Annotated in this window: 43 protein-coding genes, 2 pseudogenes and 1 riboswitch; of the genes and pseudogenes, 29 read left to right on the forward strand and 16 right to left on the reverse strand. The window is 72.7% G+C overall.

The window, feature by feature from the left end:
• From AC1DZC_RS18955 to AC1DZC_RS19005, 11 genes and pseudogenes are all read left to right on the forward strand, one after another.
• Positions 1 to 274 (forward strand): annotated as a pseudogene (locus tag AC1DZC_RS18955) (methyl-accepting chemotaxis protein); the annotation flags it as partial.
• 26 nt (positions 275 to 300) lie between these two features.
• Positions 301 to 1452, forward strand: coding sequence for a substrate-binding domain-containing protein (locus AC1DZC_RS18960; RefSeq protein WP_477044341.1), 1152 nt, complete (start codon positions 301 to 303; stop codon positions 1450 to 1452).
• Entirely contained in the window at positions 1449 to 3056 is a 1608-nt protein-coding gene (locus AC1DZC_RS18965) for a methyl-accepting chemotaxis protein (protein WP_477040340.1), read from the forward strand. Before AC1DZC_RS18960 ends, AC1DZC_RS18965 begins: the two co-directional genes overlap by 4 nt.
• A gap of 52 nt (positions 3057 to 3108) precedes the next feature.
• Positions 3109 to 4215: a protein-glutamate methylesterase/protein-glutamine glutaminase gene (locus tag AC1DZC_RS18970; RefSeq protein WP_477044342.1), complete on the forward strand. Its 1107-nt coding sequence runs from the start codon at positions 3109 to 3111 to the stop codon at positions 4213 to 4215.
• On the forward strand, positions 4215 to 5114 hold the full coding sequence (locus AC1DZC_RS18975) for a CheR family methyltransferase (protein ID WP_477044343.1): 900 nt from the start codon (positions 4215 to 4217) through the stop codon (positions 5112 to 5114). Before AC1DZC_RS18970 ends, AC1DZC_RS18975 begins: the two co-directional genes overlap by 1 nt.
• Entirely contained in the window at positions 5111 to 5494 is a 384-nt protein-coding gene (locus AC1DZC_RS18980; protein ID WP_477040337.1) for a response regulator, read from the forward strand. The genes AC1DZC_RS18975 and AC1DZC_RS18980 overlap by 4 nt, the downstream gene beginning before the upstream one ends.
• Positions 5491 to 5967: a chemotaxis protein CheX gene (locus AC1DZC_RS18985; RefSeq protein WP_477044344.1), complete on the forward strand. Its 477-nt coding sequence runs from the start codon at positions 5491 to 5493 to the stop codon at positions 5965 to 5967. Before AC1DZC_RS18980 ends, AC1DZC_RS18985 begins: the two co-directional genes overlap by 4 nt.
• A complete protein-coding gene (locus AC1DZC_RS18990) occupies positions 5964 to 6326 on the forward strand; it encodes a response regulator (protein WP_477040335.1) in 363 nt (120 codons plus the stop codon). The genes AC1DZC_RS18985 and AC1DZC_RS18990 overlap by 4 nt, the downstream gene beginning before the upstream one ends.
• Positions 6323 to 6823: a hypothetical protein gene (locus AC1DZC_RS18995; protein WP_477044345.1), complete on the forward strand. Its 501-nt coding sequence runs from the start codon at positions 6323 to 6325 to the stop codon at positions 6821 to 6823. The genes AC1DZC_RS18990 and AC1DZC_RS18995 overlap by 4 nt, the downstream gene beginning before the upstream one ends.
• A 93-nt stretch (positions 6824 to 6916) precedes the next feature.
• On the forward strand, positions 6917 to 8380 hold the full coding sequence (locus tag AC1DZC_RS19000) for an NCS2 family permease (protein ID WP_477044346.1): 1464 nt from the start codon (positions 6917 to 6919) through the stop codon (positions 8378 to 8380).
• A gap of 366 nt (positions 8381 to 8746) precedes the next feature.
• On the forward strand, positions 8747 to 9625 hold the full coding sequence (locus AC1DZC_RS19005) for a DUF559 domain-containing protein (RefSeq protein ID WP_477044347.1): 879 nt from the start codon (positions 8747 to 8749) through the stop codon (positions 9623 to 9625).
• Positions 9626 to 9762: 137 nt separating this feature from the next.
• On the opposite strand, the gene AC1DZC_RS19010 is transcribed toward AC1DZC_RS19005, so the two are convergent.
• A complete protein-coding gene (locus AC1DZC_RS19010; RefSeq protein WP_477044348.1) occupies positions 9763 to 10380 on the reverse strand; it encodes an arsenate reductase/protein-tyrosine-phosphatase family protein in 618 nt (205 codons plus the stop codon).
• A gap of 64 nt (positions 10381 to 10444) precedes the next feature.
• Positions 10445 to 10888 carry a VanZ family protein gene (locus AC1DZC_RS19015; protein WP_477040330.1) on the reverse strand — a complete coding sequence of 148 codons (444 nt, stop codon included), beginning with the start codon at positions 10886 to 10888 and terminating at the stop codon, positions 10445 to 10447.
• A 116-nt stretch (positions 10889 to 11004) separates the two neighbouring features.
• Between AC1DZC_RS19015 and AC1DZC_RS19020 the strand changes: the two genes are divergently transcribed.
• From AC1DZC_RS19020 to AC1DZC_RS19040, 5 genes are all read left to right on the forward strand, one after another.
• Positions 11005 to 12330, forward strand: coding sequence for a UDP-glucose dehydrogenase family protein (locus tag AC1DZC_RS19020; protein WP_477044349.1), 1326 nt, complete (start codon positions 11005 to 11007; stop codon positions 12328 to 12330).
• A gap of 99 nt (positions 12331 to 12429) precedes the next feature.
• Positions 12430 to 12852 carry a MarR family winged helix-turn-helix transcriptional regulator gene (locus tag AC1DZC_RS19025; RefSeq protein ID WP_477044350.1) on the forward strand — a complete coding sequence of 141 codons (423 nt, stop codon included), beginning with the start codon at positions 12430 to 12432 and terminating at the stop codon, positions 12850 to 12852.
• Positions 12849 to 14174, forward strand: a complete 1326-nt coding sequence (locus tag AC1DZC_RS19030; protein ID WP_477044351.1) for an MFS transporter — start codon at positions 12849 to 12851, stop codon at positions 14172 to 14174. The genes AC1DZC_RS19025 and AC1DZC_RS19030 overlap by 4 nt, the downstream gene beginning before the upstream one ends.
• A gap of 62 nt (positions 14175 to 14236) precedes the next feature.
• The gene (locus AC1DZC_RS19035; RefSeq protein WP_477044352.1) at positions 14237 to 16063 is read left to right on the forward strand and encodes a DUF4012 domain-containing protein; all 1827 of its coding nucleotides are present in this window, start codon (positions 14237 to 14239) and stop codon (positions 16061 to 16063) included.
• Positions 16064 to 16255: 192 nt separating this feature from the next.
• Positions 16256 to 16981, forward strand: a complete 726-nt coding sequence (locus AC1DZC_RS19040) for a peptidase (protein ID WP_477040325.1) — start codon at positions 16256 to 16258, stop codon at positions 16979 to 16981.
• Between the two features lie 67 nt (positions 16982 to 17048).
• Here AC1DZC_RS19040 and serC read toward each other — a convergent pair whose 3' ends face one another.
• Positions 17049 to 18185, reverse strand: coding sequence for a phosphoserine transaminase (serC, locus tag AC1DZC_RS19045; RefSeq protein WP_477044353.1), 1137 nt, complete (start codon positions 18183 to 18185; stop codon positions 17049 to 17051).
• 93 nt (positions 18186 to 18278) lie between these two features.
• On the opposite strand from serC, the gene AC1DZC_RS19050 reads away from it, so the two are divergent.
• The 4 genes from AC1DZC_RS19050 (at position 18279) to AC1DZC_RS19065 (ending at position 21942) form a co-directional block, all read left to right on the forward strand.
• The gene (locus AC1DZC_RS19050; protein WP_477040323.1) at positions 18279 to 18983 is read left to right on the forward strand and encodes an iron-dependent transcriptional repressor DtxR; all 705 of its coding nucleotides are present in this window, start codon (positions 18279 to 18281) and stop codon (positions 18981 to 18983) included.
• 302 nt (positions 18984 to 19285) lie between these two features.
• A riboswitch (cyclic di-AMP (ydaO/yuaA leader) is annotated at positions 19286 to 19451 on the forward strand.
• 122 nt (positions 19452 to 19573) lie between these two features.
• Positions 19574 to 20215, forward strand: a complete 642-nt coding sequence (locus AC1DZC_RS19055; protein ID WP_477040322.1) for a C40 family peptidase — start codon at positions 19574 to 19576, stop codon at positions 20213 to 20215.
• Positions 20216 to 20512: 297 nt separating this feature from the next.
• Positions 20513 to 20974 (forward strand): HNH endonuclease, encoded by a 462-nt coding sequence (locus AC1DZC_RS19060; protein ID WP_477040321.1) that lies wholly within the window; start codon positions 20513 to 20515, stop codon positions 20972 to 20974.
• 29 nt (positions 20975 to 21003) lie between these two features.
• On the forward strand, positions 21004 to 21942 hold the full coding sequence (locus AC1DZC_RS19065; protein WP_477040342.1) for a universal stress protein: 939 nt from the start codon (positions 21004 to 21006) through the stop codon (positions 21940 to 21942).
• A gap of 17 nt (positions 21943 to 21959) precedes the next feature.
• Here AC1DZC_RS19065 and AC1DZC_RS19070 read toward each other — a convergent pair whose 3' ends face one another.
• Entirely contained in the window at positions 21960 to 22433 is a 474-nt protein-coding gene (locus AC1DZC_RS19070) for an Lrp/AsnC family transcriptional regulator (RefSeq protein WP_477040320.1), read from the reverse strand.
• A 153-nt stretch (positions 22434 to 22586) separates the two neighbouring features.
• On the opposite strand from AC1DZC_RS19070, the gene AC1DZC_RS19075 reads away from it, so the two are divergent.
• On the forward strand, positions 22587 to 23876 hold the full coding sequence (locus AC1DZC_RS19075) for a CAP domain-containing protein (protein ID WP_477044354.1): 1290 nt from the start codon (positions 22587 to 22589) through the stop codon (positions 23874 to 23876).
• A gap of 154 nt (positions 23877 to 24030) precedes the next feature.
• On the opposite strand, the gene rocD is transcribed toward AC1DZC_RS19075, so the two are convergent.
• The 3 genes from rocD to AC1DZC_RS19090 form a co-directional block, all read right to left on the reverse strand.
• A complete protein-coding gene (rocD, locus tag AC1DZC_RS19080; protein WP_477044355.1) occupies positions 24031 to 25278 on the reverse strand; it encodes an ornithine--oxo-acid transaminase in 1248 nt (415 codons plus the stop codon).
• Positions 25275 to 26108: a dimethylargininase gene (ddaH, locus tag AC1DZC_RS19085; RefSeq protein WP_477040317.1), complete on the reverse strand. Its 834-nt coding sequence runs from the start codon at positions 26106 to 26108 to the stop codon at positions 25275 to 25277. Before ddaH ends, rocD begins: the two co-directional genes overlap by 4 nt.
• Positions 26109 to 26217: 109 nt before the next feature.
• On the reverse strand, positions 26218 to 26691 hold the full coding sequence (locus AC1DZC_RS19090) for an SRPBCC family protein (protein WP_477044356.1): 474 nt from the start codon (positions 26689 to 26691) through the stop codon (positions 26218 to 26220).
• A 33-nt stretch (positions 26692 to 26724) separates the two neighbouring features.
• Here AC1DZC_RS19090 and AC1DZC_RS19095 point away from each other — a divergent pair, with 33 nt between their 5' ends.
• The gene (locus AC1DZC_RS19095; protein WP_477044357.1) at positions 26725 to 27717 is read left to right on the forward strand and encodes an aldo/keto reductase; all 993 of its coding nucleotides are present in this window, start codon (positions 26725 to 26727) and stop codon (positions 27715 to 27717) included.
• Between the two features lies 1 nt (position 27718).
• Here AC1DZC_RS19095 and AC1DZC_RS19100 read toward each other — a convergent pair whose 3' ends face one another.
• Both AC1DZC_RS19100 and AC1DZC_RS19105 read right to left on the reverse strand, forming a co-directional pair.
• The gene (locus AC1DZC_RS19100; protein WP_477044358.1) at positions 27719 to 28507 is read right to left on the reverse strand and encodes a hypothetical protein; all 789 of its coding nucleotides are present in this window, start codon (positions 28505 to 28507) and stop codon (positions 27719 to 27721) included.
• A 4-nt stretch (positions 28508 to 28511) separates the two neighbouring features.
• On the reverse strand, positions 28512 to 28979 hold the full coding sequence (locus AC1DZC_RS19105; protein ID WP_477040313.1) for an OsmC family protein: 468 nt from the start codon (positions 28977 to 28979) through the stop codon (positions 28512 to 28514).
• 142 nt (positions 28980 to 29121) lie between these two features.
• Between AC1DZC_RS19105 and AC1DZC_RS19110 the strand changes: the two genes are divergently transcribed.
• The 6 genes from AC1DZC_RS19110 (at position 29122) to AC1DZC_RS19135 (ending at position 41579) form a co-directional block, all read left to right on the forward strand.
• Positions 29122 to 29604 carry a septum formation family protein gene (locus AC1DZC_RS19110; protein ID WP_477044359.1) on the forward strand — a complete coding sequence of 161 codons (483 nt, stop codon included), beginning with the start codon at positions 29122 to 29124 and terminating at the stop codon, positions 29602 to 29604.
• 12 nt (positions 29605 to 29616) lie between these two features.
• Positions 29617 to 30009, forward strand: coding sequence for a DUF4280 domain-containing protein (locus tag AC1DZC_RS19115; RefSeq protein ID WP_477040311.1), 393 nt, complete (start codon positions 29617 to 29619; stop codon positions 30007 to 30009).
• Between the two features lie 178 nt (positions 30010 to 30187).
• Positions 30188 to 30760, forward strand: coding sequence for a Pvc16 family protein (locus tag AC1DZC_RS19120; RefSeq protein ID WP_477044360.1), 573 nt, complete (start codon positions 30188 to 30190; stop codon positions 30758 to 30760).
• Positions 30757 to 32985 carry a carboxypeptidase regulatory-like domain-containing protein gene (locus tag AC1DZC_RS19125; RefSeq protein WP_477044361.1) on the forward strand — a complete coding sequence of 743 codons (2229 nt, stop codon included), beginning with the start codon at positions 30757 to 30759 and terminating at the stop codon, positions 32983 to 32985. Before AC1DZC_RS19120 ends, AC1DZC_RS19125 begins: the two co-directional genes overlap by 4 nt.
• Before the next feature lie 3 nt (positions 32986 to 32988).
• A complete protein-coding gene (locus AC1DZC_RS19130) occupies positions 32989 to 35514 on the forward strand; it encodes a carboxypeptidase regulatory-like domain-containing protein (RefSeq protein WP_477044362.1) in 2526 nt (841 codons plus the stop codon).
• Positions 35515 to 35609: 95 nt separating this feature from the next.
• Complete coding sequence (locus AC1DZC_RS19135) at positions 35610 to 41579, forward strand: carboxypeptidase regulatory-like domain-containing protein (protein WP_477044363.1); 5970 nt, start codon at positions 35610 to 35612, stop codon at positions 41577 to 41579.
• A gap of 18 nt (positions 41580 to 41597) precedes the next feature.
• On the opposite strand, the gene AC1DZC_RS19140 is transcribed toward AC1DZC_RS19135, so the two are convergent.
• Genes AC1DZC_RS19140 through AC1DZC_RS19170 form a run of 7 tightly spaced genes read right to left on the reverse strand, consistent with a single transcriptional unit; the run spans position 41598 to position 48898 of the window.
• Positions 41598 to 42095, reverse strand: a complete 498-nt coding sequence (locus tag AC1DZC_RS19140) for a hypothetical protein (protein ID WP_477040306.1) — start codon at positions 42093 to 42095, stop codon at positions 41598 to 41600.
• A complete protein-coding gene (locus AC1DZC_RS19145; RefSeq protein WP_477040305.1) occupies positions 42092 to 42640 on the reverse strand; it encodes a phage tail protein in 549 nt (182 codons plus the stop codon). Before AC1DZC_RS19145 ends, AC1DZC_RS19140 begins: the two co-directional genes overlap by 4 nt.
• 25 nt (positions 42641 to 42665) lie before the next feature.
• A complete protein-coding gene (locus AC1DZC_RS19150; protein ID WP_477044364.1) occupies positions 42666 to 44612 on the reverse strand; it encodes a putative baseplate assembly protein in 1947 nt (648 codons plus the stop codon).
• Entirely contained in the window at positions 44612 to 45040 is a 429-nt protein-coding gene (locus AC1DZC_RS19155; RefSeq protein ID WP_477040303.1) for a GPW/gp25 family protein, read from the reverse strand. Before AC1DZC_RS19155 ends, AC1DZC_RS19150 begins: the two co-directional genes overlap by 1 nt.
• Positions 45037 to 46803, reverse strand: coding sequence for a phage baseplate assembly protein V (locus AC1DZC_RS19160; RefSeq protein ID WP_477044365.1), 1767 nt, complete (start codon positions 46801 to 46803; stop codon positions 45037 to 45039). Before AC1DZC_RS19160 ends, AC1DZC_RS19155 begins: the two co-directional genes overlap by 4 nt.
• Positions 46800 to 47489 (reverse strand): CIS tube protein, encoded by a 690-nt coding sequence (locus tag AC1DZC_RS19165; protein WP_477040301.1) that lies wholly within the window; start codon positions 47487 to 47489, stop codon positions 46800 to 46802. The genes AC1DZC_RS19160 and AC1DZC_RS19165 overlap by 4 nt, the downstream gene beginning before the upstream one ends.
• The gene (locus tag AC1DZC_RS19170; protein WP_477044366.1) at positions 47489 to 48898 is read right to left on the reverse strand and encodes a hypothetical protein; all 1410 of its coding nucleotides are present in this window, start codon (positions 48896 to 48898) and stop codon (positions 47489 to 47491) included. The genes AC1DZC_RS19165 and AC1DZC_RS19170 overlap by 1 nt, the downstream gene beginning before the upstream one ends.
• A 4-nt stretch (positions 48899 to 48902) precedes the next feature.
• On the opposite strand from AC1DZC_RS19170, the pseudogene AC1DZC_RS19175 reads away from it, so the two are divergent.
• Positions 48903 to 49380 (forward strand): annotated as a pseudogene (locus AC1DZC_RS19175) (hypothetical protein); the annotation flags it as partial.

Here is a 49380-nt window from a genome sequence, read left to right on the forward strand (position 1 = left end):
GATCGGGCAGATCGCCTCGATCATCGCGTCGATCAACGACTACCAGCTGACGATCGCCTCGGCGGTCGAGGAGCAGACCGCGACGACCAACGAGATGTCCCGCGGGGTGGCCGAGGCCGCGACCGGGTCCGGGGAGATCGCGGTCAACATCGGTGGCGTCGCGAGCTCGGCCGCGTCCTCCTCGCAGACCCTGGGGCAGATGGGCGACGCCGTCAGCGAGCTGGCGCGCCTGTCCACCGACCTGCGCACCCGCGTAGCGGCGTTCACGTTCTAGAGATCCGATCGACCAGAGGAACCACCATGAGACGAGCACGCCTGGGAGCCGCCGCGATCGCGGTGACGCTCGGCCTGCTGACGGCCGGCTGCGCCGGCGGCACCACCACCCCCGGTGCCGCGAAGCAGCTCCCCGACGACGGCCCGCAGCTGGTCGGCGTGGCGATGCCGACCAAGGTCCAGGAGCGCTGGATCGGCGACGGCAAGAACCTGCGCAAGCAGCTCGTCTCCCTCGGGTACGACGTGGACCTCGAGTACGCCGACGACGACGTGGCCACCCAGGTGGACCAGATCACCACGATGATCGACGCGGGCGCGGACGCCCTGGTGATCGGGGCCGTCGACGGGACGAAGCTCACGTCCGTGCTGTCCGAGGCCGCCGCCGCCGGGATCGCGATCCTGTCGTACGACCGGCTCATCCGGGACTCGGCCGACGTGGACTACTACGCGTCCTTCGACAACAACGCCGTCGGCGTCCTGCAGGCGAACGCGCTGCTGACCGGCCTGGGCGTGCTGGACGCGACCGGCGCCCGCACCGGGGTGACCGGGCCGCTCGCGATCGAGATCTTCGCGGGCTCGCCCAGCGACAACAACGCGACGGTGTTCTACCAGGGCGCCATGTCGGTGCTCCAGCAGTACATCGACGAGGGCGTCCTCGTCGTCCCGTCCAGCCAGACCGACTTCGCCTCCGTCGCGACCGAGGGCTGGAAGGGCGAGAACGCCGCCGCCCGCATGGGCACGCTGGCCCCGCCCTACGCCGCAGGGCTGCACCTCGACGGTGTCCTGGCCCCGAACGACGGGATCGCCATCGCGGTCATCGACGCGATCAAGTCCGACCTGGGCTACGGCGGCGACGGGCCGGCCCTGCCGGTCGTCCCCGGCCAGGACGCCGAGCTCGCCTCGGTGCGCTCGATCGTCGGCGGAGAGCAGTACTCGACCGTCTACAAGGACACCGCCGAGCTGGCCGAGGTCGCCGTCCAGATGGTCCGCGACCTGCTCGCCGGCGTCGAGCCCGAGGTGAACGACACCACCTCCTACGACAACGGGGTCCGCGTGGTGCCGTCCTACCTCCTCGCACCTGCCCTGGTCACGCGCGAGAACTACCAGGCCGTGCTGGTCGACGGCGGCTACTACACGCAGGACGAGCTGGGCGCCGTGCCCGCAGGAGGCACCAAGTGAACGACCAGACCCTTCCCCGTCGTCGCTGGTTCTGGGACCGGTCCGTCGGCGTCAAGATCGCGACGTCGCTCATCGTGCTCGGCGCGGTGTTCGCCCTCGTCGGCGGTGCCGGGGCCGTGGCCCTCTACCGCGCGGGCCAGCACCTCGAGGAGATGTCGGGGCTGACCGGTCGCCTGCAGTCGGCGATGGCCGAGCTGCGCACCGCGCAGACCCGCAGCAACCTCCTGGTGCACCGGGCCGTCGAGGCGCAGGACCCCGCCGTGCGGACCCAGCTGCTCACGTCGTCGGCGTGGGTGGACAAGGACGTCGACCGCCAGATCACCGTGATCTCGGACTTCCCGCAGTCGGGCACCCAGCAGTGGACCGACTTCGTGACGCGCTGGAAGGCGTGGACGGCCTACCGCGACACCACGCTCCTGCCGTTCGTCCAGGCGGGCGACGAGGTCGGTCTCGCTGCCGCGATCCGGGCCAGCGCCGCGGCCGACCCCGACTGGGCGGGCCGCGCGCTCACCCTCGCGCAGGGCCAGGTCGACGCGCAGGTCGACCAGATCCTGCGGGACGGCCAGGCCGAGGTGGACCGGACCATCCGGATCCTCGCGATCGCGTTCGTCCTCGGTGCCCTCGTGTCCGGGGTGCTCGCCGCCGCCGTGGTGCGCCGGGTCACCCGCGCCGTGCGCCAGGTGCAGGGCTCGCTCGACGCCATGGCCGGGGGAGACCTGACCGTCGTCGCCCCGATCGAGTCGAACGACGAGACGGGCCGGATGTCGGCCTCGCTCGCCCGGGCGCAGGCGTCCCTGCGGGCCACGCTGGCCGGGGTCGTCGAGACGGCCGCGGGGGTGTCGACCTCCGCCGAGCAGCTCACCGCGTCCAACCAGCGCGTCGCGGGCACCGCCCAGGAGACGAGCGCCCAGGCGGGTGTCGTCGCCGCCGCGGCCGAGCAGGTCTCCCGCAACGTGCAGGCCGTCGCGGCGGGCGCCGAGCAGATGGGTGCCTCGATCCGCGAGATCGCCCAGAACGCGACCGAGGCCGCGAAGGTGGCCAACCGGGCGACGGTGGTCGCCCGGACGACCAACGACCAGGTGGCCCGGCTCGGGGAGTCCAGCCAGCAGATCGGGAACGTCGTGAAGACGATCACGAGCATCGCGGAGCAGACCAACCTGCTGGCGCTCAACGCGACCATCGAGGCCGCGCGTGCGGGGGAGGCGGGCAAGGGCTTCGCCGTCGTCGCCGGCGAGGTCAAGGAGCTCGCGTCCGAGACCGCCCGGGCGACCGAGGACATCGCGCGCCGGGTCGAGGCCATCCAGGCGGAGACCGCGGGCGCGGTCGCGGCGATCGCCGAGATCAGCGTGATCGTCACCTCGATCAACGACTACCAGCTCACCATCGCCTCGGCCGTCGAGGAGCAGACCGCGACGACCAACGAGATGTCGCGAGGGGTCACCGAGGCCGCGGTCGGCTCGGGGGAGATCGCCGTCAACATCACGGGTGTCGCGTCGGCGGCGACCACGAGCTCCGACGTCCTGACCGAGGTCGGCACCCAGGTTGAGGAGCTGAGCGTCCTGTCGGACCGGCTCCGGGAGCGGGTGGCCGCCTTCACCTTCTGACCGTCGACAGCCCCAGAAACGCAGCCGGAACCCCGGCCCCCAAGGAGGAACAGTGACCCCGATCCGCGTGCTCGTCGTCGACGACTCCGTCGTCGTGCGGCGACTCGTCACGGACGCCCTGTCCCGGGACCCGGACGTCGAGGTGGTCGGCGTCGCAGCGAACGGTCGCCTCGCGGTCGGCAAGGTCGCCCAGCTGGCGCCCGACGTCGTGACCATGGACATCGAGATGCCCGAGATGGACGGCATCGAGGCGGTGCGCGCCCTGCGGCGCGACGGCCACAAGATGCCGATCATCATGTTCTCCACGCTCACCGAGCGGGGTGCGGCCGCGACCCTGGACGCCCTCGTCGCGGGTGCGCAGGACTACGTGACCAAGCCCGCCAACGTCGGCAGCGTCCAGGAGTCCCTGGCCCAGGTGGCCGACAACCTGCTGCCCAAGATCAAGGCGCTCGTCGTCCGGTCCGCGATGCACACCGCGGTCCGCTCGTCGTCGTCGGCCGTGGTCCCCGCCCCGCGGTCCAAGGCGGCCCCCCAGCGCCCCGAGCCGGCGCCGCACCCGATCCGCGCGGTCGTGCTCGGGTCGTCGACGGGTGGCCCCGAGGCCCTGTCCAAGGTGATCGCCGCCCTCACGCACGCGCCGACCGTCCCGGTCCTCGTCGTCCAGCACATGCCGCCGGTGTTCACGCGGCAGCTGGCCGCGCGTCTCGACCGCCTCGGCCCGGCCCGCGTGGTCGAGGCCGAGGCCGGGACCGAGCTCGAGCCCGGCACGATCTACATCGCCCCGGGCGACCGGCACCTCGAGGTGCAGCGCCACGGCGGGGCCGTGCGCACCGTCCTCACCGACGGGCCGCCCGTGAACTACTGCCGACCCTCGGTCGACGTCCTGTTCGGCTCCGCGGTGCGCGTCTACGGCGGCGAGCTGCTCGGCGTCGTGCTCACGGGCATGGGGTCCGACGGGCGCACCGGCTGCCAGCGCCTCGTCGACGCCGGCGGGACCGTCGTGGTCCAGGACGAGCCGACGAGCGTCGTGTGGGGGATGCCCGGCGCGGTCGCGACCGCGGGGCTCGCACACTGTGTCCTGCCGCTGACCGAGGTGGCACCGACGATCGAGCGCGTGCTCGCGTCCGTCGGCAACCTCGTCCGGGGAGGGGTGGCCTGATGGCGGTCAGCGCAGACTCGTTCGCGTTCGTCGCCGACCTCGTGCGCCGGCGCAGCGCGATCCAGCTGGCGCCGGGCAAGGAGTACCTGGTCGAGAGCCGCCTGCTCTCGCTCGCCCGCGACGCCGGGCTGCCAGACGTCGACGCATACGTGAAGAACGTGCGCCACGGCGCCAAGGAGACCGAGTACGTCCGGGTCGTCGAGGCGCTCACCACCAACGAGACGTCCTGGTTCCGCGACTCCGGGCCGTTCGCGGCCCTGCGCTCGGTCGTCGTGCCCGAGCTGATCGCGGCCCGCGGGACCTCCACCCGGCTCAAGATCTGGTCCGCCGCCTGCTCGACCGGGCAGGAGCCGTACTCGATCGCGATGACGCTGGCGGACTGCCTGCCCACCGGCGCCACCGCGGACATCCTGGCCACCGACCTGTCCGAGCAGGTGCTCGCCAAGGCGCGCGAGGGCCGGTACAGCCAGCTCGAGGTCAACCGCGGCCTGCCGGCGGCGATGCTCGTGCGGCACCTGACCCGCTCGGGCGCGGAGTGGCAGATCTCGCAGGAGCTGCGCGGACTGGTGACGTTCCGCCCGCACAACCTCCTCGACCAGCCGCCCATCGGCGGGCCGTTCGACGTGGTGTTCCTGCGCAACGTCCTCATCTACTTCGACCTCGCCACCAAGCGCGCGATCCTCGACCGGCTCCGTCGCGTGATGCGGCCGGACGGCGTCCTCGTGCTCGGCGCGGCGGAGACCACGATCGGTGTCGACGACGGCTGGGCGCGCGTCCCCGTCGGCTCCGGCTCCGTCTACCGCCCGACCCGGCCGGTGCCCGCGACGGTCGCCGCGTTCCCGAACCCCCGAACCGCACCACTCGACACATCCGTCCTGACCCGAGGAGCAACCCGATGAGAGCGCTCGTGATCGACGACTCGCGCACGATGCGTCGCATCGTCGCGGGGACGCTGGAGGACCTGGGCTTCGAGACGGAACCGGCCGAGCACGGCCAGGCCGCCCTCGACCTGCTGGAGTCCGGCCTCGACGTGCAGCTGTGCTGCATCGACTGGAACATGCCCGTGATGGACGGCCTCACGTTCGTCAGCGAGGTCCGCGCCCGCCCCGAGTGGCGGCACATCACGCTGATGATGGTCACCACCGAGAGCGAGCAGGGCCAGATCGTGCGCGCGCTCGCCGCGGGCGCCCACGAGTACCTGATCAAGCCGTTCACGCCTGACGCCATCCGCGGCAAGCTGGACCTGCTGGGGCTCGTCCCCGTCGAGGAGCCGGCATGAGCACCGTCGTCGAGCACGACCAGGTCTTCATGATCGCGCAGGAGGTCTTCGCGGCGATGGTCGACGGGGACCACGGGCTGCTCCAGCCGTGGGACGGCGACCTGCCGACCTTCGACGAGCCGATCGTCGCGTGGGTCGACCTCTTCGGTGACTGGGCCGGCCGCGCGTTGCTGTCCACCTCGACCGCTACCGCGCACGACCTCGCCCGGGCCCTGCTGGACCTGGGTCCCGACGAGGTCGTCACCGCCCTCGACCTCGTCGACGCGTTCGGTGAGGTCGCCAACGTCGTCGGCGGCAACGTGAAGTCGTTGCTGCCCACGCAGGGGAGCCTCGGCCTGCCGCAGGTCGCCCCCGCCGCCCCGGCCGTGGCCGGTGCCGCCGTCGTCGTCGAGCTCCAGCTCGGGTGGCGCGGTCAGCCGATCGTCGTGACCGTCTGGGGCTTTTCCGCCGCTGAAGAAGGGAACCGCTCATGATCCGCGTCCTTGTGACGGACGACAGCCGAGTCATGCGCCAGATCGTGATCCGCACGCTGCGCCAGGCCGGCTACGACTGGGACGTCCGCGAGGCGTCCGACGGCGCCGAGGCGCTCGCGGCCATCCGTGCCGACGAGCCCGACGTGGTGCTGTCCGACTGGAACATGCCCGAGATGAACGGCATCGACCTGCTGCGCCGCCTGCGCGCCGAGGGCTTCGAGACGCCGTTCGGGTTCGTCACGTCGGAGGGCTCGCCGGAGATGCGCGCCACCGCCGAGGCCGCCGGCGCCCTGTTCCTCATCGCCAAGCCGTTCACGCCCGACGGCTTCCGCGAGGTCATCGAGCCGGTGCTGGCATGAACGGCGCTGGTTCGACGGCGACGCCTCTTCCTTCTGCCAAGGACGTCCGCGAGCTCGTCGAGGGCCTCGTCGGCCGCGACATCTCCGTCACCACCGGCGGCCCGATGGTCGACCCGAACGCGCAGGACGGCGCCCTCGTGGGCGTCTACGTCGACGACCGGCTCGCCCTGACCGCGCTCGTGCTCCTGGACCTGCCGCTCGCCGCTCACCTGGGCGCCTCGCTCGGGCTCGTGCCCGCGCGCGCCGCGGGCGTGGCGGTCGAGGAGGGCGTGCTGCCCGAGGCGCTCTCCGAGAACGCGGGCGAGATCCTCAACGTCATGGCGTCGCTGTTCAACCTGGAGGGCGCGCCGCACGTGAAGCTGGACCGGCTGTACCAGCCGCGCTCGGCGGTCCCGGCCGACGTCGCCCCGTGGGTCCTGTCCTACGTCCGGCGCACCGACCTGGACATGGACGTGGCCGGGTACGGCGCCGGGCAGTTCTCGCTCCTCGTGGTCTGACGCGGTCGAAGCCGGTCCGGCGTCGCGCGGCGTTCGTCGCGCCACGCCGGGCCGGTCTGCAGACCGGGTTTCGGGTCTGGCACACTGCCGCCCATGGCGACGACCACCCAGCGTTCGACGAGCGCGATCGACCGGTACTTCAAGATCTCCGAGCGCGGTTCGTCCGTCGGGACCGAGATCCGCGGCGGCCTCGTCACGTTCTTCACGATGAGCTACATCATCATCCTGAACCCGCTGATCATCGGGACCGTGAAGTCCGGCGACGGCCAGTTCCTCGGCGGTGGCGACGCGCCGAACCTCGCGATGGTCGCGGCGACGACCGCGTTGGTCGCCGGCCTGATGTCCATCCTTATGGGCGTCGTCGCCAACTTCCCGCTCGCGCTCGCCGCGGGCCTGGGACTGAACGCCGTCGTCGCCTACTCGATCGCCGCCCTGCCGGACATGTCGTGGCAGGACGCCATGGGGATCGTGGTCCTCGAGGGCCTGATCATCCTGCTGCTCGTGGCCACCGGCCTGCGGCAGGCCGTGTTCCGCGCCGTCCCGCGCGAGCTCAAGACAGCCATCAGCGTCGGCATCGGTCTGTTCATCGCGTTCATCGGCCTCGTCGACTCCGGCTTCGTGCGCATCCCCGCCAGCATGGCCACCCCCGTCGAGCTCGGCATCGCGGGGTCGCTGGGCAGCTGGCCGCTGCTGGTCTTCGTCGTCGGCCTGTTCGTCGCCGTGATCCTCATGGTCCGCAAGGTCAACGGCGCCATCCTCATCGCGATCATCTCCGCGACCGTCCTGGCGTTCCTCGTCGAGCTGGCCGGCGACCTCGGCTCCAAGTCCGCCGACAACCCCGGCGGCTGGTCGCTCGGCGTCCCGCACTGGCCGTCCGGCGGCATCGTCGCGACGCCCGACTTCTCGCTCGTCGGCCAGTTCTCGCTCTTCGGCTCCATCAAGTCCATCGGCATCGTCGCCGTGATCCTGCTGGTCTTCTCGCTCCTGCTCGCCGACTTCTTCGACACGATGGGCACCATGGTCGCCGTCGGCGGCGAGGCCGGCCTGCTCGACAAGGAGGGCACGCCCCCGAACGCGACCCGCATCCTGGTCGTCGACTCCATCGCCGCCGCCGCGGGTGGTGCGGGCAGCGTCTCGTCGAACACGTCCTACATCGAGTCCGCGTCCGGCGTCGGCGACGGCGCGCGCACCGGCCTGGCCTCCGTCATCACCGGCCTCGCGTTCCTCGTCGCCACGTTCCTGGCGCCCCTGGTCGAGCTGGTCCCCTTCGAGGCCGCGACCCCCGCCCTGGTCGTCGTCGGCTTCCTGATGGTCACGCAGATCACGGGCATCAACTGGCGCGACTACGAGGTGGCCATCCCGGCGTTCCTCACGATCGTCCTGATGCCGTTCACGTACTCGATCACCGTGGGCATCGGCGCCGGCGTCATCATGTTCGTCGCGATCAAGCTCGGCGTCGGCAAGATCCGCGAGGTCCACGCCTTCATGTGGATCACCTCGGCCCTCTTCGTCGTCTACTTCCTCCTGGGCCCGATCAAGACCTGGCTCGGCATCTAGGGGGAGTGAGGACCGGCGCCGACCCCGCGCGCCGGTTGGGAGTCGGCCCCGGCCCTCGAGTCCCGAGTCCCGCGCGCCCGGTCGGCGTCCGCCGGGAGCTGCGCGTACCTAGCCGCACTGGTGACGCGTGGGTCTGCTGAGGCGTCCTCGACGCAACTCCCGTGAACACCTGACCCAAGTGCGGCTAGGTCGGCACAGCGGACCCGTGTCGTGCGTGCGCATCGGCCCGCCCCGTCGCGCTGCACCCGCACGGGAGCGAGAGCGCCGGGCGCCGCCGAGCCGCCCCCAGCACGTCGTCGGACCACGCCGTCCACAGATCGCGTCAGGCCCGCCCCGTCCACGGCGGCTCGGTCGTGAGATCTGGGGATGAGCGACGAGGTCCTCCGGAGGTTGTCCGAGCTCGGCGGTGCGGCGCGGAGGCGGGACATCACCGGGGTGGTCGGCGGGGCGCGGGCGATCGACCGGGCCGCCGCGTCGGGCACGATCGACCGGCTCGGGCGCGGGATCTACGCTCTGCCCGACTGCTCGCTCGAGGCAGTCGCTGCGGTCACGCACGGCGCCTTGGTCGGCTGCGTCTCGGCGGTCCAGCGCGCGGGCATCGCGGTGCTCAACGTGCCGGATCGGCCGCACCTCTCGGTGCCTCGGGCGCGTGGGTCCTCGCCGTCACGGCTTCGCGACGAGGCTCCGGCGACTCTTCACCGAGAGTCGTGGGTGTCGGGCGGACACCGTCCTGGTGTCGTGGTCGCGCCGGCGCCCCGTGCCCTGGCCCGCATGCTCGTCTGCTGCAACGCCGACGAGGCGGTCGTGTCCATCGACAGCGCCCTCCAGCAACGGCTCACCTCGGTCGACGCCATCAGGTCCCTGCTGCCGCCCACCGCAGACGTGCGGGCGCGGTCGGTGCTCGCACTGGCCGACGGGCGGAGCAGGTCACCCCTCGAGACGATGGCGCGCCTCTCGCTCCGAGCCGCGGGGCTCCGAGTGGAGGCCGGAGTGATGGTGCCGATGGTCGGTGAGGTCGACCTGGTCGTCGAGGGTCGCGTCGTCGTGGAGCTGGACGGGTTCGCCTACCACGGGGGCCGCCGCGAGTTCGACGAGGATCGTCGACGCGACCGTGAGCTGGCCCTGCAGGGCTACGTCGTCCTGAGGTTCACCGCCCGGGACGTCCTGCGCGACCGCGATCGGCTCGTCGCGACGGTCCTCGCGGCGCTGGGCGCCCCACGTCGTGCCAACGGTGTGCGGATCTAGCCGCACCTGGGACGGATGGTGGCGGAAGGGGCGCGATCGACGCATCACGTGACCCACCCGTCACAAGCGCGGCTAGGTAGACACGAGTTCAGGCGTCAGCCTCGTCCGCAGCGCGCCGACGGATCGACCCCGACCCCCTACCGGCGGACCAGGGACGTCAGGGTCTCCACCGCAGGGAGGAGCTGGGTGAACGAGCGTTCGTAGAGGGCCGTGTCGCCGCGGAAGGGGTCGACCACGTCGTCGTCGCCCGGGCGGTACGAGGCGAGCCCCCGGCGGCGGCCGGCCAGGGGGACCAGGGCGCGGAGGCGGTCGGCGGTGGTGGCGTTGGCGCCGGGGAGGGAGGACGGGTCGACGTCGAGGGCCAACCGGGCCAGCTCGCGCAGGGTGAACGTGCGGCGGACGGCGGCGGGCACCAGCTCGACGATCGCGGACCGGTGCTTGCGGGTCATGCCGATGACCAGGTCGGCGGACCGGATCATCGACGCCTCCAGCTGGCGGCTGGCGAAGCCGGACGGGTCGGCGCCGTTCTCCTCGACGAGCTGCGCCATGGTGCCGGTCATCGGCCGGCCGACGAGCGCGCCGGTCCCGGCGGAGCCGATCTCGATCGCCGGCATGAGCGACCCGACCGCGGGGCGGCCCTGGAACGCGGCGCCGAGCCGCGCGGACAGCAGCCGCTCGACGGCGGGCGACCTGCAGATGTTGCCCGTGCACACGACGAGGACGCGCAGGGGCGCGGTCTCGTCGGAGGGGGTCATGCCTCCCATGATCCCTGGCCGGCGTCGTGCTGCCACACGTTCGCACCCGATCGGCGCAGAAAGATCAGTCGGAGGTGGGTTGGGTGATCACGGTCCGCCGACGAGTCATGAGCGACCGCACAAGGCGCAGGCCGAGCACGCCGAGGGTCGCTCCGAGGGTGTTCAGCACGACGTCCTGGACGGTCGGGACCCTCGTCGGGAGAAAGAGCAGCTGCGCCAGCTCGATGGCCGCGGACAGGCAGAACGCGAGAAGCACGACGAGCCAGGATCGGCGCAGCAGCAGGCCCACGAGGACACCGAACGGCACGAACATGATCACGTTGGCGACGGCCTCGAGGCCGGCGTAGGTGAGGGGGACGCCGATCTGCGACAGCCACGACAGGACCGCGCGGACGAGGTCGAACGTGGACGGCGAGGCGGGTGCGGGCCAGAGCGTCAGGCGCGCGACGACGGCCAGGTAGATCACCAGCGTTGTGACAAGGCCACGACGGAAGGTGATCTGCGACACCCGGTGAACCGTAGCCGACCGCGTTCACCCGTCCGGCGGCGGGCGCCAAGGATCACCCGCCGAGGTCCGAGGTCCGCCGGGTACATTCGTCGGAATCCACCACAAAGGGGCAATTCGTGCGACTTTCCGTCATCGGCTGCGGCTATCTGGGGGCCGTGCACGCGGCGAGCATGGCTCAGCTGGGTCACGACGTCATCGGCATCGACGTCGACGAGCGCAAGATCGACGCGCTGCGGGAGGGCCGCGCGCCCTTCTACGAGCCGGGGCTGCCCGAGCTGCTCACGGAGGCGGGCGCGACCGGACGCCTGTCGTTCAGCACGGACATCGCGGACGCGGCCGGTGCGGACGTCCACTTCATCTGCGTGGGCACGCCGCAGGTGCACGGCGAGTTCCGCGCCGACCTCACCTACGTCAACTCGGCCGTCGAGGCCCTGCGCCCGCACCTGCGGCCCGGTGACGTCGTCGCGGGAAAGTCGACCGTCCCCGTCGGCACCGCGGAGGCGATCGCGGAGGTGCTCGCGGGCACGGGCGCCGTTCTCGTCTGGAACCCGGAGTTCCTGCGGGAGGGCTTCGCGGTCCAGGACACGCTGCACCCCGACCGCCTCGTCTACGGCTTGCCGACGAACAGCGACGGCGAGCCGACGCTCGAGGGCACCAAGGCGCAGGCGGTCCTCGACGAGGTCTACGCGACCCCGCTGTCGGAGGACACCCCGCTCGTCGTGACGGACTACGCGACCGCCCAGCTGGTCAAGGTGGCCGCGAACTCGTTCCTGGCGACGAAGATCTCGTTCATCAACGCGATGGCCGAGCTGTGCGAGTCGACGGGCGCCGACGTCACGCGCCTCGCCGACGCCATCGGCTACGACGACCGGATCGGCCGCCGCTTCCTCAACGCGGGGCTCGGCTTCGGGGGCGGCTGCCTGCCCAAGGACATCCGCGCGTTCATGGCCCGCGCCGGCGAGCTCGGCGTCAGCGACGCCCTCGGGTTCCTGCGCGAGGTCGACTCGATCAACATGCGTCGCCGCGTCCGGGTGGTCGACCTGGCCCGCGAGGTCTGCCACGGCTCGATCGTCGGCCGACGCGTCGCGGTGCTCGGTGCGGCGTTCAAGCCCGACTCCGACGACGTGCGCGACTCCCCGGCGCTGTCCGTCGCCGCGCAGATGCAGCTCCAGGGCGCGCACGTCACGGTCACCGACCCGCAGGCGATCCCGAACGCCCGCGCCAAGTGGCCGGACCTGCACTTCGCGGACACGGCGATCGAGGCCGCGACCGGTGCGGACGTCGTCCTGCTGGCCACGGAGTGGGCCGAGTACCGAGCGCTCGACCCCGAGCAGCTGGGCGAGGTCGTCGCGCACCGACGGATGCTCGACGGGCGAAACGTGCTCGAGCCTGCCCAGTGGCGCGCAGCCGGCTGGACCTACCGAGCGCTCGGCCGCCCCTGAGGTCTCCCGACGAGGACAGGCCGTCGCCCGCACCGGGTGGCGGCCTTCGTCGTCGCACTTGATTTTCGTTACGTAAGGTAATGACGTAGGCTAACGATCGTGACCACGACCCCCGACCCGACCGGCGACCTCCGCATCGCCATCGGCCAGGCGGCGCGACGGATCCGCGCCGAGCGCGGCGGTGCCGGCCTGGCCGACCCGCAGTACACGGTGCTCCTCTGGCTCACGAAGAAGGGGCCGCTGACGCCGGGCCAGCTGGCCGACCTCGAGCGCGTCCAGCCGCCGTCGATGACGCGGACCGTGAACTGCCTCGCCGACCTGGACCTGGTGGCCAAGGCCCCGCACCCGACCGACGGCCGGCAGGTCGTCGTGACGCTGACGGACGCGGGCAAGGCCGAGGTCGAGGAGACCCGGCGGCGCCGGAACATCTGGCTCGCGGGCCAGCTCGACGCGATGACACCCGACGAACGACGGCTGCTGACGGACGCCACCGAGCTGCTGCGGAGGATCGCCCAGGCATGAGCCCCACGTTCTCCTCGCTGCAGTTCCGCAACTACCGCCTCTGGTTCGCCGGGGCGCTGGTCGCGAACATCGGTACCTGGATGCAGCGGGTCGCGCAGGACTGGCTCGTGCTCACGCAGCTCTCCGACGAGTCGGGCGTCGCCGTCGGCATCACGACGGCCCTGCAGTTCGCGCCGGTCCTGCTGCTGTCCCCGTGGGCCGGCCTGCTCGCCGACCGCGTGGACCGCCGCAAGCTCCTGATCGCCACGCAGGTCGGCCAGGGGATCCTGGCCGCGGGGCTCGGGGTGCTCGTGCTCTCGGGGCGCGCGGAGCTCTGGATGGTGTACCTGTTCGCGCTCGCGCTCGGCTGCGTGACGGCGATCGACGGGCCGGTCCGGCAGACGTTCGTCGCAGAGCTCGTGCCTGCCGCCAAGCTCTCGAACGCGGTCGGCCTGAACAGCGCCTCGTTCAACGCCGCGCGCCTGATCGGCCCGGGCGTCGCGGGGCTGCTCATCGCGGCCGTCGGCACCGGCTGGGTGTTCCTCATCAACGCGGCCACGTTCGCCGCGACGATCTTCGCGCTGACCCAGATGCGCTCGTCGGAGATGCGGCCCATGCCGACCGTCGTGCGCGCCAAGGGGCAGCTGCGCGAGGGCGTCGCCTACGTGCGCGGCCGCAGCGACATCCTCGTGATCATGGTCGTGGTGGGCGTCGTCTCCACCTTCGGCCTGAACTTCCAGCTGACCAGCGCGATGATGGCGCGCACCGAGTTCGGCCGGGGTGCGGGGGAGTACGGGATCCTCGGCTCGGTGCTCGCGATCGGCTCGTTGACCGGCGCGCTGCTCGCCGCGCGACGGGAGCGGCCGCGCGTCCGGCTCGTCATCGGCTCGGCGTTCGGGTTCGGCATCGCGACCGGGGTGATGGCGCTGATGCCCACGTACCCGTCGTACGTGGTCGCGTGCATCCCGGTCGGCCTCGCGAGCCTGACCATGATGACGGCCGCCAACTCGACCATCCAGATGACGACCGACCCTGCTGTACGAGGGCGGGTCATGGCGTTGTACATGATGGTGTTCCTGGGCGCGACGCCCATCGGCTCGCCGATCGTCGGCTGGATCGGCCAGACCTACGGCCCGCGTTGGGCCATCGGCATCGGGTCGATCACCGCGCTGCTCGTCGCCACCGGTGCCGCGCTCTGGGCGCGGGCGAAATGGGACGTCCGGGTCCGCTACAGCGTGCGCACCCGGCCGCACCTCGAGGTGGTCAACCTGCGGGTGCTGCGCGACGACGCGGCCGCCCGGCTGGGCGCCCAGGAGGCGGCGGACCGCCAGGCCGCCGCCTGACGGTCGGGTGAATCGCAGGCGCGACGTGTCGCGGGCGATGTCCGGCATGTGACGATCTGTCCGTGAGTACAACCGTCAAGGGACCCCCCGACTCGGGCGATCTCTTCGACGAGCCCTTCGCCGAGCAGGCGCGGCACTCCCGCGGCGCACCGCATGCGCGCCGGACGCGCACGATCGTCTGGTCGGTGCTCGCGCTGATCCTCGTGCTCGTCCTGCTCGGGGCGTGGCTGGCGTACCGGGCCATCCAGGCGTCGCAGGCGTTGTACGCCGCGCAGAGCGGCTTCGTCGCGATGCAGCAGGACCTGAACACCGGCGGCACCGACAAGATCGCGGAGCAGCTGCCGGCCGTCCGGGACGACCTGGGGCGCGCGGTCGATGCGACGAACGACCCGGTCTGGCGGGCGGCCGAGCACGTCCCGTTCCTCGGTGCCAACCTCGAGGCGGTCCGCATCGTCTCGACGTCGCTCGAGGGCGTGACCACCGACGCGCTCCCGGCGGTGAGCAAGCTCAACGCGCTGCTGAACATCGAGGGCGCGCGCGGCGAGGACGGTCGGGTGGACCTCGCGCCCCTCATCGACGCTGCTCCGGAGATCATCGCCGCCGCGGCGAGCGCGCACCACGCGCAGGACGCGGTCGCGCAGATCGACACGGGTGCGCTCGTCTCGCAGCTGGCCGGGCCCGTCGAGAAGCTGAGCACGTCGCTCGACACGGTGACGGGTGCGCTCGACGCCGGTGCCCAGGTGGCGACGCTGGTGCCCCCGATGCTCGGCGCGGACGGCCCCCGCACCTACCTGATGGTGTCGCTGAACAGCGCGGAGCTGCGCAGCGCGGGCGGCATCGTCGGCGCCTTCGCGGTGCTGCACGCGGAGGACGGGGCGATCACGCTCGTCGACCAGCGCTCGACCCTCGACCTGTCCGGCATCCCCGAGCCGATCCTCCCGCTCACCGACGAGGAGCTGAACCTCGACACCGACCGGCTGGGCCGCTGGGTGCAGGACTCGGTCATGACCCCCGACTTCCCCCGCTCGGCACAGCTCCTCTCGGCCCGCTGGGAGCGCGACATGGGCCAGCACGTCGACGGGGTCATCGCCGCGGACCCGGTCGGCGCCCGCTACCTGCTGCAGGCGACCGGTCCGGTGACCGCCAAGGGCGGCACGACGGTGAACGCCGCCGACGTGGTGGACGTGCTCCTGCACGACGCCTACCTGAACATCGTCGACCCCGCCAAGGTCGACCAGTTCTACGCCGACGTGGCCGCCGCGATCTTCGGTGCCGTCGGGACGGGGCAGGGCAACACGCACGACCTGGTCACCGCCCTGTCCACCGCCGGCTCCGAGGGCCGGATCCGCATCTGGTCGGCGGACGCCGACGAGCAGGGGACGCTCGCAGCCACGCCGCTCGGCGGCGCCTTCCTGTCAGGCGACTTCCCGGACGCGACGGGCGTGTTCCTCAACGACGGCACCGGCGGCAAGCTCGACTTCTACCTCAGCACCCAGGTGACGATCGAGGACCTGCGGTGCAGCGGGCCCGACCCGAGCGCGACGGTCCGGCTCGACCTCGACTACGCCCCGCCGGCGAACATCGCGGGCCTGCCCGCGTACGTCATCGGGCCGGGCGTCAACGGGCTGCCCCTGGGCACCCTCGCGACGAACATCAGCGTCTACTCCGCGGTCGGCGAGAAGCTCGCACCGCTGGGTCTGGACGGGGGCACGGTGGGCGGGAAGACCGGCACGGCGACGGGTCGCGACGTGGAGATCGTGACGTCGATCCTGCCGCCCGGCGGCCACGAGTCGTACACGGTGACCGTCCCCGTCAAGGACGGCGCCGTGAGCGTGTGGACGACACCCACGCTGACCGACTCCGGTCTTGCCACGGCCACCTGCCCGTGACCCCCTGACCCTGACCTACCCGTTCGCTGCGGACGCGCGTCCGGGAGTTGGACACATGTTCACTCCAAGGGATGAAGTGTGGGTGAATCTGTCCGGTTTATCCCGCTTCACCCGATCTGCCCTGACGTTTCTGGGTTTCGGCGGGCGATGATGGCCGTCTGAAATGTCCGATTCGCGAGCAAAGGCGAGATCATGGTCAGAACACTCCGCGGCATCATCGTGGTGCTGGCGGTAGCCCTCCTGGGCTTCGTCATGGCGCCGGCCTCGGTCGCCGCCGACAACCCCGCCCCCTCGCCGACGGTCAACACGACCGGCTGCACGGACACGGGCGAGTACCCCGCACCCTGCGTGCTGACCGTCAAGGTCCAGACGTTCTGCTCCGAGGACGTCCCCACCCTGACGTACAACGCGGTGCCGGAAGGTACGCCCAACCAGACGGTGACGATCACGTTCGTCAACCCGAGCGGCCCCGACCTGGTCTTCCCCGACCGTCCGCTGAGCGGGACGCTGACGTTCCCGGGTGTTGTGGTCACCGGCGGGAAGGTCGTCGACTGGCCGGGCTGGACCCAGAACCCGGACGGCACCTGGGTCAAGGGTGACCAGTACAACTGGGTCCGTGAGGGCATGGTCATCCACTTCAAGGTGAACCCCGAGGCCGACGCCACCGCCATGTACCCGGGCGCCACCGCAGCGTGCAACCCGCCCAACACCGAGGTGCTCGACTCGCCGGACCCGACGCCGTCGGTGACGACGGTGACGCAGGTGCTCGCCGATCCCGGTCAGAGCGCGTCCGTCCTGTCGGCCACGGGTAGCAACGACGCGCCGCTGCTGGCGGCCGCGATCGGCTTCATCGTGATCGGCGCCGGTGCCGTCACCTTCGTCGCGATCTCGCGTCGCCGCCGGAGCGCGACCCAGTAACAGCACGCGACGACGCCCGCCCCTTCTCTGACCGGGGGCGGGCGTCGTCGTGTGCGGAGGGCGCCCGTCAGAGGAGCTGGTCGACCACGTGGTCGACGCAGGCCGTGAGGGCGAGCACGTCGTCCGGGTCCACCGCCGGGTACATGGCGACCCGGAGCTGGTTGCGGCCGAGCTTGCGGTAGGGCTCGACGTCGACGACGCCGTGCGCGCGCAGCACCTTCGCCACGGTCGGCGCCTCGATCTCGGGCGAGAGGTCGATGGTCCCGACGACGTTCGACCGGATCGCGGGATCGGCGACGAACGGCGTGGCCCAGTCGCGCGCGTCCGCCCAGCCGTACAGGTGTCCGGCCGACGTCGCCGTCCGCTCCGCGGCCCAGGACAGGCCGCCCTGGCCGAGGATCCAGTCGAGCTGGTCGGCCAGCAGCACGAGCGTCGCGATGGCCGGGGTGTTGAGCGTCTGGTCCAGGCGCGAGTTGGTGACGGCCGCCGTGAACGAGAGGAACTCGGGCACCCACCGGTCGCCGGACTCGATGCGTGCGGCGCGCTCGATCGCGGCGGGGGAGGCCGCGGCGAGCCAGAGCCCGCCGTCGGACGCGAACGACTTCTGCGGGGCGAAGTAGTAGACGTCGGTCTGGCCGACGTCGACGGCGAGGCCGCCGGCACCGGAGGTCCCGTCGACGAGCACGAGAGCACCTTGCTCGCGCGACCCGGCCACGCGTCGCACCGGAGCGACGACACCGGTCGAGGTCTCGTTGTGCGGCCACGCGTAGGTGTCGGCCCCGTCGACGAACGCCGGCACCGAGACCTCGCCGGGAGGGACGGCGGTGACCACCGGGGTGCCGAGGAAGGGCGCACGGCCGGCCGCGGCCGCGAACTTGGCGCCGAACTCACCGAACGTCCCGAACGCCGCGACGTCGTCGACGAGGCACAGGGTCGCGACGTCCCAGAACGCCGACGAGCCTCCGTTGCCCAGCACGACCTCGTAGCCGTCGGGCAGGTCGAGCAGGGCCGAGAGGCCGGCGCGCACGCGCCCGACGAGCGCGCGCACGGGCGCCTGCCGGTGCGACGTGCCCATGAGCGCCGCGGACGTCCCGGCCAGCGCCTCGAGCTGCGCGGCGCGGACCTTGGACGGGCCGGAGCCGAAGCGGCCGTCGGCGGGCAGCAGGTGGGCGGGAATCGTCAGCGGGGCGCGTTCGTCGGGCACGTGCCCGAGGATAGGCGGTCGTCGGCCCCCGATGTCCGCGCGAGCAACTAGCCTGTGCAGCAGCACGGTGACGCGACGTTGGAGGCTGCAGCAGTGAGCGACCTGATCGACACGACGGAGATGTACCTCAAGACGATCTACGAGCTCACCGAGGAAGGCATCACCCCGCTGCGTGCCCGTATCGCCGAGCGGCTCGGGCACTCCGGCCCGACGGTCTCCCAGACGGTGGCGCGCATGGAGCGCGACGGCCTCGTCGTGGTGAGCGGCGACCGGCACCTCGAGCTCACCGGTGCGGGCGAGGCCAAGGCCACCCGGGTCATGCGCAAGCACCGCCTCGCGGAGCGGCTCCTCACCGACGTGATCGGCCTGGAGTGGCCGTACGTGCACGAGGAGGCCTGCCGCTGGGAGCACGTGATGAGCGAGCGCGTGGAGATCCGCCTCGCCGAGCTGCTCAACCACCCGCACTTCGACCCCTACGGCAACCCGATCCCTGGGCTCGGAGAGATCGGCGAGGAGACCACGCACGAGGGCTTCCTCGACGGCGTCACGTCGCTCGTCGTGTTCCAGGGCGAGATCGGGCCCGACGGGGTCGAGCGGGCCGTCGTGGCCCGCATCGCCGAGCCGCTGCAGGTCGACGTCGAGCTGCTGACGCGGCTGGCCGAGGCGGGCGTGCAGCCGCACCAGGAGATCTCGATCGAGCGCTCCGACGGCGTCGTCACGGTCTCGTCGGCGGGGTCGGACATCCTGCTCGACCTGCCCGAGGACGTCGCCCGGCACATCTTCGTCGGGGCGCGCTGACCGCCTCCGACCGGACGGCCCCGTCCCTGCTTCTGGTCATCGGCACGTTCGTCCGATAGGTCCGTGATCTTCCTGCGGGCCCGTGGGTGACGTCTGCCGACCATGCAGCACGGCGTCCCACCTGCGTCTTCGCAGGTCACCTCGGCGGTTCTCGCACCGAGTACAGGACGGCCGTCCAACACGAGGGAAGATTCTCGTGACCGGAACGTGACAATCGCTGCGAGCGTCATGTACGTTCGTCCTGCTTCTCCAGAACCCTCCTCCGGAGAAGCCCTCGAGCAGAACGCCTAACCCTGCCGCTGCTCCGAGGTTCGCTCTAACCGCCGGCAGGGGCGGGGGACCCAATTGCGGGCACCGGAAGTTCGGTGTCCTTGGGGTGAAGTCGCAGATCCGGTTCGCCGGGAACGCGGCCGGGTGTTCTCCCATCCGAACCCGACAGCTGACCTCGTAGGCCTCAGGAGAGGCACAGCGTGACCGTGAGCACTACTCGCGCCCGCCACCGTGCGGCGCGGCGTCCTTCGACGCCACTGACGGAACTGGCAGCTGCTGCCACGGGTCAGATCGGCACCGTCGGTCGTCGTACAGCCGTCGTGGCCGCGTCGTCGGGACTCGTCGTCTCGATGCTCAGCTCGCCCGCATCGGCCACCGCCGGTGACGCAGGCGCGCTCCCCGCAGTGGACACCGCAGCGCTGACCGCCTCGGCGCGCGCCGTGCTGGACACCGCCCCCATCGTCACCTCGCCGGCGGACGCCACGTGGACGGTCGACATCCCGGCCGTCACGGCCGAGACGCCCCCGCCGCCGCCCCCGCCCGTCAAGGCCAAGGCCAAGGCCGCCTCGCGCAGCGCAGCACGTGCCGCCGCCGCGACGACCCCCGCTGCCGCCGTCCCGCAGTCGGTCGCCGGCAACGCGGTCCTCGAGATCGCCGCCCAGTACGTCGGCACGCCGTACGTGTCCGGTGGCAGCACCCCCGCCGGGTTCGACTGCTCCGGCTTCGTCTCCTACGTCTACGGTCAGCTCGGCATCAGCCTGCCTCGCACGTCCGGGGGCATCAAGGCGGCGGGCACGGTCATCTCCCGCGCCGACGCGCAGCCGGGCGACCTGATCTGGAGCCCCGGGCACATCTCGATCTACGCCGGTGGCGACTCGCAGATCGACTCGCCCCGCCCGGGCAAGACGATCCAGTTCCGCGCCATCTGGCAGAGCGCGCCTGTCTTCATCCGGATCGGCTGACCTCAGCCGCACCGCACGACGAAGCCCCGACGACACCGCTGTCGTCGGGGCTTCGCCACGTCCGGGCCCGTTGTCCCCCAGCCGCCGATGAGCGGCGCGTAGTCTGGCCGTGCACCACGCTGTTGCTTCGCTTCGCCGGGCCGGCAGCCAGCCGGTCCGACCGCCCGAGGTCGGGAGAACGCCGTGCTCGTGAACACGTTGACCGCTGAGACGACCGGGGGAGCGGAAGCCCCCGCCCCGTTGGCCGGAACTGCGGCACCTGGCTCTGCAGCCAGAACCCTCCTGCTGAACGCGAGCATGGAACCGCTGTGCATCGTGAGCCTGCGCCGCGCGGTCGTCCTGGTGATGACGGGCAAGGCCACGGTGCTCGAGTCCGACGGCCGGCTGCTGCACTCCGAGCACGTCGCGGTGCCCCTGCCCGTGGTCCTGTGCCTGACGCGGTACGTGCACGTGCCGGTCCGCCGTCCGGTGCCGCCCACACGCCGCACGGTGCTCCAGCGGGACAACCACCGGTGCGCGTACTGCGGCGGGGGAGCGGACACCGTCGACCACGTGCACCCGCGCTCGCGCGGCGGGCGGCACGAGTGGACCAACGTCGTCGCGGCCTGCGTCCGCTGCAACCACCGCAAGGCCGACCGGCTCCTGCACGAGATCGGCTGGGAGCTCGGATTCGTCCCCAGGGCGCCGCGATGGTCGGTAGCCTTCGGGACCACCTCGGTTCGCACGGAACCGCTCTGGTCGCAGTACGTCGTCGCGTGACTGTGGTCTGAGGAGCAGTCGGGAGGTCCCTGATGAGAGACGACGTGGTCCTCGTGGGGGTCGACGGGTCGTCGGCCAGCCTGCACGCCCTGGACTGGGCGGCCGCGCAGGCGGTGACGCACGGCTGGGGCCTGCGCATCGTCTGCAGCTACTCGTTGCCGTCCTTCACCGCGGCCTCGCTCGACGGCGGCTACGCGGCCCTCGACGACTCCACCATCCAGCAGGGCGCACGAGCGGTGCTCGCCGAGGCGACCGCGCGCGTCTCCGGCCGGGGCCTGCCCGTCACCGCGACCGTGGTCACCGGTGATGCGGCGGGCGTCCTCGTCGACATGTCGCACACCGTCCGCGCGGTGGTCGTCGGGACGCGCGGGGGCGGCGGGTTCGCCGACCGGCTGCTCGGCACCGTCTCGTCCGCCCTGCCCGCGCACGCGTACTGCCCGACGGTCGTCGTCCCGCTGCGGCGTGGTGGCAAGCCGCTCCCCGACGATGTCGCCATCCCGCCCGTCCGGCCGGTGCGCCGCATCGTCGTGGGCGTCGACGGGTCACCCGCGGCGGAGTACGCACTGCGGTACGCGATCGTCGAGGCGGAGAAGTGGGACGCCGAGCTGACCGCCGTCGCGGGCGTGCCGGTCGGATCGATGACCGGCGTCCTGGCCTGGCTGCCGGCGGCCGTGGACCGCGAGCAGGTGCTGCGCGACGTCACCGAGGGCCTGCACGTCGTCGTCGACCGTGCGCTGGCCGACCACCCGGGCGTGACCGTCAAACGGCACGCCCTGGACGGCACTGGCGCCGAGCTGCTCACCGAGTTCTCCGCCGCGACGGACCTGATCGTCGTCGGGTCACGCGGCAGGGGCGGGTTCGCGGGGCTGCTGCTCGGGTCGACCAGCCAGGCGGTCCTGCACCACGCCGACTGCCCGGTCATGGTGGTCACCAACCGCTGCGCGGCGGACGCGGCCGCCGCGAGCTAGGCCGGCGGCGGAAGGTCTCAGGCCTCCGGGTCCGGCGGGACGTCGGGGCGCCGCACCAGCGCGGACAGGACCACGGTCGAGCGCGTCCGGGACACGAACGGCTCGGCGGCCAGCCGTTCGACCACGCGCTCGAGGTGCCGCATGTCGCGCGCCCGCACCTGGACCATGAGGTCGACGTCGCCGGTCACCGTGCTGGCGGCGACGACCTCCGGGTAGTGCTCGACGGCCGCGCGCATCGTCGCCGGGCTCGTCGACCCCTGGCAGAACAGCTCGACGAACGCCTCGGTCTGCCAGCCCATCGCCGCGGGGTCGAGCCGGACGGTGAAGCCGCGGATCACGCCGCGGTCGCGCAGCCGGTCGACACGACGCTTCACGGCCGGCGCGGAGAGCGAGACCTGCTCGCCCACCTGCGCGAACGTCGCGCGAGCGTCCTGGCCGAGCACGCGCAGGATGGCGGTGTCCAGGGAGTCGAGCCCGGTGTCGTCGGTCACCCGCTCATCATGGCCGAGGCCGCGGGTCCGTGACGTGCCGGCGTCCCCCGAATGCCAATGCCCCAAGAGTGCTCAAGCCGGACAGCGGGCATGCCGAGAGGACCTGTGGGACGGTCTATCGGAGCGTCCTCGCAGTTTCGTGATGGAGGCGACGTGGCAAGAGACACCAAGAAGCGCATCGACACCGTACCGACGCCGCGCGCGTCGGTCGTGGACGTGGCCGAGACCGAGCCAGTCGGCGTGTCGGAACTCGATCTGGTGAGCGTCGCCGCAGCCGCCTCCGAGGCCGCCGCGCAGAGCGCGGTCAAGCCCCGACGTGGACCCGCCGCGCGCTCCCTGAAGCCGCCGGCCGCCCCGGCCGTCGAGGTGCCTCGCCAGCCGTCGGCGCCGTCCCCGCTCGTCGCGAGCGCGCCCGCGTCCGCCCCGCCCGCGACCCCGGTCCGGGAGCGCTATGCGCGGCGCGCCGTGTGGATGGCTGTCGCGGCCGTCGTCGTCGTCGCCCTCTCCTCGGGTAGCGCGGTCTATGCCTCCGAGACCAACCGCCTGAGGGCCCAGGACGCCGCTCTCGCCGCCGGGCTGCGGGTCGACGGGCCGGTCGTCGCCGCGTCCCGCGACGCGGCCGCCGAGCAGGCCGCCGAGCTCGCGGTCGCGACCGCGGCGCTCACCGCCAACCGCGCCCGTGCCGCCGCCCAGGCGCAGTCGGTCGTCGACCAGGCGAACGCGACCTTGGGTGCGACCCCGAACGCCGGCGACGCCCCGCGTGCCGCTCTGACCGCCGCGTCGTCCGCGGTCGCCGCGTCGCTCGTGGCGCCCGCCACGAGCGCCGCGTCGCTGCGCAAGGTCACCGGCGGCGTCGCCGCACCTGCGAAGGCCGCGATCGACGGCCAGGCCGCCTGGGAGGCTGCCGAGGCCGCCCGCATCGCCGCCGAGCAGGCCGCGGCAGCCGCCGCCGCTCAGCAGGCCGCCGCTGCCGCTGCCGCCCGCGCCTCGACGAAGAGCGCACGTACCTCGCGGACCACGGCTCCCCGGTCGAGCTCGGGTGCTGCCGCAGGCGCCCCGGCCACTGCCCCCTCGGGCATCCCCGCGGGGGGCAAGGTGTGCAGCGGCTCGGGTGGTTCGGGGGCCGGTGCCTCCAGTGCCGGAGCCATCGGCGCCGCGATCAACTCCTACCGCGCGAGCCTCGGCCTGCCGCAGCTCTCCGTGTCCACCAGCGGCAGCCTCACGTCGCACGCGATCACCATGGCGAACGCCGGGGGCATCTGGCACTCGGGCAGCGACAACATCGTCGCCTGCGTCAGCAACGGCTCGGCGTCGACGATGGTCTCGGCCTGGTCGAACTCGCCCGGTCACGACGCCCAGATGCGCCGCACCGACGTCTCCAGCATGGCCGTCGGCGGCGCGAGCCTGAACGGCTGGCTGTTCGGCGCCGTCAAGTTCAGCTGATCCGCTCCGCGACGTCCGAGCCAACGGCCGCCCAGGCGACCCTCGGCTCGGGCGTCGCTGCGTCTCCTCGTCGGAGGCAGGTCCGCGCCCGTGCGGGTCAGGGGCCACACGGACGCGGACGTTCAGGGGTGCGCTCGCCGGCGCACTGGCCGGGTCAGCGCAGGGCGTGCTCCAGGTGGTCCGTCGCGAGGTCGAGGTCGGCCTCGGTGATGGTCAGCGGGGGAGCGAGCCGGATGGTCGAGCCGTGGGTGTCCTTGGCCAGCACGCCGCGGGCGAGGAGCCGCTCGCAGAGGTCGCGGCCGTCCACGGGTCCCGACGAGGATCCGGGCACGACGTCGAGCCCCGCCCACAGGCCCGCGCGGCGGACGGAGGCGAGCAGGCCGTCGGCGACGAGCCCGTCGAGCCGCTCGCCCCAGCGGGCGCCGAGCGACGCGGCGGAGGCCTGCAGCGAGCCGTCGGACAGGAGGTCGACGACCGCGAGGGCGACGGCGCACGCGAGCGGGTTGCCGCCGAACGTCGACCCGTGGGTGCCGGCGGTCAGCACGCCGAGCACGTCGGACCGGCCGACGACCGCGGAGACCGGCAGCACGCCTCCGCCGAGCGCCTTGCCCAGCGTCACGAGGTCCGGCTTCACGCCCCAGAGCTCGGACGCCAGCGTGGTCCCGGTGCGGCCGAGGCCGGACTGGATCTCGTCGCAGATCAGGAGCACGTCGGCGTCGGTGCACAGGGCACGGACCGCGGGCAGGTAGGACGCGGGCGGGATGACGACGCCCTGCTCGCCCTGGATCGGCTCGATCAGGACGGCGACCGTCGTCTCGTCGATCGCGGCGGCCAGCGCTGCGGCGTCGCCGTACGGGACGATCCGGAAGCCTGGCGTGTACGGGCCGAACCCGCGGCGGGCGTCCTCGTCGGTCGAGAAGGACACGATGGTCGTCGTGCGGCCGTGGAAGTTCCCGTCGGCCACGATGATCGTGGCCCGGCCGTCCGGCACGCCCTTGACGTCGTAGCCCCACTTGCGGGCGGCCTTGATCGCGGTCTCGACGGCCTCGGCGCCCGTGTTCATCGGCAGCACCATCGGTGGTCCGGCGACGAGGGGTCCGACGAGCCCGGCGAGCGCCTCGGCGAACGGCACGAGCAGGTCGTGGTCGAACGCGCGGGACGTCAGCGTGAGCCGGTCGATCTGCGCGTGCGCCGCGGCGACGAGCGCGGGGTGCCGGTGCCCGAAGTTCAGCGCCGAGTACCCGGACAGCAGGTCGAGGTAGCGGCGCCCGTCGACGTCCGTGACCCAGGACCCCAGCCCGTCGACGAGCGTGACCGGCAGGGGGTGGTAGTTGTGCGCGAGCACGTCGGACGCCTCGGACGACGTCCGGGAAGGCACGGCCACGGGCGAGACGAGGGTCATCGCGGTGCGCGGATCTCGAGCGTGCAGCACTTGGCGCCGCCGCCGCCCTTGAGCAGCTCGCTCGTGTCGACGGGGATCGCGTTGTAGCCGCGCTCGCGCAGGGCTCCGGCGAGGTCGACGGCACCGGGCGCGACGACGACGTTCTGCCCGTCGGACACGGCGTTGAGGCCGAGCGCGCGGGCGTCGTCGGAGGTCGCGTGGATCGCGTCGGGGAACAGCTGCTCCAGGACGGCCCGCGACCCGGCCGAGAAGGCGGGCGGGTAGTAGGCGATCTGCGGGTCGTCGGCCGAGCTCGACAGGACCGCGAGGGCCGTGTCCAGGTGGTAGTAGTGCGGCGAGACCAGCTCGAGCGAGACGACCGGGCGGCCGAACAGCTCCTGGGCCTCGGCGTGCGCGAGCCGGTCGGTGCGGAACCCGGTGCCGGCCAGGATCAGGTCGCCGACGACGAGCAGGTCGCCCTCGCCCTCGTTGGTCTCGGCGGCGGTGTGCGTGACGTACCCACGATCGGCGAACCACTTCTGGTACGCGGGGCCCTCGGCGGCACGCTCGGCGTAGCGGAAGCGCGCCGAGTAGACGACGCCGTCGACGACTGTCGCGCCGTTCGCGGCGTAGACCATGTCCGGCAGGCCGTCGATCGGGTCGATCGTCTCGACCGTGTGCCCGAGCTCCAGGTAGGTGTCGCGCAGACGTCGCCACTGCTGGACGGCAAGACCGGCGTCGGTGTGCTTGGTCTTGTCCATCCACGGGTTGATCTCGTAGGAGACCGTGTAGTGGACCGGCTCGCACATCAGGTAGTGGCGAGCGGTACGTCCGGGGGCAGTGGGGGGCATGGGTGGCTCCTCGTGGCGTGTCGTTCCCACGAGGGTACGAGCCGGTACGGTCCGACGGCCGGATCTCGGATTGCGCATCTGGGCGCGATCCGTTGCGTTGTCAGAACAGTCAGTGGTGATCTGTTGCGCGAACCTCGCTCCGAGCGCGCATTAGTGCATATCGGACCATGCCGCCGAGGAACGGACGCATGGCGAGCTCGGTGAGTCGGCGCGGCACCGGTCCCGCCAGCCACACGTGCTCGCTCCACAGGACCCGGCACGACGAGGGACCGGCGGGCACGACCACGATCGACGCGGTGCCCTTGAGCACGTGCCCGGTCTTGGTGAACTCCGCGACACCGGTGCGGGTGTCGGTCGGCGGGTCGTAGCGGTCGATGCGCATGACGTCGGCCAGCCCCGGCGCGCCCCGCCGAGCGAACGGACCGGACACCGCCGTGAACACCGACCCGACCTCGGGCGCGTCCGTCGACAGCCCCACCCGCGTGAGCGGCACCCACCGTCCGTGGTTGCGGGGGTCGGCCACCAGGGCCCACGCGGTCGCGGCATCGACGGGGAACACGCGCACGACGGCGTCGGTGGTCATGACCCCATGGTGGACCCCGGTAGCGTCGGCGGCATGGAGAGCAGGCAGCTGGGGCGTACGGGTCGGTCGGTCGGCGTGGTCGGCCTGGGGTGCTGGCAGCTGGGTGCGGACTGGGGGTCCGTCGACGACGACGTGGCCCTCGGGGTCCTCTCCGCCGCCGTCGACGCGGGCGTGACGTTCCTCGACACCGCCGACGTCTACGGCGACGGCCGCTCCGAACGGCTGATCGGCCGGTTCCGCGCCGAGTCCGGGTCGGCCGCGGACGACCTGACCGTCGCGACGAAGATGGGCCGCCGTGCCGACCCGCACACCGCCGACGCCTACACGCTCGACGCCTTCCGCGCCTGGACGGACCGCTCGCGGGCGAACCTCGGTGTCGAGACGCTCGACCTGGTCCAGCTGCACTGCCCGCCGAGCGAGGTCTACCGCCGCGAGTCCACCTATGACGCCCTGGACACCCTCGTGCAGGAGGGGCGGATCGCGGCGTACGGGGTCTCGGTGGAGACCGTCGACGAGGCGCTCGACGCGATCGTCCGGCCGCACGTGGCGACGGTGCAGATCATCCTCAACGTGTTCCGTCGCAAGCCGCTGGAGGAGGTGCTGCCGCTCGCCGTGCGGCACGGCGTCGGCATCATCGCGCGCGTCCCCCTGGCCAGCGGGCTGCTGAGCGGCAAGTACGACGAGCACACGCAGTTCGCCGCCGACGACCACCGCTCGTACAACCGCAACGGCGACGCCTTCGACGTGGGGGAGACGTTCGCCGGCGTGCCGTTCGAGGTCGGTGTCCAGGCCGCGCGCGAGGTGGCGTCGCTGACGCCCCCGGGATCCACGACCGCGCAGCTGGCCCTGCGGTGGGTCGTCGACCAGCCGGGCGTCTCGACGGTGATCCCCGGCGCGCGCAGCCCGGAGCAGGCGCGGGCCAACGCCGCGGCGGCCGAGCAGCCCCGGATCGACGAGGAGACCCTGGACGGGCTGCGTGGCGTGTACGACGGACGGATCAGGCCCCTCGTGCACCAGCGGTGGTGAGCTAGAGGTCCTCGGCCGACGGCGCCGGGGACTGGTCCGGGACGGCGGTCAGGGCGCGGCGGGCCTTGCGACCGCGCAGCCCGGACGGCAGGCGGCGCTGCGCCGGGAGTATCAGCGGCACGTCGTCGGGACCCGCGATCTCGAACACGCGCGCGAACTGGGCGGGCGGGGGCCCGAAGGCCTTGCGCGCGCCGTCGATCACCGTGCGCCCGAGCCCGCGGGCACCGGCCACACCGATGACGATGCCGATGCCGAACGGGATGATGCGGCCGATCGCCAAGCCGGTCTGCTTGCCCACCTGCGTGCGGACGAACCGGCGGGTCATGGTGGTGTTCACCTTGCGCACCGTGGCCATCGGCATCCGCGTCAGCAGGGCGCGCGCGACGCTCACCGAGGTCAGCTCGGCCCCGTCGGCGACGATCACGGCCTTGTTCTCGCCGAGGATCGTGGTCAGCAGCAGGGCGGTGCGCCGGTCCGCGTCCTCGACCTCGATGCCGTGCACGGACGCGACGGCCAGTGCGAACGCCGCGGAGGCACCGAAGAACGTGGCGATGTCGCTGGCGGTGAGGGCGAGGGCGACGCCGGTGCCGACCGCGGGCGCCGCTGCGACGGCGCCGACCGCACCGCCGGTGCTCTGCACGACCCGCAGGTACTCCTTCTCGAGCAGCCGGATGATCTGCTCCGGCTTCGCCTCGGGGTTGCGTCGGCGCAGGGACGCCACGTGGGCGTGGATGGTCGAGGACGGGATGGTCACCGCCTTGGCGAGAGCCGCGTCGACGACGCCCGGCATGCGCTCAGCGCTCCCCGGTGACGGTCAGCTGCACGGTCGCGCCGGCCTCGAGCGTGCGCCCGACGGTGCAGTGCGACTCGATCGCGCGGTGCACGACCGTCAGCAGGCGCTCGCGGGCGGTCGCGTCGAGCGCGCTGAGGTCCACGACGAGCTCCTCGAGGAACGCGGGGTAGCGGTCCTCGTCGTCGTCGCTCATGCCCGACACGTTGATGGTCACGTCGACGTCGTCGCCGAGCCGGTGCCGTAGCGCCGAGTCGGACGCGAGCCCGCTGCAGCCGGCGAGCGCGATCTTCAGCAGCTCCCCGGGGCTGAACGCGGCCTCGTCGCCGACGCTGCCGATGAGCACCTCGGCGCCCCGCGAGTTCCGCCCGGTGTAGCGGCGCACGCCCGTGCGCTCGACCCACAGCCGGGTCTCGTCGGCGTTGCTCGTCACGTCGGGCGCCCCCTGAGGCGCTGCCTGCTCCGTCGTCATCCCGCGATCCTGCCATGCGTCGCGCGATCGGGCCGAAGTTGCGCAGCGACTACGGATGGGGGCGCCCAGGGCTGCTGGTTAGGCTGCACCCGCGGTCGCCCCTGACCGCTCGCAGGGTGGAGGTCCGTGCGTGGTGTCGCTCGTGAGGCGCTCGGCGAGCCTCGGCGTGCTCGCGGTCGTCGTGGCGCTCGCCGTCTCGGGGTGCTCGTTCTTCGACCGGAACGACGACAAGGCGACCTCGACCTCCGTGTTCGACGTCAAGATCGGCGACTGCTTCCTCGCACCCGAGGAGATCACGGTCGAGCTGACCGACCTGAACCGCGTGACGTGCGAGACGCCGCACCAGCAGGAGTCGTACGCGCTGCTCACCTACACCGACCCGGGCACCGACAAGACGCCCGACACCTTCCCCGGCGACGCCGCGCTGAAGTCCTTCGCCGACGGCTCGTGCGCCGAGGAGTTCCAGGGCTACGTGGGCGTCGACTACCGCGACTCGAGCCTGTTCTTCACGTACCTGGTGCCGTCGGCGCGCAGCTGGCAGCAGGACAGCGACTCGACGGTGATCTGCTTCGTCACGACCACCGGCCAGACGCTCACGAAGTCCGTCGCCGACTCCGGCATGTAGCGAGGAGGAACCATGGGCAAGCCCGCCGCGGTCGCGACCGCGACCCTGCAGTGCAGCTTCGGGCTGGCACCGTCCACGCTCAACGTCATCCCCATCAGCCGAGTGCTGATCGAGGGCAAGCCGGCGGCGACGATCACCGACATCCTGCCGGGGGCCAACATCCCGCCCTTCGGCATGTGCACCAGCCTGGCCAACCCGACCGTGGCGGCGGCGACGGCGGCGGCCCTCGGGGTGCTGACGCCGATGCCGTGCATGCCGACGGTCGTCGCACCGTGGGCGCCGCCGGCGGCCCAGACGCTGATCGGCGGGAAACCGGCGCTCACCATGGGCGCGATGTGCAACTGCGCCTTCGGCGGGGTGATCCAGATCCTCAACCCGGGGGCCATGAAGACCCTCGAGGGCTGACCCCCGCACCCGCACAGGATCAACATCGGTAGCGATTACCGATGCTCCCCGCAGGCCGCCCTGCATAGCCTGCGGATGTCCTGCCGGTATCCGGGCGCAGGGTCGCGCGCGCGAGAGCACGTGGGCGTGAACCGGTTCCTGCACGCCCGATACCCGCAATCGCTCGAGGAGGCAGTGCGTGCTGATCCCAGCGGTCGAGGACGGTCTGGAGAAGCTCCTGCGCAGCACGCTCCCGCTGCCGGTCGAGCAGGGGGACATCTCGTTCGACTCGCCCAGCACCACGTGGTCGGCGCAGGTCAACCGCCTGACCGTCAACCTCTTCCTGTACGGGGTCTCGCGCAGCAGCCAGCCGAACCGTGGTCCCGCGCTGCGGACGAACGCCGCAGGGGTCGCCGAGCGACGTCACGCTCTGCCGATGGTCGAGCTGTCGTACATGGTCAGCGCGTGGGCCGGGTCGACCCGTGACGAGCACCTGCTGCTCGGTGACGCGCTGACCCGCCTGCTCGCGCACCAGGTCCTGCCCGCCCAGCACGCCTCCCCGACCCTGCAGTCCTCGGTCCAGCTCTCGCTCGCCGAGGACGAGAAGGTGCGGCCGCGCGACGTCTGGGGCGGCCTGGGCGGGACGCTCAAGGCCTCGTTCACGCTCCTGGTGACCGTCGCGGCGGACGCCTACGACTGGGAGACCGAGGCACCGCAGGTCACCTCCGTCGTCGGCACGGCCGTCCCCATGCCGGCGGGCCTGCGTCCGTGAGAGTCAGCAGCACGGTCGAGCGGCTCGACGTGCCGCCCGGCGGGAGTGGCGTCGTGCCCCTCGAGGTCATCAACACCTCGGCGGTCATCGAGTCGCTCTCGGTCCGGGTGATCGGGCTTCCCGACGACCTCTTCCGCTCCGAGCCGACCGCGCTCGCCCTGTTCCCGGAGGCGTCCGGGGCGCTGACCATGACGCTCGCGCTGCCGGAGGCGTTCCCCGCCGGCACCTACCCCGTGACGCTGGTGATCACCGGCAGCGCGCCGGGTGCGACCGAGGCGTTCCACGACCTCGACCTCGTCGTTCCGCCGCACCCCCACCTCGCGCTCACGGCGACGCCGTCGCGCGTGCGCACGCGAGGCCGCGCGGCGTTCACGGTCGACGTCCGCAACGACGGGAACGTGCCGCTCGACGTCGCCCTGCGCGCGGTCGACAGCGACCGCACGCTGCGCACCACCCTGACCCCGTCGACGCTCTCGGTCGTGCCGGGTGCATCCGCGTCCAGCACCGTCCTGGTCAAGGGGCCGCGCCAGCTGCTCGGCTCGGACCGCGACCGGCCGCTCAAGGTCGCCGCGCTGGCCACGGACACGCAGGCCGAGGTCGAGCTCGTCCTGCGCCAGCGCTCGACTATCAGCCGCGGGCTGCTCACCGCGCTGATCCTGCTCGCGATCCTGGCCGCCTGGGCGCTCGCGTTCCTGCTCGGCATGCAGCAGGTGTTCGGCACGGACCCGTTCACCAAGGTCGCGCCGGCGTCGTTCTTCGCGGCCACCGTCAGCGAGGACGGGACGACCGGGACCGACGAGAGCCCCAACGGTCCGCCCGCGGGCGCGCTGGCCAAGGACGGGCCGGTGCCGGCCGGCGTCGGCGCGACGATCACCGGCGTGGTCACGGGTGCGTCCGACGACCAGGGCGTCGGACGGATCACGGTCGACGCGCTGCGCGAGTCGCCGACCGAGGGGCTCGTCGTGGTCTCGTCGGCGGCGACGCAGGCCGACGGCACCTACTCGATGGCGGGCGTGTTCCCCGGCAGCTACATCATCCGGGTCAGCGCCGACGGCTACGAGACCGCGTACTACGGCGGCTCGACGACCCCGCAGGGCTCCACGCCGGTCAGCGCGCCCGCCCAGCAGGTGAAGGCCGGCGTGAACATGCCGATCACCGGGCTGCCGGCGTCGATCAACGGGAACGTGGACACGGGCGAGGCGCCCGGCGTCGTCGCGGTCACGGTGACCGCGAAGCCGGCGTGGGACGGCGCGGACCCCGCGACGGTCTACACGACGACGGCCGACGCCTCCGGCGCGTACGTGTTCAGCGGCCTGCCGGCGCCGGGTACCTACGAGCTCAGCTTCGTCGCCGAGGGGTACCAGCCCTCCACGGTCACCGAGCGCGTGCTCGGCGGGCAGAACCGGTTCTCTCTCGACGTGCGGCTCGGTGCCGGCACGGGGCAGATCTCGGGGATGGTCACCGACGGCCGCAGCCCGCTCGGCGGCGTGCAGGTGAGCACGACCTCGAACGGCAAGGAGCTCGTCGTCGGCACCCCGACCGTCGGGCAGGTGGGCCAGTTCGTGCTGCCGAACCTGCCGACCCCGGCCACCTACGTCCTGACGTTCACCAAGGTCGGCTTCAGCACCCGCACCGTGGTGGTGGACCTGCGCGCCGGGGAGATCCGCGGCGACCTGAACATCGTCATGTCCGGCGGCGCCGGCGTGGTGACGGGCACGGTGCTGGACTCCTCGGGCGCCGGGCTGGGAGGCGTCACCGTCACCGCCGGCGGTTCCGCGACCACGCTCAGCACCACCACGCTGACCTCCGGAGCGGTCGGCACGTTCACGCTCACGGGCCTGAACCCCGGGTCGGTCACGTTGACGTTCACCAAGACCGGCTACACGCCGGCGAGCGTGCCGGTGACGCTCACCGAGTCCGGACCGACCGCACCCGTGACGGTCACGCTGTCGTCGGCGCTCGGGTCGGTGACGGGTCGGGTGACCGACCAGAACGGCGTGGGCGTGGCCTCGGCGACCGTCCAGGCGACCGACGGCGTGATCACGCGGTCGACCACCTCGACCGCGGCCGGTCCGCTCGGCGCCGGCACGTACCTGCTGGCCGACCTGCCGGCCGGCACGTACACGCTCTCGGTGACGACAGGCGGTGCCGTCGTCTCGACGGCCGTGGTGACCATCAGGTCGGGTGCAGTCGCGACCCAGGACCTGCCGATCGGTGGTCCCTGACCCATGCGCCTGAACGTCGAGCCCCAGCGCGCGACCGCGACCCCCGGCATCCCGACCCTGCTGGGCGTCGTGGTCACCAACGCGTCCGACGTCATCGCCGGGTACGTGCTGCGGGTGCTGGGCGCGGACCCGTCGTGGGTGGAGATCGAGGACCCGTCGCCGCGCCTGTTCCCCGGCGAGTCGGTGTCGGTCGCCGTGATGATCACGCTGCCGGTCGGGGTGCCGGCGGGCGAGCGGCGCGTGGCCATCCAGGTGCGCGACGTCACCGACGAGGCGGCGATCGCCATCGAGGACGTCACGCTCGACGTCCCCGCGCAGCCGCGGACCTCGGTGAAGCTCGAACCGACCACCGTCACCGCCGGCAAGGCCGCCGCGTTCACCGTGCTCGTCCTCAACGAGGGCAACACCGTCCAGCACGGCAGCCTCGTCGCCACTGACCCCGAGGCCAAGACCACCTACACGTTCGCCCCGCCCACGTTCAGCCTGTCGCCCGGCGAGAGTGCGTCGGTCGCGCTGGAGACGTCGGCGAAGCGCCCGTGGGTCGGCGACCCGATCCTGCGGCCGTTCGAGCTGCGCGTCGACAGCACCGCGACGCCGGCGTCGCCGGAGGCACCTCCGGCCGCCGCGGGCGTCTTCATCCAGAAGTCCCGGCTCTCGCGCGGGCTGCTCGGCCTGCTCGGCCTGCTGCTCGCGCTCACGCTCTTCGCGGTGATCATCACCCTGGCGCTCAGCTCGGTGGTCGGCCGCTCGGCCGCGGACCGCGACCTCGCGCTGCAGGTGGCGCAGGCCCGGCAGGCCGCGGCGCAGACGGGCACCAGCGCGATCAGCGGCACGGTGATCGACCTGTCGACCGGCGCGCCCGTGCCCAACGTCAGCGTCGCCCTGTTCACCTCGGACGACCCGTCGGACCCGTTCGTCACCACCGCGACCGTGAACGACGGGACGTTCTCGATCCTGCGCCTCCCGGCGGGGGAGTACACGCTGCGCGTCACCGGCGCCGGCCTGACGGAGGTCTGGTACGCCGCGTCGGCCACCCAGGCGGACGCGACGGCGATCACCGTGACCGCGGGCCAGACCGTCTCCGGGCTCACCGTCGTCGTCGGTGGCGTGCCTGCGACGATCGCGGGGACCGTGGTCGGCGACGACGTCGCGGGCGCGACGCTGACCGTCGAGATGCCGCTCGACAGCCCGCCGCTCGCCGGTTCGGTGACGCCCGAGCCCGACGAGGCCCCGCCGCCCGTCGGCTCGGGTGCCGTGGTTCGCACCGTCCCCATCGGGGCCGACGGGACGTTCCAGGTCGAGGGTCTGCCGTCGCCGGCGCTCTACGACCTGGTCGTCTCCAAGGCCGGGTTCGCCAGCACGGTCCAGCGCGTGGACGTCGGCGCCGGCGAGGACCGCACGGGCGTCGTGCTGTCGCTGCTGACCGGCGACGGGTCGATCGCCGGGACGGTCTCCGGGTTCGACGGGCCCGTGGGCGGCGCGACCGTCGTCGCGACGACCGGGCAGATCACGGTCGAGACCGTCTCCCTCACGCAGGACGCGGTGGGCTCGTTCGTGCTGCGCGGGCTGCCGACGCCCGGCACCTACACGGTCGTCGTGTCGGCCGACGGCTACTCGCCGGCGACGCTCAACCTCACGCTCACCGCCGCGCAGCAGCTCACCGGGGTCTCCGTGGTGCTCGGTCGTGACCAGGCGACCCTGGCGGGTCAGGTCTCGGTCCCGGGCGGCAACCCGGCCGGCGTCACGGTGACGGTCACCGACGGTGCGGTCACTGCCCAGACCGTCACCCAGTCCACGGCGCCGGCGGGGCACTGGGAGGTCACGGGCCTGCGCGTGCCGAGCACCTACACGGTCACGTTCTCGCGCGCCGACCTCGAGTCGCAGGTGCTCTCGGTGGGTGTCGACGGGTTCGGCAACGTGACGTCCGGGGCGCCGAGCGCGACCCAGGTCAACGCGACCATGCGGGCCGCCGACGCGAGCATCTCGGGCGTCGTCAGCCAGGCCGGCACCACCGGCACGGCCGTCCCCGTCGGCAACGTCACCGTGACCGTCAGCTCCGGGATCACGCAGCGCACGGTGACCACCGCGTCGACGCCCACGTCGCAGGTGGGCCGGTACATCGTCGAGGCCCTGCCGCCCGGGACGTACACGGTGACCTTCTCGCGCGCCGGCACGAGGCCGACGTCGACGATCGTGATCCTGTCCGCGTCGCAGGACAAGATCCTCAGCCCGGTGCTCGTGGCGCCGGCGCGGATCTTCGGCCGGGTGACGACGAACCAGGAGGTCCCTGCCGCCGGGCGCACCGTCGCGCTGTACCTCGCCTCGCAGTACGGGACGGCCGCGCCGCCGGTCGCCACGACGACGACCGACGAGGAGGGGCTGTACCAGCTGGACGACGTGGACGCCCCCGAGCACTACATCCTCGAGGTCCGCAGCTCGCCCAACGGGTCGGTGCTCGTGACGTCCCCGCCCGTGACGATCGCGGCGAGCGAGCAGCTCGAGGTCACCCTCGACATCACGCCACCGTGACAGCCGCAGATTCACAGGTCACGAACTGACCTCGAACCTCAGCCCGGGCCCGTGACAAGCCGACAATCATCAAGAACCCTCGAAAGGACCCGGCCGTGGCCGTCGCCCCGCAACGCACCGCGCAGGGCTCGCCGAGCGTGCTCGTCGAGCCGGGCTCGCACGCGTCCGCCGGACAGGCCGCCGTCCTGCGGGTGCACGCGCGCAACATCTCCGGCACGACGCAGGACTTCACCGTCTCGGCCGTCGGTCTCGAGGGGTCCTGGCTGCCCATCCCGGTCGCCGTCCCGAACGTCCCCGCGGACGCGACCGCCACCGTCGAGCTGACGCTCACGCCGCCCGTCGGTGCCGCCGCCGGTGACTACCCCTTCGTCGTCACGGTCGAGGCGCGCCACGCGCCCGGTGTCCCGGCGGCCACCACGCTCGCCGACGGCTCGCTGCGCGTCGACGGCGTCAGCGACCTGGTCCTGACCGTCGAGCCGGCCGACTCCCAGGCGCTGCGGCGCCGCAAGGTCCAGGTCGTCCTGGCCAACACCGGCGACCAGCCCGTCCGCGTCCGCCTCGACGCCACGTCCGACCCCGAGCTCGACGTCGACCTCGGCGACGGGGACCTCGACATCGGGCCGCACCAGACCGTCCGCATCCCCGGCAGCGTGCGGGCCAGGCGCCCGAAGTTCGTCGGACACGCGCGCCGGACCGCGTTCCACGTCACCGCGACCGGGGCCCGGGCGCCCCAGCGGTTCGACGGGACCGTGTCGCTGCGCGCCGTGCTCACGCCCGCGCTGCTGCGCTTCGTCGCCGTGACGATGGTGGCCGTGCTGTGGATCGCCGGCGTCCTGGCCGTGCTGCCGTGGGTGTCGGACCAGTTCTCGTCGGACAAGAGCGACAAGACCGCGACCGCCCCGAGCCAGCCGCCGACGACGGGCACGGACGGTACCCAGGGCGGGGGCGGGACCCAGGGCGACGGCGACGGMGACGCCGGGACGGCGCCCGGGACCGGTGACGCGGACGCGGCTCCCGGCGTCCGGGTCTCCGGCATCGTGACCGGCTCGGCCCCGGCCGGCGTCACGGTCGCCGTCCAGCCGGCGTCCGCCCTGGCAGCGCCYCCGGCGGACGACACGACGACCCCGCCGTCGACGGCCTCGGGCCTGGAGGGTTCGGTGGCGACGCTCGTGCACCCGGAGCGTGCACTGGCCGCCGCACTGGCGGACCGGGTGGTCGCCAAGAGGGAGCCGTCCAGCGCCGGCAAGGTCCTGGGCACCAGCCTGCCCGTCGAGCGCACGGACGAGATCTCCCAGCGCCGCAGCACGACCACCCAGGAGGACGGCACGTGGGCGTTCGCCGACCTGTCGCCCACTGCGCGCTACCTGATCGTGCTGGCCAAGCCCGGCTTCCAGACGCAGCGGTTCCTCGTCACGGGCGCCCAGGCCGCGGCCGCGTCGATGAAGGTCGCGATGGTCCCGGGCAAGGGCACCATGTCCGGCCTGATCAGCGGCCCGTCGGGCGCCGTCGGCGGCGTCGAGGTGACCCTGTCCGACGGGACCACGACCGTCACCACACGCAGCGCGACGAGCGGACGGGTCGGCTACTGGGAGGTCGACGGCCTCTCGACCCCGAGCACCTACCTGGTCACGGCGAGCGGCGAAAAGCTCGGCGCGGAGTCGGCACTGGTGACCCTCGGCGCGGCGGCCACACGCACGGTCAACCTGGCCCTGCGACCCGGGGTCGCCACGCTGTCCGGGACGGTCCGCGGTATCGACTCGCTCGGCGGGTTCGGCGGGCTGGGCGGCCTGACCGTCACCGCGACCGCCGGGGAGAACACGCGCACCGCGACGACCGTCACCGGTGACCGCGCCGGGACGTTCGTCCTGCCGGACCTGCCCGTCCCGGCGTCGTACACGCTGACGATCTCGGGCGACGGCTACGCCACCCAGACGCGGCAGATCGACCTCACGTCCGCCGGCGTCTCCCCGCTCGACATCTCGATGACCAGCACCGGCGGCACGGTCCAGGGCACGGTGACCGAGCCGGACGGCACGGGTGTGGCCGGGGCCGGGCTCGTCCTGGACGGACCGGCAGGGACCTACAAGACGATGTCCGCGTCCGACGCCACGGGCACGTTCCGGTTCAGCGGGATCGCGCCCGGCCAGTACGTGCTCACGGCCGTGGTGTTCGCGCACGACCCCGCGTCCACCCAGGTCGCCGTCGTCAGCGGCGGATCGGCGACGGCGGACCTCGTCCTCGTCCCGACGCCGGGCGGTGGCCTCACCGCCACGTCGTTCATCCGCGGCGGGGTGCGCGACGCGTCGACCGGCGGTCAGATCACCTGCCCGAACATCTTCCCCGGCGAGACCTGCGAGGTCACGGTCACGGGCGTCACCAAGGACGAGACGGGTACGACGACCCCCATCGAGGTGCGCGCCGACCCGGACACCGACTACCAGTTCCCCAACCCGGCGCTCTCGTCGGGCCTCCTGCCCGGCCTCTACCGCCTCACGATCGCCGCCCCGGGCTACGAACCCGGTCACGTCAACGTCACCGTGCCCATGGGACAGGTGGTCGAGGCCACGACCGTCGCGCTCGAGCAGTCCCCGTCCGTCGTCGGCACGGTCCAGGCGCATGTCGGCGCGGTGCCGAGCACCACCTGCGTGATCGCCGTGCCCGGACCGGGATCGACCCGGCCGACCGCTCCGTGCGGACCCGACCCGGCCGATGCGACCCGGTGCGTCGTCACTGGTGCCGCGTGCAGCTTCATCGGGATCAACGGGTCCTACAGCGTCAACCGACTGACCTCCGGCACCTACGACGTCTGGGTCGTCCCGCCGGCGAACAGCGAGTACATCGCACCCGAGCGCGGGACGGTCGCGCTGGTGCCGGGGTCGTCGCGACGGTTCGACGCCATCCTCGACCGGCTCGGTGTGCTGTCGGTGACCGTGATGCGCTCCGACGGCACGTCGCAGGTCCTGCCGGAGCAGAACGCGACGATCGTCACCAGCCCGGCCGCGCAGCTGACCCCACCGACACCGCCGACGACGAACGCGAGCGGGCTGGCACAGGTGCGTGGGTTGGCGCAGGGCGTCTACACCGTCACGGCCAATCCCTCGAACGGCAGCCCGGGCGCCTCCCTCGCCAACATCACGGTCGGGCTGAACCAGGAGGTCTCCGCTCAGCTCGTCATCACCACGCCGGTCTCCAACGTGGCCGGACGCGTCGTGAGCCAGCTGTCGTCCGGCGTCTCGTCGCCCGTCGGCGGAGCGCACGTCGAGGTCACGGGGACCACCGGGTTCAACGGGCTCTCGCCGCTGCGGACCACGAGCACGCCGCCCGCGACGACGACGAGCAACGGCGACTTCACGGTCTGCACCACGACGACGGGCTGCCCGACCGACGGCTCGGCGACCAACCTCGCACTCGTCGAGGCGCGGGTCGACGTGCGCGTGACCGCGAACGGCTACCAGGCGTACTCGGCCACCGACGTGCCGACCAGCGCGCTGCAGACGATCACGCTGTCGCCGCTGGGCACGTCGTTCAAGGGCTCGGTCGCCTTCGACCCGACCCTGAGCCTGGCCGACACCACGACGACGCTCGACAAGGTGCGCTTCGACGTCCGCGCCGCACCGCCCGGCGTCGGGCAGCTGTCGCTGACCGCACGGATGGTCGGCACCGTCCCGACGGTCGTGTGGTCCGACTCCGCCCAAGGCACCGACCCCGCGCTCAACGGCGCCCGGCTCATCCGCCCCGGCTCGTACACGGTGGCCGCCTCCCTGCCCGGCTACGACACCGCGGAGATCTCCTTCGTCGTCCAGCCCGGCCAGGCCATGGACCCGATCACGTTCACGTTGAAGCGGTTCGGCTTCCTGCGGGTGTCCGCGATCACCGCGCAGGACTTCACGACACCCGTCCAGGGCACGATCATGACGATCACGCTCCAGGGCGGCGTGACGCAGCGCATCGAGGCCCACCCGGGCGACAGCTTCGTCGACTTCGGCGACCTGCCCACCGGGTCGTACCCCATCGACGTGCGAGCCCCCGGGTATCGCGCGCTGACCTCGTCGGTGAACGTCTCACCCGGGCAGACCGCGGTCCAGGCGCAGCAGGTGCCGATGGTCAAGCTCGGCGCCCTCAACGGCATCGTCGAGTCGCAGCTGACCGCGGGCTGGACCGAGGCGCTGCCGGGGGCGTCGGTCACCGCGACCCGCAACGGGCAGTCGTTCCCCGCGACGACCGGCGCCGACGGCTCCTACCGGATCACCGGCACGACCGTGAACGACGGGCTCGTCGGCGGCACGTGGAGCATCACGACGACCGCGCCGGGCCAGGCGAACGGCACCGGCTCGGCCACCGTCCCGGACCCGGACTTCACGAACCCGGCCTCGCTCGAGGTCCCGGTGGCGCCGATCCAGATGGTCGCGCAGAAGGGCGCGCTGCGGGTGTTCGCGGTCGCCGGGGCCAACCCCGTCAACGGCCTGACCATGCAGATCACCTACCGCGACGCGCTGAACAACGTCACCCTGGCGCCGAGCTGCGTGCCCGGGAGCACGGCCGGCGGCTGCCCGGGCACCGACGGTCTCTACGAGTTCAACGACGTCCTGCCGCTGACGTACAACCTGAACATCTCGGGTGGCGCCTACTCCCCGCTCACGCTCCCGGTTGCGGTCGCCCCGGGCGAGACCAAGTCGGTCACCGTCCCGATCACGACGCCCGCCGGCTCGATCCAGGGAGTCGTCCTGCACCAGGCCGCGGGCGGCGGCACGACCCCCGTCACGGGGGCGACGGTGACGCTCACGCCGGCCAGCGGCACGGCCGTGACGAACGTGTCCGACGCCAACGGGCAGTACAAGTTCCCGTCCGTCGTCCCCGGCAGCTACACCCTGTCGACGACGGACAACGGCCTCGGGGCCACGCGCACCGTCACCGTCCTGCCTGGTCAGGGTCTCGTCGTCGACCTCGTGCTGCAGGACGTCACGCGGCAGGTCGTCGTGACGGTGACCTCGGCCAACGGCACCGACCTCTCCGGCGCGCTCGTCGCTCTGACCGGTGGCACCGCTCCGCCCGCAGCCCAGCCGGTGGTCCGCACGGCGGCCGGCGCGAACACCTTCCGCACGACGTTCAATCAGGTGGCGGCCGGCACCTGGGGGATCACCGTGTCCGGTCCGTCGGGCCACCTGGGCTCCACCACCGGGTCGGTGAACGTGCCCTCGACCGGTACGGGCGCCGTGAACGCCGCGGTGACGGTCACCGAGACCCAGATCGCCCTGCGCGCGACGACGTCCGCCACCGGCGCACCGACGACGGTGACCGCCACCGTCACGCAGGGTGGAGCGGGCACGGATGTCGTCGTGTTCGTCGGTGGCGGCGACTCCGTGGTCTTCGTGCCTGCCACGGGTGCGACGGTCACGGGCGCGACGACGGGCGGCTTCTCGGTGAACGTCTCCGGGGGCGCGGTCGCCTCGGGGGTCACCTACCAGCTGGTCACGCTCGACGTCGCGGGCCGCGGCAGTGCCACGTCCGCCTCCCCGGCGAACCAGACCGTGAGCACGGGCGCCACGGTCTCGGTCACGACGCAGGTGACGGCCACGGGCAGCAACCCGAACGTCGGGACCGTGCAGCTGCAGCGCCGGACGTCCACCGGTCCCGACGTGTGGACGGACGTCGGCTCGTCAGCCACCGCCACGGGCAGCAACCAGACGCTGACCGCCGTGGCCGACGCGGCGTGGGGGACCGGCGCCGTGACGTTGCGCGTGACCTACTCGGGCGGTGGTGTCTGGGGCCCGTCGACCAGCGGGAACATCACCGTCACGGTGCAGACGCCGACGACCACCACCGTGGCGTTCGCCGCCAACGTGCTGACCGCCACGGTCACCCCGACGGCGGCGACCGGGACGGTCGCGTTCTTCACCGGGACCAACACGCCGATCGGGGGCTGCGGGAACGTGGCCGTCAGCGGCGGTACGGCGACGTGCACCTGGACCGCGCCGACCGGCACGACCTCGGTGCACGCGAACCTGAACGGCTCCGGCGTCTACGCCGACTCGAACAGCGCGAACATCAGCGTCGTCGTGCCGTGACACCCGGCGGTCGGGACCTCAGACCATCCAGACGAACATCAGGGTGAGCCCGACCGAGACGATGGCCGTGCAGAGCACGACGAGCCACGTCGGCGGGTGATCGCAGGGCTCCGTGACCGTCTGCGTGATGATCACCGGCGCGGGCACCGGCTCCGGGAGCGGCGGCTCCGGGGGCGGCGGAGGCGGGTCCATCAGGGAGCCGCAGCGGACGCAGTTGCGGGCGCCGGGCACGTTGAGCTCGGCGCACGCCGGGCAGGCGAGCGTCGCGGAGAGCGCGTTGCCGGAGGCGCCGGGGGCGCGGCGCAGGGCGTCGTCCGACGAGCCGTCCCCGAGACCGGCGCCCGACGACGGACGGGCCCAGAACAGCGGGTAGTCGCACGTCGGGCAGAAGTCGCTGGCGAGGCGGCGGTCGGCGTGGACGGCCGAGACGGTGCCGCACTCGGGGCACGCGAGGACGAGCGAGTCGGACGGGTCGCCCGCCTGCGTCCCGGCCGGCTGTCCGAGCACATCCGTCATGACGCCACTCCCTCGGCGATGCGTTCGGGCAGGGGCCACGCGCGGCGCTCCCCGACCCAGATCTCAGCGTGCACGTGCGCCGGCACCTCGTCCAGCACCAGGCGGAGGAAGTCGGTCTCCTCCAGCAGCCCGGTGGACTGTACCTCCATGACCACCCACGCAGGGCCGACCGGCGCGGTGCCGCGCTCGAAGACGCCGCCACCCTCGCTGACCGTCACCGGGCCGCCCGAGAACAGCTCGAGCAGCAGGCGCAGGCCCTTCGTCGTCCCGCGCCACTGCAGCGTGGCCCCCGCGGTCGCGAGGATCCGCCGCTGCACGGGGTCGGAGAACGAGTCGTCGATGCCGGACAGGCCGAGCCACTGCGACATCCAGCGGACCATGGCCAGCGGTGTGATCGTGCGGTCGGCCAGGTAGGGCAGGTTGTCGGCGTGCGCCAGCAGCGTGCCGGCCTGCTCCTGGAAGATGCGCACGAACCGCACGAAGAAGTCCTCCGTGAGCATGCCCGCCGGGAGCTGGTTGAGCAGCCAGTCGTCGTGCCGGCTCATGCCGGGTTCCTCAGGGTCGTACGCCTCATCGCACGACCACCTTGTGGTCCGCCGACAGGAACAGGGCGTACTTGGCCAGCGGGATGGACTCGCGCCCGCCGCCGATGCGTCGCCCGGTGCGCAGGTCGTACTCGAACAGCTGGAGCTCGTCGACGGCCAGGACGCCCTCGACGGCCTCGATCACCTGGGTCACGGCGCCCGACGTCAGGGACGCGTCGAACGGCCAGCCGGCACCGTCGGCGCCGCCGGTCAGCGGGTGCACGTACCGGGTCAGCTGGTCGACCACGCGCTGGCGGACCATCGCGGCGGGGCGTCCGGGCAGCGTCCTGATCAGCGCGGCGACGCTCACGCCCTGGTAGAACGGCGTGCCGAGCTCGAGCGGCACGCCGACCATCCGGCGCTCGTTGAGGGCCTTCTTGACCGCGTCGAACAGCTCGGGCTGGAGCGCGAAGTCGTCGAGCTTGTGCGTGCGCGGGTCGGAGCGCAGCGCGGGCACGACGAGGACGCGGACCACCGACGAGCCCGTCTGGGTCGCGGGCAGGCAGCGGGCGCGGGCGACCTCGATGGACGCCTGCCGGGCGATCGCCTCGAAGTCCGACGCGGTCACGGCGCGCTGGCCGGTGCGCAGGGTCAGCGGGCCGCGGACCTTGGCCTCGGCGGCGGTCTCGGCGTCGACACCGCCCTTGGCCGGCACCAGGTTGGTGACGGACGCGATGAACGGGAGCGCGGTGCGCAGCGCCGTCAGCGTGCGCACGCCCACGTTCCCCGAGTTCCCGCCGCCCGTGCGGTACCCGGACACCCGGATCTCGGCCCCGTCGCGCGGGATCGCGCCGTGCTGGCGCATCGTGCCGGAGGGGTGCCGGATCGTCGGCCCGAACCGCACCTCGCCGGTGTTCGAGTCCCAGACGACGTGCAGGTCGTTCTCTCCGGACGCGGAGAAGTCCGGGACCTCGGTCCAGACCTGCGTGCCCCGACGGTCGACGACGAACACGTGCTCGTCGCCACGCCGCTCGGCCACGGGCGCGACCGACACCTGGAAGGTCTGCCCGGCGACGCCCGTGGAGCGGCCCAGCATCTCGGCGGGCTCGGCGCGGGCGTGCTCGGCGGGCACGGTGATGCCGATGGCGTGCAGCGCGATGGACGCGATCCGCGGCGACGCCTGGTAGGTCGGCTGACCCGGCTGGGGCCGCAACAGCTTGACGCGCAGCCAGTGTGCGAGCGTGCCGCCGAGCATGAGCGGCTCGTGCTGCTCGGGCACCAGGAGCACCACCGAGCCGGGCTTGTTCAGGCCGCCGGTGCCGTCGGACTCGACGAGCGCGCGGACCCAGGCGGCCCCGTTCCACGCCTCCCAGACGATCGGCGCGTTCAGCGGGTCGACGCCGATGCCCTCGGCGCGCGCCGCGAGGTCGAGGCGCACCGCGTAGCCCGCGAGGGACTCACGGGTGCCCAGGTAGAGCGCGTCGCCCTCCACCAGCGGGTCGGACGGGAAGCACTTGGCCGACTGGCCGGGGAGCGTCAGGTCGTCCCAGACGTCGTTCGTCGCAACGAGCTCGGCGTCGGACGTGTAGGCCGCGACGAGCTTCGGGGGGCCGACGACACCCTCGGCCGACGTGCTGAACACGATGGCGTCGGCGTCGCCGAGCGCGGTGGACACCTCGGTGCCGGTGGGCACGCGCACGATGCGCTCGGCCGGTGCGGACAGCCAGAACGTGAGGTCGGTGTGCGCCACGGCCGGCGGGAAGGGCTCGATGCCCACCAGGTTGAGGAACTCGACGTACATGCGGTCGGGCACCTGGTTCACGCGGTACAGCACCATCTCGCTGACCCAGGCGAACAGCTCGATCAGCGCGACGCCGGGGTCCGAGACGTTGTGGTTGGTCCACTCCGGTGTGAACCGGGGGATCAGGCGCTTGGTCTCGTCGACGATGTCCTGGAAGGTGCGGTCGTCGAGGTTCGGCGGGTCGAGCGGCATCAGACGTCCTCGCGGGGGATCACGTAGAAGGGGTAGACCAGGTTGCGCCGGTCGTTGGTCGCGCGGATCCGGTAGGCGATGCCGATCCGGACCAGGCCGGAGCTGGTGTCGTCCTGCACGGGCGTCACCTCGTCGACCTCGATCCGCGGCTCCCACTGCGCGAGCGCGTCGCGCACGGCCTGGCTGATCAGGCCGATCAGGTTGGCGTTGACGGGTTCGAACAGCAGGTCCCAGATGCGGCAGCCGAACTGCGGTCGCATGAGCCGCTCGCCGGGCGCCGTGAGCAGGACCATGCGGATCGAGTCCTCCAGGTCACCGCCCTGGGCCGTGAGCGCGATGGAGCCCGTGTGATCCACTCCCATCGGCCAGGCGAAGCCTCGGCCGACGAAGTCCGGCGTCTGCGCGCCGGTGGTGGTGACCTCGCTCAATTGATCTTCACCATCGCCCCCTTGACCTCGAGGACGCCGCTCGCCTCGACCGTCGCCATCCCGGTGCCCCTGAGCGAGGCTTGCGTGCCCTGCAGCTTGAGCCCGGTGGTCGCGGTCGCCTCGACGTCCGCGCCGCTGATCGCGACCTTCGTCGTGGCCTTGATCGTGATCTTGGTGGCGTCGATCGTGATGGCGCCGTTGCCGTCGAACTCGATGGACGACGACCCCACGGCGATCTTCAGCGGGACGCCGGCGGGAACCTTGAGGTCGGCGCGGTCCTTGCCGATCCGCAGCGAGTGCTCGAGCCCGGCCAGGGCCAGCTGCACGTGCTGGGTGGCGGGCGTCGTGCCGTCGCTCATGGTCAGCGTGTGCCCGAGGCGCGACGTCAGGGCGCGGGTCACCACGGCGCCGTTGGCGTCGACGGCGCCCGCCGTCGGCGTCGTCGACTTGTTGCCGTAGAGGCCCCCGAGCACCACCGGGCGCGTGACGTCGTCGTCCTCGAAGCCGATGAGCACCTCGTCGCCGACCTCGGGGATGACGACCTGGCCGCGGTTCGCGCCCGCGCCGATGGCGAGCACGCGCGCCCACGCGCTGGAGAGCTGGTCGGACGCGGTGCTCAGCGAGACGCGCACGCGGCCGACGCCGTCCGGGTCCTTGACGTTGTCGACGATCCCGACGGCGAGCCCGCTGCGCCGGAAGCTCGACACGGGCGAGGACTTCTCCCACGGGTCCGACAGCTGCACCGGGTCGCGGTCGCCGGCGACGAACCGCGAGACGGCGTTGCCGTCCATCCACGTGTTGTCGACCTCGCGGATGTAGTAGTTCCCGTTCGACGGGCCGGCGCCGTTGACCGTCAGCCGGCCCCCGGGGACGAGCAGGGCCGTGTACTGGCACTCGCCCTCCGCGGTGACGCGTCCGGTGCGCGCGGCGAGCGCCTTCGCGGCGGTCGTGGCCTCCGTCTGCGACGTGGTCGCCGCCCGGGCGTCGACCCGCGTGTACGTGGCGCCCCCGCCCGTGGTCGCGTCGAAGCCGGCGCGCGACGTCGGCGTCTGGGCGGTGCCGACCACCGCGGACTGCGCGACCGGGTCCCACCCGCGCACGGTGACCGAGGTGGCGCCGTCGCCGACCTGCCGCGCCGAGAACGACATGACGTCCATCCCCATCGTGATGGAGACGGGCTGGGCGCCGGGTGCGCTCCCGGTGGCCGCGGACCACATCGAGAACGTGGTGCCGAGGATGCTCCAGTCGCACCCGGTGCGCTCGGCGATCTCGTCGATCATGCCCAGCGCGGTGTCGTTGCGCAGCACGTACTTCACAGGGGTCGTCGGCAGGTCGATCGTCCCGAGGCTCAGGCCCGCGGTCTGCACGAGCTGAGACACGATGTCCTTGAGCGACATGTCGGTGAACGACTCGACGTCGGTGTTGCGGAGCAGCTCGTAGGCGCCGTCCTGCACCACCACGGTCAGGCTGAGCCCGCCGTACGAGTCCAGCTCGCTGGTGACGGAGGTGACCTTGCCCTCGAACGCGGGGTCCGTCTTGTCGCCGTACCCGGCCTCGATCGAGATGCTCTTGCCGATGTTGAACTTGCCGGACGCGACGACGGTGAAGGCGTCGTCGATGTACGTCAGCGTGGCACGGCCGATCGTGCGCAGGCCCCGGTGCACGCGGACCCGCCTGAGCTGGAGGGTCTCGGGGACCGCCTGGCCGTCGGACTTGATATCGATCCGGACGATGGCGTCCGACTCGAGCATCGGGCTCGTCATGAGTCGAGCTTCGGGATCGTCAGCAGCGCGCCGGGCTTGAGGGCGAGCGGGTCGGCGATGGAATTGGCGGACGCGAGCGTGCGCCACCGGGTCGAGTCGCCGTAGTACTGCGCGGAGATCCGGTCGAGCGTCTCGCCCGGCTGCACCCGGTGCACGCGGTGCGGTCGCGGCGTCCCGGACGTCGGGTTCTGCTTGCCGAACGCCTGGGACTCCTCGTACTGGCGCAGGACGAGGGCCATCGTCGCGCGCAGCGGCATGCCCGTGCTCGAGAAGTAGGTGTAGGTGAGCTCGAGCTGGGCGATGACCGCCTTGAACGAGTGGAGGTCACCCCAGTGGAACGTCACGTAGGGCGGGCGCTGGCTGTGCTTGGACTCGTCGGTGCCGGGCAGCGCCGGGTCGACGTCCATGAGCGAGACGATCTTGCCGGTGTGGACGCTGACGTCCGTGCCCGTGTCGGTGGTGTCGAAGAACAGGTCCACCCGCAGGACGCCCGAGTTCGCACCGGTGTAGCGCAGGCGGCTCACACCACGTCCGGGCAGCGCGGCCCCGGCCCAGGTGTTGCTCCGGCTGATCTTGAGCTGCGCCGGGTTGAACAGGCAGGAGACGCGTGTGCCGTCCTCGGTCTCCAGGAACGCCTTCTGGCTCGACGGGGTCGCCGGCGGTGCGGCGGGCGGCGGGGTGGGCATCAGAACACCTCCGTCCCTCGACGCCACGCGCGGCGCTCGGTCTCTTCACGCAGGCGCTCGTCGATGATCCGCATCACGGCCCAGCGGAAGCCGTCGGCATCGAGCCAGGCGTCCGGACCGCCGGTGCCGACGTCATGGCTGCCGAGCGCGCCGACGCCGATCGTCTTGTCGACGTGCGAGTTGTCGAACTGGGCGAAGTCGAGGTCCGTGCTCATGTCACGTCCCCCCTCCCCTTCTCCGAAGAAGCGTCGCACGACGTGCGGCGTGCCGGCGGGAGCGCCGAAGGTCATGGGTCCGGCGGGTGTGCCGGAGGCGGACGGTGCGGTGCGCGAGCCCCCGGAGGTCCGGGTGGCCAGGGCGTTCGCGGCTGCCGAGCTCGGCACGGGCGGCCCTTGCGTGGACGGGGAGCGCCGCACGACGGTCCGCGGCGGCAGCACGTTCCACGCCTCCGGCAGCCGCGGCGGGTTGCTGCCGCTGGCCGGTCGGGGCGGAGGCGGCGCGTTGAGGCCGCCGATCGCGGACGCCCAGCCGGTCGCGGCCGTGCTCGGTGCCCATCCGGTGGCGCCGGGCCCGCGACGGGTCGCGGTGGAGTGCGTTCCGGCATCGCGCTTGCCACCCGACGTCGAGCGGCGGACCGCTGCGCCCGGCGGGAGGCCGACGGTCGGGACCCCGGGTGCCGACCCGCCCGCGCGGCTCATCGTCGGGACGCCGTTCGACCAGGACGAGCCGGCGGCCGTCCGCGAGCCGGGGGCGTTCGGGATCGTGGAACGGCTGGTCGTCGAGGCTGCGGTCGAGCCCGCGCTTCCTCGGGCCGCGGCGCCTGGGCCTGCAGCGCTCGTGCTCGGGCTCGCGCTCGCGCTCGTCGCCGTGGCCCGTCGGCGCAGGGGTGCGGAGGCGGACAGGATCGAGGTCGAGCCGGTGCCGGCCGCGCCCGCCGTGCGGACGGTCACCGGCGACATCATGCGCAGGGCGTGCCCGGGCCCGGCCAGCTCGGCCCGCTGGGCGACCGGTGCGCCGGTCGACGGAGCCGTGCCCGGGGTCCAGGCGCCGGTGCCGGCGGTCGCGGCGGAACGCTGGGCCGACGCGTACACGGCCGCGGCGCCGGTGGGCGGGGCGAAGCTGCCGCGGTGGTCGCCGACCGAGATCGGCGACGAGCTGCCCGGAACGCGCGTGGCGCGTCGGACCGTGCTGCCCTCGATGCCCAGCCCGCGCCACGAGCGGCGCGTGCGGGCGTGCCCGCTGCGGCGGTGACCGGTGCCGGGCAGGTACCCGGTCAGGCCGGTGTCGCTTCCCGACCCCGTGAGGTCGATGCCGACGTCGGGCGCGAGACCGCCGGCGTGGGTCGAGTCCGACGACGCTGCGGCACCGGTCGACGAGGCCGGGTGCGACCCGACGAGCGACCGGCGCACGGTCGTGGGCGATGCCGGGCCCGTCGCGGCTGCCGCCGGTGTGCTCGGCGACGAGGACGACCTGGTTGCAGAAGGCGCGGCGGCGGACGCGGCGGGGACCGAGGATGCCGGCCGAGCAGGCGAGCTCGACGACAGGGAGCCGGTCGACCCGGGCGCGGAACCTGAGGGTGCGGCCGAGGCCGATGCCGCGGTACCTGCCGGCGCCGGCGCGACTGCCGCTGCCGACGTGCCGGGAGCGGTCGCCGCCGAGGACGGGGGAGTGGCGGCCGGCCGGGACGGGGTGCCGGAGGCCGAGGCCGCAGCGAGCGAGCCCGAGGTCGCAGACCCCGAGGGCGCGGGGCCCGAGGTCGCGGAGCTCGAGCTCGCGGATCCCGAGGTAGCCGGGACCGGACGCGCCGGCGCCGATGCGGACCGCGAGATCGCCGACGAGGCGGCAGCCGCCGCGGAAGCCGCGGACGCCGCAGCCGAGTCCGCCGCGACGG

This window comes from Cellulomonas sp. P2_B4 (assembly GCF_056404795.1).

Coding starts and splice junctions, on each gene's coding strand:
- AC1DZC_RS18960 (WP_477044341.1), top strand. CDS start 301: ATGAGACGAGCACGCCTGGGAGCCGCCGCGATCGCGGTGACGCTCGGC.
- AC1DZC_RS18975 (WP_477044343.1), top strand. CDS start 4,215: ATGGCGGTCAGCGCAGACTCGTTCGCGTTCGTCGCCGACCTCGTGCGC.
- AC1DZC_RS18980 (WP_477040337.1), top strand. CDS start 5,111: ATGAGAGCGCTCGTGATCGACGACTCGCGCACGATGCGTCGCATCGTC.
- AC1DZC_RS18985 (WP_477044344.1), top strand. CDS start 5,491: ATGAGCACCGTCGTCGAGCACGACCAGGTCTTCATGATCGCGCAGGAG.
- AC1DZC_RS18990 (WP_477040335.1), top strand. CDS start 5,964: ATGATCCGCGTCCTTGTGACGGACGACAGCCGAGTCATGCGCCAGATC.
- AC1DZC_RS18995 (WP_477044345.1), top strand. CDS start 6,323: ATGAACGGCGCTGGTTCGACGGCGACGCCTCTTCCTTCTGCCAAGGAC.
- AC1DZC_RS19000 (WP_477044346.1), top strand. CDS start 6,917: ATGGCGACGACCACCCAGCGTTCGACGAGCGCGATCGACCGGTACTTC.
- AC1DZC_RS19005 (WP_477044347.1), top strand. CDS start 8,747: ATGAGCGACGAGGTCCTCCGGAGGTTGTCCGAGCTCGGCGGTGCGGCG.
- AC1DZC_RS19010 (WP_477044348.1), bottom strand. CDS start 10,380: ATGACCCCCTCCGACGAGACCGCGCCCCTGCGCGTCCTCGTCGTGTGC.
- AC1DZC_RS19030 (WP_477044351.1), top strand. CDS start 12,849: ATGAGCCCCACGTTCTCCTCGCTGCAGTTCCGCAACTACCGCCTCTGG.
- AC1DZC_RS19040 (WP_477040325.1), top strand. CDS start 16,256: ATGGTCAGAACACTCCGCGGCATCATCGTGGTGCTGGCGGTAGCCCTC.
- AC1DZC_RS19060 (WP_477040321.1), top strand. CDS start 20,513: ATGGAACCGCTGTGCATCGTGAGCCTGCGCCGCGCGGTCGTCCTGGTG.
- rocD (WP_477044355.1), bottom strand. CDS start 25,278: ATGACCCTCGTCTCGCCCGTGGCCGTGCCTTCCCGGACGTCGTCCGAG.
- ddaH (WP_477040317.1), bottom strand. CDS start 26,108: ATGCCCCCCACTGCCCCCGGACGTACCGCTCGCCACTACCTGATGTGC.
- AC1DZC_RS19090 (WP_477044356.1), bottom strand. CDS start 26,691: ATGACCACCGACGCCGTCGTGCGCGTGTTCCCCGTCGATGCCGCGACC.
- AC1DZC_RS19095 (WP_477044357.1), top strand. CDS start 26,725: ATGGAGAGCAGGCAGCTGGGGCGTACGGGTCGGTCGGTCGGCGTGGTC.
- AC1DZC_RS19100 (WP_477044358.1), bottom strand. CDS start 28,507: ATGCCGGGCGTCGTCGACGCGGCTCTCGCCAAGGCGGTGACCATCCCG.
- AC1DZC_RS19105 (WP_477040313.1), bottom strand. CDS start 28,979: ATGACGACGGAGCAGGCAGCGCCTCAGGGGGCGCCCGACGTGACGAGC.
- AC1DZC_RS19115 (WP_477040311.1), top strand. CDS start 29,617: ATGGGCAAGCCCGCCGCGGTCGCGACCGCGACCCTGCAGTGCAGCTTC.
- AC1DZC_RS19130 (WP_477044362.1), top strand. CDS start 32,989: ATGCGCCTGAACGTCGAGCCCCAGCGCGCGACCGCGACCCCCGGCATC.
- AC1DZC_RS19140 (WP_477040306.1), bottom strand. CDS start 42,095: ATGACGGATGTGCTCGGACAGCCGGCCGGGACGCAGGCGGGCGACCCG.
- AC1DZC_RS19145 (WP_477040305.1), bottom strand. CDS start 42,640: ATGAGCCGGCACGACGACTGGCTGCTCAACCAGCTCCCGGCGGGCATG.
- AC1DZC_RS19150 (WP_477044364.1), bottom strand. CDS start 44,612: ATGCCGCTCGACCCGCCGAACCTCGACGACCGCACCTTCCAGGACATC.
- AC1DZC_RS19160 (WP_477044365.1), bottom strand. CDS start 46,803: ATGACGAGCCCGATGCTCGAGTCGGACGCCATCGTCCGGATCGATATC.
- AC1DZC_RS19165 (WP_477040301.1), bottom strand. CDS start 47,489: ATGCCCACCCCGCCGCCCGCCGCACCGCCGGCGACCCCGTCGAGCCAG.